We start from the raw sequence: 57,671 nt of genomic DNA on the forward strand, positions 1-57,671 counted from the left end.
GACAGCACTTCAAAAACTCTCTGCCACACGCCTGTTTTAGCCCAGCGGCTAAAGCGAGTATGCACGACTCTAAAATCACCAAAGCGTTCAGGCAAGTCTCGCCACGGGATACCTGAGCGGTAACGATATAGTATTGCTTCAACAAATAATCGGTTATCTTTGGCGGTTACACCAACCGTACCTGTTCGTCCAGGTAACAGATCTTTAATCTGTTCCCATTGATCGTCTCTTAATGCATAGCGTTTAGTCATAAGAGAATAATAAGGACGCGTCAGATTTTATCAACCTAATTGATGACACGCCCTAGATAGGCATATATATTTATGTCATTTAAGGTTTAATAATTTTAAATATTTTTCCGCTGCTTGTACTTTGAAAAAGCATTTCAAAGCTAGGGCGAATCACCTCATTATCGACAATAATATATTTTATTCGTTCATATGTTTTGACAGTACTTGATACAACCTCATCCAAGGTTGCTTCAATGGCGTAATGCACACCAAATTGATCCTTCACACTAATATTAAATTTATTCATAAATACACCTTAAAAAGAAAATAACACAGCCTGAGACTGCAAAAATAGCATTCAATGATTATTAGATTTTGTAGTTATATACATTGAACGCTAGTCAATATACGTTAAAAAGCATTCTTTAAGGAATATATTTCTAGCTATTCATATTGATGTGCCTAGGCTTTGTGATCGTTCGGATAATCTGCAACGTAAGCATCTTCAAATTTTAAAATTACACACCAATTTTTATTTACACTCAGAGAGCACTATCTTCCATTCATATAGCGTATCAAAATTTATGTAATTTTTATGACAAAGACAAGTGAATACACAGTTTGTTGACTTTAGCTCACAAAAAAGTTGGAAATTTTTCGATGAATATGACCAAACATGCGACTGCCTTTTGGATAACAATGCGAAAAAGTGTCTAAAGAAGAAAGAGTAAGCATAAAGTTAAATAAACAGTTTTAAGTATTGTAAATTAACTCTTAAAAATTGAATGACCTCTGTATTATTAAATTTAATATTTAAAGTAAGGTAATAAAAAGAATGAAACGGATAATTTTTATTTTATTAAGTTTAATTTGTACATCTTACACCGCTCAAGCCAGTTCAGCCGATGCATGGAAAAAACATGATCAAAAGCTTAAAGCAGCGGTAATGCTCCCCGCAAATAATTGGACTTAAAAGTAGAAAATCGAATACCCTTGATTTAAGGAGATTTTCTATGAAAATATCTAAATATTCAGACAGCTTAATTATGAGTATTTTGAAACAAGCTGAAGCAGGAACACCTGTTCCAAACCTTTGCCGTGAGCATGGAATGAGCACCGCAACTTTCTATAAGTGGAAGTCTAAATATGGCGGAATGGATCTTTCCATGATGACTAGGCTTAAAGAATTAGAGGCTGAAAATGCCCGTTTAAAACGTATGTATGCTGATGAGCGGCTTAAATCTGACATTTTACAAGATGCTCTTTCAAAAAAGTTTTAAGGCCAGTTCAGCGGAAGTCTCTTGCACAGCAGGCTGCTGAGCAGTTTAAGATTTCTATCAGCATGGCCTGTTTAATTTTTAATATTAGCCAAACCTGTTATCGCTATAAGGCCCTTTTGAAAGAGGAAAATGTTCAAATCGCTGAGTGGTTGATTAAGCTAACAAATGAAAATAAAACGTGGGGTTTTAAACTCTGCTATCTGTATTTGCGCAATGTAAAAGGTTATGGATGGAATCACAAACGCATATATCGGATCTACAAAGAGCTTGAACTTAACTTAAGGATTAAACCCAACAAACGAATTAAGCGAGAACAACCAGAAACCCTTGCAGTACCAACAGCTAAGAATGAGTCATGGTCAATGGATTTTATGCATGATCAACTCAGTGATGGGCGTAGCTACCGTGTGCATAACGTCATTGATGATTACAATCGAGAATCGTTAGATATCCTTGTTGATTTCTCATTACCGGCTGAACGTGTTCTGCGGGGGCTTAACCAATTAATTGAATGGCGAGGCAAACCTAAACATATTCGATCCGACAATGGGCCTGAATATATAAGCGATTTAATGAAAGAATGGTGTGATCAACATGATATTGAGCATATCTTTACTCAGCCAGGTAACCCTCAACAAAATGCCTATGTTGAACGATTTAATCGCACAGTTCGATACGAATGCCTAAACCAATATTTATTTAGAGAGCTTAGTGAGGTTCAAGACTGTACAACCTTATGGCAGTACTTTTATAATCATGAACGACCTCATATGTCAGTAAATGGTTGTCCACCTAATTTTAAACAATAACAAGGGCTTTGGATTTTCTACCCATTAGTTCAATTAAAAATGGGGGTATTACCCAGCTTGTATAAAAGCGAGTCTATTAAAAAATACAAAGGTCGTCAGTGACATTATGCCCTTTGATGATCGTGTGGGATATTCTGCTATAGTTTTAGAAGGTCGCTATCCTCAAGCGCATATGAAAAACCAGCTTGGACGTGAATTATGTCTATGGCAGCGATCTAAACAAAAAGCTTCCATCGTGGAAGCAGATACACTCTTAAAATTAAAGAAATAAACTCATCGTTTAATCGCATAATTAAATTCAGACCGACAGAAAATGATATGCTAAATCCATAATTTTATTATTTGAGACAATAAAATGAAAAAGAGTTTAAGCCTCGCTATTTTAGCTGCTTCAGTGGCATTAGGTTCTGCTCCTGTAGTTGCAAAGTCATTAGAAACACCTGTGACTTTCAAAAAAGGTACTTATGGCGCAAGTTTAAAAGGTACTTTCAAAGGCTATGATGATGCCCTTTATACACTGCATGCCAAAGCAGGCCAACGATTGAAATTTAAAACAACCAGCACGGGTGACTTAGCATATATCAATATTTATGCACCAGAAGATAAGCCAGATAAAGCTGAAGCCTTATGGATTGGTTCTACAGCAGGCTCAGCTGGAGAAGTGGTTCTACCATCAACGGGGAAATATACACTGCAAGTTTATCAAATGCGGAATAGCGCACGGCGCGGCAAAACTGTAAATTTCAATGTCGATATCCAAATTTTAAATCAAGCACCTTAAGGTGCTTGATTCATTGGACTCTCATAAGTCGTTGCACCAACTGGTGATACACGCCAAATCATATCACCCACATCATCGGCGACCAAAATAGCCCCTGAAAAATCCACCGCTACACCAACAGGCCGCCCAAACGCATCACCTTTATCGTTTAAAAAGCCAGTCAATACATCTTGCGGTTTACCAGAAGGTTGACCATTTTGGAACGGCACAAAAACGACTTTATAACCACTATGCGGTTTACGATTCCATGAGCCATGCTGACCAATTAGCGCGCCACCGCGATATTGTGGCATTAATTCGGCAGCATAAAATGCTAAGCCTAACGATGCTGTATGGTTACCCAGTGCATAATCAGGCTTAATTGCGCGCGCGACCAACTCAGGATTTTGTGGTTTTACCCGTGTGTCTACATGTTGACCATAATAGCTATACGGCCAGCCATAAAAAGCACCATCTTTAACTGAAGTCATGTAATCGGGCACCAAGTCATTGCCCAGTTCATCACGCTCATTCACGACTGTCCATAGCGCACCACTTTGAGATTGCCAATCCATGCCATTTGGATTACGCAGCCCTGTCGCAAACGGTCGTGCCTTGCCACTGGCAATATCAAATTCCATAATCAGTGCACGGCCCATTTCTTTGTCAAACCCATTTTCAGCTACATTACTGTTTGAGCCAACAGTAATATAAAGTTTGGTGCCCGCAGGGTTGGCAATTACGTTTTTGGTCCAATGATGGTTTAACGTACCACCCGGTAAATCCAATATTTTGGTTCCGCTTACTGTAATTTGAGTTGCACCTTCTTGGTAAGAAAAGCGTATTAAGGCATCAGTATTGGCCACGTACAGCATGTTTCCTACCAGTGCCATGCCAAATGGAGAGTTTAAATTTTGTAGAAATACGGTTTTTTGGTCAGCGATACCATCACCATTGGTATCACGGAGCAAGCTAATGCGGTTGGCGCTCGGATACGATGACCCTGCACGCTTCATCACCAGTTGCGCTATTTTTCCTTTAATTCCCTTGCTATCATCAGGCTTAGATGGCGCATCTGTTTCGGCCACCAGCACATCACCATTCGGCAACACATACAGCCAGCGCGGATGTTCAAGTTTTTCCGCAAATGCTTGTACTTTTAAACCTGTAGTAGGCGTTGGCATAATACCCGCAGGCCAGCCTTTGGCAGTAGCAATATTAACCGTAGGCAGCAAACTTGATTTAGGTTCAGGCAAATTAGGTTGTGGGCCATAGCTGTCTGTGATTGGAGAGCTAGATGGTGAAGCGCATCCTGTTAGTGCCAATACAATGGCAGAACTCGCAATGGGCAGTAAAAACCGAGCAGACATTTTTTATCTCCAATTTATTTTTGTCGCACTAAATAGAGAATAATTCTTTGTATGATAGAGATATAGGTTTTTATTTAACATATTTGTGGCTATACCAAGTTAAAAATGCAGATTCAACATCTACTGCTATTCCCAAGTAGAAGTGTTCGCTTCTAGCTTCTATAAGTAAACCTCGCATCTGAGACAGGATTAAATTGGCGGCCCATTGACTACGTAATATCAGTAAATAAAAAAAACTGTTGCATTCAAATGTAAATTTATTCCAAAATAAAAAAGGTCTAACTATCCGTTAATAGTTAGACCTTGAATCATGTTGAAGGGTTGATTTACTTTACGGTCACTGTAATGCTACCGGTGTTCACAGCACCGATTGCTGAAGTTTTGATGCCATCAATATGATTCACTCTTCCGTCTACATTTACAGATGCATCAATAGCGCCTGAATTAAAGGCTAAATTTGCTGCGCTGTAATTGCTCAGCGTTGTAGAGAATTGATCATAATAGCTAGTATTCACTCCTGCACTGATAGAGCTTTCGAGTTCAGATGACTGTTCATTATGCCATCCCTCTACCTCATGCCATGCATTTTTTTCAGCGGCAAAAGTTCCATTGAATGTACCCGCAGTAACAGCACTGAAGTTGCCTTGCTGTAAATTGATACTGCCTGTGTTCACTGCACCAATTGCTGAAGTTTCTGCCGCGACTTTGTCTCCAACATTATTGAGTGAATTATAACGACCATCTATGTTGACAGTTGCATCAATATTAGCGGTATTGATTGCAAGGTTAAGTGCACTACCATTTTTGGCATGTTGAGTTAAAAGTTGTAGAGTTCCTTGCAAACCAGTATCTACAGTGACGTGGTTGCCTTGTGGATTTGCCATAGCTGCACTGGACAGGAAGGCGACGGATAAGGCGATTGTTGTGATAGTCTTATTCATGGTTAATTTCCTTTTCTAGTTTTCTTTTCTAATTTTGAAGTACTTCTCGCTAAGCACCTCTTTTTATAATGGGAGCGAGCCCATTTTTATATATCTTTTAATCACGCTGAGTTGTTGACCAGTAATTTTCGATCATTGCTGGATTTACATCCCATAACATCTGAGCCTTCTCATCTTCTTTTTTTCCCTCATTCACTTTGCTTGAAGATGAGTGCTGTTTCATACTGATATATTTAATCAGATCCTTTTTACTCATTTCAGAATCACCTTCAGGATTTTTAATCAGGTCAGATTCTTTATTTTTATGCGGCTGCGTATCTTTGTTTGGTGAGTTTGTAGATTTATTTTTCTCATTCGATGAACTTGTTTTATCTGATGAAGAGTCCAGAAGAGACCCACTTGAATCCACAGTGTTTTTCTGCTGGCTTTCTTTATATTTATACAGGGCAACAGAACTTCGCGTTAAACTTAAGCTGCCAAATTCAGGTGGTATTTCAGCGCGGCAACTTTCAAATGTTACGGGTGGAATGACCTGACTGAGCAATTCAAAAGTAGCCAAATTCAACATTTGACGCAAAGCAAAGTTGGTCGCTTCTCTCTCTCCTTTGCCAATCTGAATGTTCAGTAAAGTATGACCAGCAAACCTGCCTGCATTTATGCCGTAATCCTGTGCTGCAATTTGCTTCTGTAGCGAAACATTAGCAACAACTTTACTGCTACGCGTATCTGTCAGAGATAAATCTAAACCGACCATAATGCGAGTTTGACTATAATTGGGGCCAACACCGCCTATCTGCATGTCAAAACCGCCACCGGGAATAAAATCCAAACTGTTAATACTACCTGTCACATAATAATCAGAAGCTTGAATTTGCCTTGGGTCACGAATTCCCCACTTGGCTTCGCTTTCTATAATACGAGGATCACGCCGATTCAATAAGTTAACACCCGCCTGAAATAATGCAGATTGCACCATATCTCCAGCGCCTTGCGTAACCATTTTTCCACTACCACCATTCGTTACAACATCTTTGCCTGTTTGGTCTAGAATCGCACCAACAGAAAAACTAACATCATTGCGCAGTTGTCCTTTCAGACAGGATAAGGCCATATCAAAAGGCGTAAAAATATCAGTAATAGGTGGCCCTTGTACAAGGCTGACAGGCTCCTTGTTTGAAAGAGCCATACCAGTACATCCTGTCAGAAGATGGCTAAAAAGGATCGTGATGCTCACAGAAGATATTTTTCTTCTATTCAACCAAGGAAAATTCAACATAGTGATTGTCCCCCTGGTTGGGTGCTTAAGTTAGGACATTGCTGATTATTTTGAGTGGTAGTTGAATTTACAGAGCCGTCATTTGCAGTATCATTCGAGATATCTACACCGTTGTTTGAACCATTTACATTTACATTGCTAGTAGATGAATTAAGTGTACCTATAGAACTTGTCGATGTGCTGTTTATTGTGGTTTTTCCCAGTCCAGAATAATAATCTGAATCCTTAAGCTCAATGAGATTTGCTTGGACTAAATTATCATTGGTGCGACTACTTGATGCTTTCCAGCGCTGACTCCACTCATCAGAGGTTGCATAAGCATTGCTCAGAAAACATACACAAAATAAACCAACATTGATCACTGATATTTTCATAATTCTTACCACCCTTTGATCTAAGATGTTTATTTATTTTTCATTTAGTAATGTTTAATTTATCTAATAAATATTAAATCACAAAAGATCATAAAAGTGAGAACTGCATCAACATTTTTATATTTATTTATTTCAGGTAAAAATATATCCCATTGTTTTAAATTAAAAAATATTAATTATTAATTATTATTAAATTGTAAGAAATCATTATATAGAAAAAAATTTAATTTTAAATTCACATGATATTTAAATTAAATTAATATATTTTTTATATCAAAAATTATCAATTTTTTATTTAAGAAAGAATAAAATTATGAGCCAATAAAATTTTATACAGTGATAAACCTATATTTTATCAGATCTTCTTAAAAACGTGATATAAGTCACACTTTGCTGGTGATTTTAATTATACATCACAATTAAAGTTATTTATAAAAGATTTTTTTACACGAATATGGATTTTCTAGAATCATAAGCCTAATGCGAGTTAGCCATGTTAATACCCTACATTTATATGAATCGTATCTAAGGATGTAGGGTGTGCTGCCTCAATTGTGTGACCATCTGCTGTTTCTCCCATCCTTTGATATTCTCTTTGTGCAACGTCTATTAAAAACAATGCCATACTCATCACTTTATATTTTTAACGGCAACTGAATAATAATTATAAATACCTGTATATAAAATGGTTTATTTAAAATACATGTTTTTTAAATATCAATTATCGACAAAACATCTTCTATTTATAATGATCTTTGCCATTCTACCCAAAGAAAAAATTTGAATCATTTCATGCTTATTTATTAGTTTAGTCGTCATGATTTTACTAACTCCAAAACCGACTAATGTTAGATCAACTTAGTGGACTTTCACATATCTCCCAACATTCACCTTCGTACTGATCGAATATGCTGTGCAGCCTAATCTAAGGATGCACAGTAATGTATGACTAATCATGCTTTTCATAATCCATCAACAATTCAGCCAAAATCTCAGTTGCAGACAATACTTTTTATTGGACATTTGCCAGCTCAGCGTTATTTAAAATAAAGCCGAGTTCCACAATCAATTTGTCATTACGCACAAATATCAGCTTTCACATATTGAAGAATAAAAAATAAAAATTGACAATACGTACTTATAAATATTAAAAATTAATCAATACATTAACTAAAAAATAAATTCCTAAAAGAGTATTTCAATTGAATATAGAAAACCGTAAATCTAGATTGGTTGCACCTGTTAAGGAGTTAAATTTCCTTCATGAGGATACGCAAATTATTAACAAGAATATTAGCGCAATTCAAGCTTATAGCATGATGACGCATAAATCATCTGCTTGGCTAAATACTGCTTTTAAGATTAGAGATTTCTTAAGTTATAGATTAGGAGGTGTAAAGCCAATTAAAGGATTTGGCTCATCCACAATTCATCCAGCAAAATTAAATGATAAATTAGATTTCTTTGACGTGGTTAAAATTTCAGATAATGAATTGTTTCTCCAGTCAACGGATAAGCATTTGAGTGTGTTAGTTGCTATGCAAATTAATGCATGTACTGAGTACAAGAATGAAATTAAAATTACAACAAGTGTCGTAACGTACAATTTTTTTGGAAAAATTTATATGCTCCCAGTATCCATTGCACATGGGCGGATTATAAGAAATATGCTTAAAAAATTAGCATAACTTACGAACAAAGCCTTTGCTTAATCTGCCCCAAAAGTTGGACATACAGTCTAATTTAAAGGCTACATTTCATGTCAAAATACATAACCTGAATCCAGCTTAAGTCAATGCTTCGCTCATTTGAATCGTTGGCTTATTTTTTATGGCAGAGCTAATAAACACACAAAATTACATAAATACCTGTGAAGTAATCTAAGAGACTCCAAGACTTACTCGTCACCAGATTATATGCTCTTTGGGCAAACTAAATAATGACAAGAAGAAAGCTTTGGAATTATTGAACTGCGAACATTGATACCAAATTTCAATGAACACGATTCAGGTTATGTAAGTGATCTATTCTTTTTTAAACAGCCTCCTCATCATCAACCATAGATTTTTCTTATAAATAAAAATACAGTTGTGTATTATTGAAAAGCTTGGATGGTCTTCCAAACAAAATAGAGTAAAGACTCAGTAAGTTTTTCTAATTCAATAATTTAAGAATATATTAAAATCTAATAATGTTCATTAAAAATCCAAAAAGACCATAAAACTTAAGTTATTGATTACAAAAAACTGTATAAAATTACTTTAACTTTCATACATTTTTCATATATAAAAAGACATACTAATTTTATGGCTTTAAACCATTTAACACATAATTTTTAAATCAATGAGGGGTTAATAATGCAAAATAAGAAACGCAATCTTTTGGATGCGCAACACTCACATCTTTGGATTATCGGTGGTGGTATTGCTGGCATGGCAGCAGCAGCTTTTGCAATTCGCGATGCTAAAGTGCCTGCAAAAAATATTCATATTTTAGAAGAGCTGGATATATCGGGCGGTTCAATGGATGGCGGCCCTACTCCACATGCAGCGCAAGCATGGGTGACACGTGGTGGACGTATGCTGACCGATGAGACCTATTTATGTTTATGGGACTTATTTTCCAGCATTCCCTCTTTAGAAAATCCTGAAATTTCTGTACGTGAAGAATGCCGTGAGTTTAACGAACAAGTGAAAACCCATGCTCAAGCGCGTTTAATTGATGCACAGCATGTAATTGCAGATGCAGAAAAACTCGGACTAAATACATTGCACCGTGCGCAAATGTTGCGCTTATTGGCATCGAGAGAAGAAAAAATCGGTAGCCGCCGCATTGATGAGTTTTTTGATGACGCTTTTTTTGCAACCAATTTTTGGCGCATGTGGCGCACAACATTCGCTTTTCAAAAGTGGCATAGTGCAGCAGAACTGCGCCGCTACTTTTTGCGTTTTATTCAGGAACTACCACGTATTCATACGCTCGCAGGTGTCAAGCGCACCAAGTACAATCAATACGACTCCATGATTCTGCCGCTACAACGCTGGCTGGTGGCGCAAGGCGTAGATGTGCGCTTTGGCAATTATGTGACCGATGCAGACTTCATTACTGATGAAGAAACTCAAGAACGCCGTGCTACACGTCTATACGTGAAATTACCTGAAGGTACAGAGCAAATCGAGCTGAAAGCGCACGACTTAGCCATTTTCACTTTAGGCTCCATTACTGCCGACTCTCGTTATGGCGGCAATGATGATGTACCCGCTTTAATCCGCGACCGTTTGGATCATGGCTGGACACTTTGGGATACATTGGCTAAGAAAGCACCTGACTTTGGCCGTCCAATGACTTTTTATGGCAATGTCGATGAACATAAGTGGGAGTCATTCACCCTAACCATGAAAGATGATGTGCTGTTAAAACGCATCATTGATTACACTGGCAATGAACCAGGCACTGGCGCATTGATGACTTGGTTTGAATCAGGTTGGCATTTATCCATTGTCGTTCCAGCACAGCCACATTTTCCAGACTTGCCTGAAGGCATGTATACCCTATGGGGCTACGGCTTCCAAATTGACCATATCGGCGATTACATCAAAAAACCGATGAGCGAAGCCACTGGTAAAGAAATTTTAACTGAACTCATCAAACAGCTGGGCTTTGATGACATTTTAGAGCATGTGTTGCAAACAACCGATGTGACAACAGCAATGATGCCGTATGCATCCGCCCTGTTCGCATGCCGAAAATTAGGTGATCGTCCTTTGGTGATTCCTCATGGTTCGCAAAACTTTGCCTTTTTAGGTCAGTTTGTTGAAATTGAAGATGATGTGGTCTTCACTGTGGAATATTCTGTGCGTGGCGCTATGATTGCGATTTATGAATTCTTTGGCGTAGAGCGTGAAATTCCAGAGATCTATAATGGTCTGCTCGATCCGAAAGTAGGTTTAAAAGCACTGGAAACAGTTTTCCATTAAGCATGAATTGACCTTGTATAAAATAAGAGCACACAAACGTGCTCTTATTTTTTTAACTTAGTCTATTTTTATCTCAACACATTACAAAACATACTTATTTCACCAAATTAATAGAAGTAGATTGCCCTATTTTTAAAAACAATATACTTAAACTTTATTTACTTAGATCTTCGCTAACTTTCACAACCTCAATAATTTCGAAAGTACGTTGGAATTTTATTCAGCTTTTACGAGTTATCGTCAATAAATTCTAACGCTGTTTATTCCTAATTGTATTTACATTCTTGTTCATTAAATGTCTTATAAAGTACTTAAAAAAGAGACTTTGAATATAACTAAGTTCTTGTTGATGATTTCTATAAAAATCGTCAGGGCTATCAAATAGACCGAAGTCCTGATTAATCCCCTTATCCTGAATAAAAGTATCACTTAGATTCCAATCTATAGGCGGATTATCAAAATTATCAGTGAAAACTCCAAAACCGCAGAATGTCTTAGTCATGTTTTTATTAATGTTTCTTAATTCTTGAAGATACTGCCTATCAAGAATAACCCCTTCCAAGATATACCAATGTTCATTCACATAAACTTCTACCCAGCTATGCAAAATGTTTTTAGGTGAAAGCTTATACCAGAGACCATCAATGGCACCTTTTTGTAACTCTTTATCAATAGTGAAGCCGTGTAACCGAGTAGGTATTTTGACTGCTCTTAACAGTGCCATCAATAAAGTCGCTTTTGTATTACATTGGCCATAGCCATCTTTTAAAATATCAGAAGCCTGTATCGTGTCACCAGTGTTATAACCAAACTGTATTTCATCTCGAACAAAATTATAAATATTTTTTACTTTATCTACATCACCTAACTCATTCCATTTTCTTTGCTCTATTAAATTTTTTATTAAAATATGGTTATAGTCCAAAATAGGGGTTTCTTTCAACAATCTTTCCATAATGACCTCTGTCGTTTTAATTATCTTTATTCAAAACTATGGAGTTAGACCAAGGTCAATAGATCATGACTTTTAATAATTTATAATATTTTCCTTATTTTTATTTTGGGGTTTTTCTCTATCTAAAACTATGCAAAAAATGTGCTGACTTTAGCTCACAAAAATAAGTGCAGGCTTGGTATGAACAATGCAAATAATCAGGACAAATCCTCTTAATTTAAATTATGGATTTAATTTATAGAGAAATAAACAAATTAACGCATACAACTTAATCCATTGTATGGATTAAGTTGTATGCAAATAAAACCTTAAAAGTTACCAATAATTCTAGAAAAGATAATTGTAAGAACATGAATTGCGCTTAAATTATTTCCACTGCATTTCGCCTGTAAGTACTTTGGAGCTTAACTCCAAAGAACTTTCTTCTGCCAAGTTAGGGTACTTCTCTTTTAAGGCCGCAATGACTGATGCTGAATCTTTATGATCTTTCAAAACCTTATCGACATCCACAAGATACTTGTAGGTAAAGTCGATGGCTTTTGTTGCAGAAGGAATTTCACCCATATAATGTCCAGGAATTACAGCCTGTGGATGTAATCGATTCATTTGTTTCACCGTTTTACGCCATTCAGCACGTGCTTCTTTCGTTTGTGCATCTGCTGTCCACAAATGAATCCCTGAAGACAAACCAACACCGCCCAGAATTGTACGATTGCTTGGAACCCAAAGATAAGAAGCATATTTACCTGGCGCTTTAATCTCAATTTTTTCACCTTCTAGCTCAATCGTTTTATCTTCAATTGCACTAGGAACAATCACTTGAGATGGAGCACCATTTTTCAAAATGGGACCCCAATAGGCAAACTTGCCATCTTTAGTTGCTTCAATATGTTTGACTACTTCAGGTGTTGCAATCACTTTTGCATTTGGGAATGCTTGTACAAGTGGCTCTAAGCCGAAATAATAATCTGGGTCACCTGCTGTAATAATAATATATTTAAGATTTTTACCACTGTCCTGTATGAGTTTAACTAAGTTCTTTGCATCGTTGATACTAAATTGTGCATCAACAAGCACAGCTTCTTTTTCACCAGAAATTAGAGTCGATGTAACAGGGAAAATACCTTGTGCTTGAGGGTTATAAACTTTATAGCTTAACTCCGTTGCAAAAGCTGAAGCACTCAGTGCCATTGAACTCACAAGAAGTGATTGAATAAGTAATTTCATATTGTTGTCTCTCTTTAAAATTAAATTAAGCTTTAAGCAATTGCTGATCGAAAAACTGAACCAAGTCCTGTGGTTTATTGTAAAATTTATGTATTGGTATCTTATTCATTTCGCCAGATTGGTTTTCATACACCAAGGTTGGAAAGCCTTGTCCACGCACACGTGATAACAATTGACGTGTCTGATGAATACTTTGATGCATAAACTTCTGATCTACTGCCTCTAAATATTTTGACCATTGATCTTCATGAATACCTAACTGCAAAACAAGTTGAGCAAGCACACTGTATTGTGTGCCATTTAGGCCATTCTGATAGTAACCCTGTTGTATTAAATTTAAGAGCGACAACATTGAGCCATGCCCTAAAGCTTGATGAATACTCAGTAACGCATGAGTTGCAGGGATAGAGTTCATGATCAATGTTGTATCTGCAAGCAAACCATTTTTATAATCATCTCCAAAATCTACACCTGTGAGTTGATGTATCTGCTCATCATAATGAATGATTTGTGCACGCATTGCTGCTGTCATTTGTGGTTGGTGATTTTCACTATAAAGTCCACCCAAATGTAGACTCTGTCGATTTGGAAATTTTTCTTCGACTGCATTCATTAAAGGTAATGCACCATAGCTCCAGCCACAGATAGGATCGATAATCCAATGTAAAATTGGAGAAGCCATAAACGTACTCTCATCAATAAAAATATGATTTGAAATGTGCGAAGAACCGTACATTTCAGGCGATATTTGTTATAGTAAATAAGACAGTTACTTTTTGTAAGTACTTACAAAAAAGTAAGTGCTCTTTTATGGCGGAAAATATATGAACACGGATGAATCTTGCTTGGTCGCAAATGTTCTATCAAAAAATTGCCCCTCTAGAGTTACGCTAATGCATTTAACCAATCGTTGGGGGGTACTCGTCATGTTTAGTTTAAGAAAAGGGACACATCGATTTAGTGAATTAAGACGAAAAATTGATGGTATTAGTGAAAAAATGTTGACTCAAACTTTACGTGATTTAGAAAATGATGGTTTTATCGTTCGTAAGGAATATGCCGTTATTCCTCCACATGTAGAATATTCATTATCTGCAAAAAAAGGCGTTGAAGTTGCTGAAAAAATTTATGATTTAGTTGATTGGATTGAAAAAAATACAAATTAAGTGGGCAAGTCATCAACCTCCAAGCATAATCAGAATTCGTATTTAGAGTCAGTCACAGCCCTCAGAAAGACACCTAGATTACATAATTTAGGTGCATACTCAGCACACTCAATATCAATATACAAGCTCACCACAAACCACAGGTCATGTAGAATATAAACAGAGAACTTTTCAGGATCATCGGATTAAAGAGATGCGCCTGAAAAGTATCAGTTCAATAACATAAGCAAATACATGGTTGCTTTGTTTTATCGAAAAGCCTAATCATAAATTTAAAAAACATTATATTTCAATAATATATATAACAACACCAGTAACAAATCAACAATTAGATGATCTTTAAATTGGTTAATAACATCTAGACGAATTACATTATAAGAGATAGGCTTTAAATAATTTAAAGATTTAAGTATATGAAAAAATGGATAAAATAGTATTTTTACCTGGGGCTTCTGGAAATATGGATTTTTGGAATCCTTTAATTGATTTTTTGCCCATACATTATGAAAAAGAGATTATTGGTTATCCGGGTTTTGGAACCTCTGAAAATGATCAAAATATAAATAATTTTAGTGATTTACAAGACTATGTCACAAGCAAAATTCAATCCAAATCTATTCTGATTGCTCAATCAATGGGAGGGATTTTTGCAGTTAATAAGACCTTCACGAATCCTAATCTGATTAAAGGTCTGGTTTTAATCGCAACTTCAGGTGGAATTGATTTGACTCATTTTAATGTTCAAGATTGGCGTACTGAATACCAAGAGCAATATCCACGATATCCCAACTGGTTCATGACAACGAATGTTGATTATGAAGATTATCTTGAAACAATTCATGTTCCTGTTTTATTGATATGGGGAGATGATGATTCTATAAGCCCTATTGCTGTAGGAAAACATCTAAACTATAAATTAGGAAATTCTAAATTGCATATTATTGAGGGTGGAAAACATGACTTAGCAGAAAAGCATGCTGAAGAAGTTAGCATGTATATCAATCAGTTTTTAGAAACTCTTTGTTAATTCTCCCTAAAATCCATAACTTTTATGGTAATCAATACACTGTAGTCGCTTTTGCATGGATATTCCCGCGCTATGCAAATTATTTCTTCAGTTTTATACATTTTTATTTACATACATTTAAGATTGAATTGAAATTTTATCAATCATTTATCGTCAACAACTCATTTCACGAAAAACAATTCTGTATTAAATTTTGAGAAAACATGACCTTAGACTGCTGATTAAGCACATGTATCCATCGGTAACTTACTCAACACTTACACGACCAAATATCAAGGTATGGCAAAAAATTAGATGGACAGTAATTGAATGTCGAAAGATTCAATCACAGTTAATTTTGGCATGAAATAGCCCTCAAAATTGAGGGCTATTTCATATAACGTCCATTATGTTATATAGCGGGTTTATATCTATTTTAGAATACTCGTGAAAGCTTAACCAACAGTTTCCAAAGTATTGCCGACACAACATGACCTTTTAGTACAAAGCATATAAGTATGCTTTGTACATGAGCATGTCGATAAAACGCTCACTGGGAAATTATCTATCTAAATATCGATTAAAAATCTCTAGGACTACACCAATGATAGCCACCATGAGGTGGAAGCTCATTAATTGTTGTAACTACGGTTTACTGTACCTCTCTTACAGAATTTTCCTTGATATCCATTATGACACTGGTTTAGATCACTAGGTGTTGGTGTACCTACACATACACAGTATTGATCTTTAACGGGTACAACACCCGAAACTTTGTCCCTTTCACCACCATGCATTGTGAAGTTTCTGTTTCCTCCAGAGTTATAATGAATACTGAAATAGCACATAGATGAGCCATAAGCATCGCAACCCCAAGGAACAGTTTCTTTCTTTTCCGCTGATACATTACTTGAAATAAGCAATCCACCGAAAAAAAAGAAGCCGCAAAGAATGCTTAACACGAATTTCATGAAAACACCTCCTTTTCAGATACAAGCCGCTGATAGGATAGATTTCTGTACTGACCTGAAGATATTCTAAGTTAACTACAGATATATGGCTCATTTCTCCTAAAAACAAAAAATGGAGCACAACTATTCTAAGTTCAGCCTTGTTTGTCAATTTGATCACATTTTAAGCATTTTATGGTATGTAATTTGTTTAACCCAAAAAAGCTGAGCTTGCACAGCCGAATATCGAGGTGTGGCAAAAAAATGATGGGTATGTAATTCATGTCGAAAGCGTAACTAACCTGAAAAGCTGGCTGAAGACCACTAAGGAGTTACCACACAACCTACGCCTTGAGCCACCATATTCAATTTCAAATATTTATTCTGCATGATTGATGACTTTTTTCAAAAAATTGAAGCAACCTATTAGGAGTTTTTGAAACACAGTAACAAGCATTTGAGAATGCGCTCATCTCAATTAAAAGTTTCGGAAATCGTGTTCATCTCCATTTGGTATAAATCTTCTCATTTCAATCACTTCAACGCTTTCTTCTTTTCATTAAAGCAGTGTCAAAGTCATCTCTTTAAATATTTACCTTGTTACCAACGAATGGTTATCTCATTAATGCACATCAACTCGCATTACATGCTTTACACTTTGCCTTCTGGTCAGCAATGCCTCATTATGTGCCTATCAGTTATGTCATCAAAATAAGCCGATGATTCAAATTATGGAAGCATTGGCTTAAGCAAGATTTGGATTAATGATGCTAATTATGTAAAAATTAAATATTTCTATCTTTCATAGCAGGCATCAATATTTCCTTCACGCAAGTTGCATTAGTCGTAGAAATGATAAATTTTATTGCTTGAATCACATCAGATAAAGGGATTAAAGAATGCTTTGTTTCTGCTAAAATCAATTCTGTTGGAACGTCAATTTCATACTCTGTAGCTAAATACCCTAAGTTTAAAACGCTTACTCCTATCAGGTCTTCACGCAGTATTTCTCTTAATGATTGAGCCACACCCAGCAAAGCATATTTAGTTGCTGAGAAAATTAGTTCTTTACCATTATGATTATCCACCCCCCATGTTGAACCTATTAGTATGACTTTAGCATTGTCAGATAATTTTAAATTATCTATTAAAGATTGGAGTGATTGAATACAGGTGCTTATATTTGTATTTATTATTTTATTTAACTCGATTGATGAAACCTCTTTAAAGTTATAACTCTCTGTAAAAGCATTATTTTCCCATATACCCACATTATAAATTAGGATATCTACTTGTTCCTCTCCTACGATCTTTTTGACCTTATAAACCGCATCTTCAGAATTGGATAAATCAGTACAAATCCAATTTAAATTATCTATGCCTTCTGGAGCTGAACGAGAAATCCCATAAACCGTATCTATGGAATCTGGTATTAACTTTGCTACCGCTTTTCCTAGGCCTTTGCTGACACCATAAATCAAAAATGTTTTACTCAAGCTATTCATACACAATTTAACTTATTATTAACACTAGATTCAGCATAAAACCTCAAGTTAAGTTGAGGTCAAGTTTTTTATCCAACATAAACACCAACTCATCCAAGACCATAGATTGCCCATGTAATTAAAGGCAACAGTAAAAAACCACTAATTACAATTCCTCGAAGTCCATATAGACCTATCAACAATTTGGTTTTAGCGTATTTCCCACCATACTACCCTGCTCCAAATGTGCCAATAATGTTAAATAGTCCGACTAATGCTAAGAAGATAGTACCTGTTTGTAGCCGCATAACCACAATCAATTAAATAGCCAGATAAGTGAATGCCAATAAATACGCCTTGAAGCCTATAAACATGGAAGCTAAGAGACAAAAACCAAAATGGTTTGTGATTTTTTGCAATAATTAAAATTTAATACGGGCTTATGAGAAACATTGATAAATTTAGGGCTGACTAGGTATAGCTTTGCACAATAAAATACTTTTACAGATAAAAAAAGGAACCTAATAATAGGTTCCTTTTAACTTATACAGCAATTAATTCAAACGGATGATTAAGCACATTGCTTAGGTTGCACCATATTATTGACAGCTAAAACATCTGCCAAAATTTGATCCGAAAGTAGATTTTCAGCTTTAATTAAGGCTAAAACACTTTGACCTGATTCATTGGCTTGTTTAGCAATACGTGTTGTTGTTTCATAACCCAAATACGGATTCAATGCGGTAATAATACCAATTGAATTTTCGACCAATGCCTGGCAGTGTTCGGCATTTGCACGTATATTTTCAATACATTTATGTTGGAACATTTGCATAGCTTTGCCTAACAAATCAATAGATTCGAACAGTTTGAAAGCAATTAAAGGCTCCATGGCATTCAGCTGTAATTGACCTGCTTCTGCTGCCAAAGTAATTGCTAAATCATTGGCAATAATTTGGAAACAGACTAAATTCATTGCTTCTGGAATAACAGGATTAACTTTACCTGGCATAATTGAACTGCCCGGTTGACGTGGTTCTAAATGAATTTCATTTAAACCTGCACGAGGACCACTAGAGAGTAAACGTAAGTCATTCGAGATTTTTGACAGTTTAGTCGCTGTACGTTTTAACAAGCTAGACAATAAAACGAAATCACCCATATCTGAAGTCGCTTCAATTAAATCAGGTGCGCTGCTAATATTTCGCTGCGTAATTTCTGATAATGAAGCAATCGCATACTCACGGTATTTAACTTCGGTATTAATCCCTGTTCCAATTGCAGTACCACCCAAATTCACCACACTTAAAGCATCAGGCATAATTTGATTCAATTTATTCAAATCATTTTGTAGCGTGGTTGCAAAAGCGCCAAATTCTTGACCTAAAGTCATCGGCACAGCATCTTGTAATTGCGTACGACCCATTTTTAAAATATGAGAAAACTCATCTGACTTATGTTTAAAGCTTTGAATTAAATTTTCAAATGGCGTATTTAATTGATCTATTGCAGAGATTAATCCAACTTTAATTGCTGTTGGATAAACATCATTTGTAGACTGTGACATATTAACATCATTATTTGGATGTAAATACTGATACTCACCTTTTGAATGCTCTAAATATTCTAAACCAATGTTAGCAAGTACTTCATTAATATTCATATTGGTTGAAGTACCAGCGCCACCTTGAATCATATCGATTGGAAATTGATCATGATACTGATTATTAAAAATCTGTTGGCAAGCATATTGAATCGCATTATTTTTATTTTCTTCAATTTTATCCAATTTAAAATTTGCATGTGCACATGCAGATTTCACCATTGCAAGTGCCTTAATAAAAACAGGAAATTGATTTAACTTATTTTGACTTAAATTAAAATTCTCTATTGCTCTTAAAGTTTGTACACCATAATAACAATGAGCAGGAATTTCTTTATAACCTAACAAATCTTTTTCAGTGCGTGTATTAATCTTAATGTTCATTTAAATAGACTCTGAGTAGCAATGAATTTATATTAGAGTGCCAGCTATTTTTTTTCTAATGTAAAAAGATATTACTGCATGCATTTTTTGCATAATAGATTATAATTTATAAAAGTATGCGTGAAGGATTAATGATGACCTTAGAAATTAGATGGATTGAAGATTTACTTGCACTAGAGCAAGAAAAATCTATTTCCCAAGCGGCGGAAATACGACACGTCACACAATCTGCATTTACGCGTAGAATTCAGAACATTGAAAATGCGTTGGGTTTCCAAATTTTAAAGCGATATAGTAAAAATATTGATTTCACAGAAGCAGGTCAAGTCTTATTAGCATCTTCAAAAAATATACAAAATCAACTCACTACAACCATTAAGTATCTAGAAAAGAATGTTAAGAATAATGAATTAACGGTCAAATTTTCAGTATCTCATTCCTTAATCACGCAGTTTTTCCCTCGCTTTATTCATGAATTATCAACTACCATGGAAGATTTAAAATTAGAAATTATTGCTGCTAATCTCAAACAAGGGATGCGTTTACTTAAAGATGGTTCGTGTGATTTTTTAATTGGTTATTGTGATCAAAAAACGCTACAACAACTCGATCTTTCTTTTTTCGTATGCCATAAAATTGTTGAAATGGAAATATTACCAGTGACCACATTAAATAATGACGGTACTCCTAAATATTCATTAGATCAGCCCTTTCCTTTGTTGGCTTATAGTAAACAAGCATATTTAAGAAACTGTGTTGATGAAGTGATTGAAAATAAATTAGATTATCGAACTTTATACGAAACAGATAATGCTAGTGATTTAAAAGAGTTGGTTTTACAAGGTTTAGGTATCGCATGGTTACCTAAATTGTTAGTTGAAAAAGAGATTGCTGAGAATAAATTAAAAGTAGTTGATTGTAATCAATATAATTTATTTCAAGATGTCTATATTATTAGGCGTGAAATGGCATTCTCAAATAGAATTAACTATATTTGGAATACATTAACAAAACAGGATGAATAAAGTTACATTTGATTTATTTATTAAATGCATGATTGCTTGGATTTTATACAAATATTTCTGTGTATTTAATATGCAGTATAAAATTAATACTGATGTTTTCTTTAAGTGACCTAAATAATTTTAGGTCTTTATTTTTTTCTATTTATGCATCATTAACTTGAAATATATTAAGATTAGTTTTTATAGTATATCCACATAATAAAAGGTGATCTTTAAAAACGTCTAGCAATATAAACTCATGCTAATCGTTTTAAAAATCACCTTTTAAATTATTTAAGTGGTTACTTCATTAATTTTATATAAACCTTGCTGAAGCACCTTAACTATTATCAGCTAATCGATTCACAGGAACAATTGTATCAACAACGACACCTTCTTCTTCAGGAAGATCATGCTTGTTGCCTTCGGTACGGGCAATAACCGCTGTAGCAATACTATTTCCAATGACATTGGTCGCAGTACGTCCCATATCTAAGAATTGATCAACAGCCAGAATTAATAAAATACCCGCTTCAGGGAGTTTAAACATGGCAAGCGTTGATGCAATAACCACAATCGATGCACGAGAAACACCTGCAATCCCTTTACTGGTGATCATCAATGTGAGTAGGATCAGAGCCTGCTGTGCAAAACTCAAATCAATGTTGTAGGCTTGTGCGATAAATAACACGGAAAATGCCATATACATCATCGAGCCATCGAGATTAAACGAATAACCCAATGGAAGAACGAAGCTGGTAATACGTTTTGGCACACCAAACTTATCTAAAGCTTCCATCGTTTTTGGGTAAGCCGATTCACTACTCGCAGTTGCAAATGCCAACATGGTCGGTTCACGAACCACTCGCATCAATCTAAAAACATCTTTTTTCAAGAAGATATAACCGAAAGAAATTAAAATTGTCCAAAGGATGAGCAACCCGACATAGAACTGTCCAATAAAAATACTGTAATCGAGAAGTAACTTAGGCCCTTGAACAGTAATGGCAGACGCAATGGCGGCAAAAACTGCGATAGGTGCAAAAGCCATCACATAATCTGTAATACGGAACATGACTCGGCAAAGTTCATCAACAATTCGACCAATCACGGTAGCTTCGCTTTGATGCTGAACATAAGCCAGTGCTGAACCAAAGAAAATTGAAAAAACGAGGATTTGTAATATTTCATTATTTGCCATCGCTTCTGCAAAACTACGCGGAAAAATATGCGTAATAAATGTCTGTAAGCTTAGACTAGTGGCACTGACACCCACATCTACGGCTTCTTTCGGGATGCTCAGGTTCATTCCAGATCCCGGCTGGAATAAATTTGCTAAGCCCATCCCAAGCAAAAGGGAGATAAACGATGCACCAACAAACCAACTCATCGCTTTTAAAGTAATCGATCCTAAAGAAGATGATTTCCCCATTGAGATTAAACCAGAAACAATCGTTGCAAATACCAAAGGTGCAACAATCATTTTAATTAATCTTAAGAATACATCTGTAACGATCTTGAAGTATGCTGCGATTTCCGTAGTTTGTGCAGTGGTTAAAATACTATGAAAGGCCCAACCAACGAGTATTCCCGATATCATCGCGATCAGAATATATTTGAGCAATTTTTTCTGGTTCATAAAAACAGTTCCTTCTTTAATCTTCTTTGCATCAAGTTTATTGCTTTTATAGCAAGGCATTGATGACATTCCATGTTGATCAATTTACGTAGGCTTGTTCTAGGAGCTGGGTGCAAAATCATCGATTGAGCAATTAACTGCGGCAAGTGTTACTTTTTTTTGGGAAAAACGATAATGCAAAAATTAATTATGGCATGCAAAAAATGCATAAAATTATTCTTTAGTTTTACTTGATAGCTAAATCCTAAAAGATATAGCACGATAGCTAAGTGGCATATTCAACAGATTTTAAAGAAAAATTTCTAAACATGATGGTTCTGGACAAAATACCGATTTGGAAAATAATCTTACATCTTGCAGTGCATACATTCGATTCAGCGATAGGATAAATTCACTGTGACTAAGCCGATTCCTGAGCATCGCTAGAATTTTATTGCTTGAGTAAAGACCAACAATGGAATTCATCAATTTGATCGTTTTCTTGAAGAAGCAATAAACTTTCCTGACCTCAAATTATTTCAATAAAAGTTTTTTTATTTTTTAAATTGTAGGCTTGATCTAACATCCCTATTTCTAATCAAACGAAAGCCCAACCTAAGTTGAGCTTTAAAGTTTTATATTCTTAATTTTATCTTTTAATCATTATAATCAAAAATTAACCACAATTTGCCTGTGTGATTTTTTTAGAAACTGGATCAATCGTCACTGTAATACGATTTGAACGATAGTCCATAGTCACTGGCTGACCAGGTGCAACACGGCGAATAATTTCAGATTGAGTTTTTTGTTTAATTTGATCATCAGTAAGCGCAGATTGACCTATTAACTCCTGAGCCTTTTCAGGTAAACATTCTTTTTGACTGTCTCTGAAAAATTTCCATTCTTCGATAACTTGACCATTTGATAAATGGCAATAACCTACTTGACCATTCGCTTCGTCTTTGATTTCTAGTTTTCCACCTTGGCTAATACAATACTCACTAGCAGGATTTGCTATATCGATCTTTGGTGTATCAGTGTTTTTGTTTTGCATAGCTGAACATGCTGTAAGAGAAGAAATCATCAATCCCAAAAATACAATTTTTTTCATCATTTAAAAGTTCTTAGCAAAATATAAAGATATCAAAAATATATAAATTATCAATTTCTTAATTGTTTAAAATAAAAATTCTGTCTATTCTCGGTGAACTAAGCCCATAATAATTTTCAATGATAAAGTGTCACAAGACAACTGGACTAAACTGATATACCCTGCTTATTTTCAACTTAAATAAAATAAAATTCAGAAACTTACATAAAAAAACAATAATTTTGTATTTTTGATAAAGTGACTTACATATTGAGCAATATAGACATTAAAAACTGATTATCAGTGTAAGATTTTAAAAATACTATATTCAATATCCTTGAATAAAAAACGTCCTTTTTAGACGTTTTTTAATATTAGAATGAATTTTATTTTAAACAATAGTTATAGTCCATAGATGATAGAACTCTTGGATATCGGCATCCAGAAACTCATCACTTGTACTGTCATAATTGAATTTTTTGTCATCTAGCAGGTGTTCATAGTTTGACTTAGCCAAGTAATTTTTTAAATATTTTTTGAAATTCCCAGCCTGTTCAGGAAGTACATTTTCTCCATCCCAAAAAATCATAGTCGTCTCTAATATAAAAGAAATCAATATTGAAATATTACATATATATGCAATAAACATCAACCTATTGAACATAAATGAGACATATATCACAAAATAATAAATATTATATAATTTAACTTTTTATGTTTTCTAACATATTATTGGTTATTGAGGATTTTTTCTTCTGTAGTTATTTCTTTCAAAATGAATGACTCGAAGAAAAAAAGCCATTCTTTCGAACGGCTTCATGTACTGACTAACTCTTAAGAATTAACACTTACTTATAAACACTTTTAAATTCTTTATAAATTAGAGCTTCCTGACCATCTTTATAGACATAACGTGAAATAACACCTTTATCTGTATAGATATTCATTAAAATTTGATCGGAGCCACGTAAATTATTCATGAGATTAACAGGTGTAATAATACTGTTACGTGAACGATAATTTCCAAGAACAAAGTCCTGCTCTGTCTTGCTTACAGGACTAAATGAATAAGATTGCTGTCCATTTTCAAAAATCACTTTCTGAATATCATATTGAGTTTTCGTACTATTCAAACTCATTCTTAATTTAAGTAAATCTTTATGTGATTCATTCCAGCTGACGGTTACGATGGGACACAATTCATTTGGTTTGCAAATTAAAAGCCCTACCGTACTGACATTTTCAATATTTTGCGTTGTTGCACAACCCGTCACAAGTAAAGAGCCAAATACCAAGGCAGCTAGTTTTTTCATCATATAGAAAATTCCTGTTATTTTTACATTATTTAACCCGAATCGCGGATAAGAAAAACTTGAAAAAGAGCCATCAGTTGAGTTACCAAACTCAACTCTAGTAACTATAATACTTGCGCCATATATAGCTCATACTCACTTATTTTGTGTTATTGATGACTTTTTTCAGAAATTCAATTTGTTGGAAAACATTAACACAACAAAGTAAACGCTTGAGATTTCGATCATCTCAGCTTTCTCTTTCTGAAATTGTGTTTCTTTCTATTTAGTATTAATAGTCACAATTCAACAATTTTAAAGCTTTCTTTGCCTTATTAACACAGTATAAAACTAAGTTATTTAAAACTTTATCATGTTACCAACGAATGATCTATCTGCTTAATTAGCGGATTCCATTTACGACTTGTCTTTATCTATTGAGTGAGGACTTGTAGTTTTATCTTGCTCTGGAGTATCAGTATCTCGTTTTTGGCATGCTGTCAGCCCAAGTGAGAGAATTAAACAAAAAATAGTTATATATTTCATAATATTCCTTATCTAAAAAATTATTCAAAGTACTGTGACATTCTAAAAATTGCACCCATATTTACAACTTTCAAAATCAATTAAAAAGGCTTTTGGTATATTGTGCAATGTTATGTATGTAAGTAAATCACACCATTTTAGTCATGGATCTTGCTCAACTGTAATTTCGCTTGTCTGTATCTTTGTCAGCTTGAGTGCGGGTAAAGCTTTTCTGTGAGCCAATTATGACTTCATCATTTTGTCTTGTTGATCGCTTGGATTTGACTTTTGATTTAGATCATCTGGCTGCTTCAGATATAAAATTTTCTACAGTTCCAAGTAATTGATTTACAGCAGTCCTTGCCTGTCTTTGGTCATGAAATATATTATCTAAATAACCAAGTTCACGTTGTACATCAATCAATGTCTGTACTAATGCGCTTAATTTCGGCTAAGTTAGCTCATTATTTTGAGAAAGTTACTCAATTGTGTATTGAGTCAATTCTGCAAAAATCATTATTGAAAAGCCCAAACCTAGAATCCCCCCAAAAAATAGCTTTTTTATTATTTTCTCCTCCCTCAATTTTATAAATTAAAACAAAAGACTAATCTTTATAATAAAAAACCACCCGAAGGTGGTTTTAACTTAGATTTACACATTAGATTGAATATATTTTTCTATTTTTAGGATGGTGAAAACAGCTATCTAAGGTAAGTTTGATTACCTGCCCATCAATAACAATTCTATTTGATGGTTGATAGATATTGCCGCCAATATTTGAATCTAAACCACGATTAGGTTTTGGTTCATAAATTCTCTTAATTATAACAGTATCTCCCTCATCATTAGATGCGGTAACTTCTTCAAGCTTGTAGTGATTAGACATAAATCTCCCCTCTTCAAAATACTACAACTATTAAATCAAAAATAAATGAATTTATTATGAAACTCATCACAGCCCATTTCTAATATTTTTATCGAATATTTATTACACTAAATCTTTCAATCACTTTACTTCTTTTAAATTTCACACAATATTTCGTAAAGCTTTCTAATTTATCTCTATGCAAAAAAAACCCACACATGGAAGAGTGGGCTAAAACTAAGAACACCTTGGAAGGCGTTAGAAACCACAGCTAGTTTCTGATTATCATTATCATTTAAATAAAGCAGCCTCACAGTGGCAAAATATATCAAAAAACAAAAATAATGCCAACTAAATCAAATTACTATCTGCACTTAATTAATTATTTAGAATAAGTAAAAAGCTCGATCTACTGACCGAGCTTTTGTCACTATATAAATCTGAGAGTCGCTAATTAAAATCACGCTTATTCGTGAGGTTACTTTAAAGAAATTACACAGTAATGTTCTCAAGCTTAACATTTTCATCTAACTGAGAATTTTTAGTGCTTTCATCAAGCTGAGCGTTTTTTGGATTTTGCTTCCTATTCTTCATCTTCTTATAGCAATATCCCGCTGCCACACCTGCACCAATGAGAGCTAACAATTTCATCACTCACCTCAAAACAAAAAACATGGGAATACAAACCCTATCACCCATTCTTATAGCTTTACACCTTAACTTAGATTGTTTTTTGTATGAGATGTGAATCTATATACCGAAGAACAAAAGATGCTCTTACACAGCCATAAATCAACCTAATCCAGTATCATCTAAAAAGCCTAATTGTCTATCTTGCTATTTTTCATCTTTTGGCAAGGTTGTTTACACGAATCGTGTCTTCTTTGATTTTTAAAGGTCAATCAAGATCTTCTCCTGCAAATCATTCTGATCACGTTCAAAAAGATCATCTAAACCCTTTCAACCGTCTGGATCAATTCAATCAGAACTGGTTCTAATTTATCATTAAAGAATTGATCCAATAGAGATTGCTTGACTACAGTTTTAACTACTCTAAAGGCTGAATCGTCAAAGGTTTTGGAAAAACTGGGAATTTAGTGATTATTGCTTGTGACGGTGATAAAGCCCCGACTTTCAAAAAATTAATTATTGAATCTAGCAGTAAATATTTAAAACTACTCAACCCTGAATGATATAAAACAATAAATACAAGTTATTGTATTATATAAATTAATTTCCTGAATTAATACCACACTAACTTGAACTATATCTGAATATTGCTTTAGATTATCATAAAGAGAAATATGAACTCACTTATGCCTCATGAAAATAAAACCACCCAATGATGAAATTAGGTGGTTTTTCTATTTAGATGACTTTTATTTTTGAATCATTGACTAATAAACGTTATATCAGAGTTTCTTCCAAATCATATTGCTAACAGTATTACTATTTTTAGCTTTACCTTGGACTTTTATTTGATCTCCTGAAGCATTTAGACGGGCATCAATATTATATACTCGCCCATCCTGTGGGTTGACCCACACTCCTTTGCTGAATTGCTGATTACTGGCATCTGCAACAAGCCCTTTTAGTGCCTCCATTCCAAAAATCGGCTGATTTTTCAGTGAACCCTGACATTTGGTACACACTTCAGTCATTGGTGTACCTGGTAAAGGATAGTTTTTAGTAATGACAGCACTATATTGCTGTGTTTTTGAATTTTTACGGATCACGATATCTGAGATATAATAACCAGTATAGTCATCTATAACCTTCCACGTACCAATTAACGGATCAAAAGGCATAGCAGATAATGGATTAATAAGTCCAAGGAGTAGTGCAACAGCACCAATAAATTTAAGGTTCATAAAAAGATATTTACAATTCAGGGGAAAAAGAAGCACAGTTGTGCGCAAAGTACGCGAGATTATAACAATTATTTTTTTTACAAAGACAATAATTTCATTAAAATTAAATATATAGTTGATAAATAAATTAAGAGATTAAACAAAAACTCAAATCAGAATATTAACTTTTTTAGTCAAAATTAGGATTTATTTTGATTATCATACTGTTTAATTACGATCAGGCTAAGACAAGATAAAATATGGTCTGCAATAATTATTTTTTAGTTTATTTTATTTAATATCAATATCTTATAAACATTAATTCTATATAAAAAGCCTATAACAACACCTCCCTTTAATACTATGAATAGTATTAAATCACACAAGGCCCACTTTGGTGGTTTTTTAATATCTTCCACTATTCGTTTCAAACCTGATAAAATTTATACACTGTACAAGAACGTGGTGAACATATGAAAATGGAAACAGCTTTCATCTCACTAATCATCGCTATCGTCATAATTATTCTTATTACTATGTACAATAAAAAGCGCTGATTTAAAAAATGGAATTTTCAAATCTACTTTGATATGAATTTTCTTTATAATTCTCAATTCAATAAAATCAAAATGATGAGAGAAAAATACTGCCGACTCTACTTCTTGCACTTCTTATTACAAACTGCTAAAAGCAATGAGAAGAAGTAATGCCATCTGAACCAGTCCAAGTATATGAGTTTGCTAAAACTCAATATTAAGCTATTATTTTTAGAATCTTATCCATTTTACTTGCACTATTTTCTTTAATAATATTTGATAAAATAAATCTGGACTCAATTTTTTTGTTTAAAACATGAAAAGTAGTGCTGGGAAAATACTAAATCATTTTTTTGATATTAATTTTTACTATTAATGGCAGGATAATTAGATGAATAGTGCTGAATTTAAAAACTTCGAAGAAGCTGGTCAGGCTGTTTTAAAATTTTTATATCAAAAATTTGGTTTTAATTTATGGATGATTACTCGTACCGAGGGTGATGATTGGATTGTGCTTCAAAGTGAAGACAATGGATATAACGTTCAACCCGGTCAAGTATTTCGTTGGGCTGACTCTTTCTGTTCACATATGGTACAAGGCAAAGCGCCTAGAATTGCTCCCCGATCAGAGGATATTCCACTTTATGTTAATGCACCCATAGCTAAGCAAGTAGAGATCAAAGCATATATTGGCCAACCACTTACAAAAGAAGATGGTTCTCTTTTTGGTACGCTCTGCGCAATTGATCCCAAGCCTCAATCAGAGGCAATAATAAAAGAAGCCGGACTAATTGATCTATTAGGTCAAATGCTAAGTTATATTTTACAAGGAGAATTACGAGAAGTTGAACAAATACGTCAACGTGAACGCTTTAAAGAAGAAGCTCTAAATGACTCATTAACGGGATTATTTAACCGAAGAGCGTGGGATAAGTTGGTCAATTTGGAAGAAGAACGTTGTAAACGCTATGGACATCCTACTGCAATTTTAATGATTGATCTTAATAATTTGAAAACTGTAAACGATAGTTTGGGACATACTGCGGGTGATGAACTCATTCAAAAGGCAGCGACGGCTTTAAAAGGTTGTGTACGCAGTAATGATATTGTGGCTCGTTTGGGGGGAGATGAATTTGCGATTCTGAGTATTGAAAATAATCAAGTAAATGCAGAAAACTTAGTAAACAGAGTGCTTCAAGTTTTTGCAGAAGCGAATATCAGTGCTGCTATTGGTCTTGCTATGCGTAATCCTCTTAATGGATTATTAAAGACGCTGCAAGAAGCAGATGAGAAAATGTACGCGCATAAGAAAAAGATTAAGTCTTAAAGCTTCTGAAAAGATTAAACTTTTTAAGTAACCCGAATCCTGTTTAAACGGATGCTTCCATAGTTTGAATCATCGGCTTATTTTGATGACAAAAATGTATTCAAATCAACAGGTGTTTCCCACATTATAGAAGCATGAGTCAGTACACTTCATACTTGCAGCAATTCATAAAAATAATACTTGGGAGCAATACCTGCTTTCGAACATTACGTTTTCCTTAACTCAACATGATCTGATAAATCCATACTACTTAATTTCATGATAGACTTTTTAGCAATTGGAAATTTCTTAATCCACTTTTCAGCAATGCATTTTGTGCTCAAAGTTTTACGTGCTCTAAATGCCAGATAATCTTTGTGGTGGAGCGGATCACTACTCTATATCTTAAAACACCATCTGATTAGTGTTATGGTAAAAATTAGGGGCAAATTTAATCGGGTTAGCACAGCAAAATCGGTGTTCACACAGGTTAAAACGTGTAGTAAGCTATCAATCAAGATATTGTTTTTGATACAAAATTTGTAAATTACTGAAATTTAATATTATTAAGGTTTAAAGGTGTAACTTATGTTGAAGTGGTTTGAAAAACTTGTCGATCCTTATCCATCTAAAGGTTTAACTGAACCACTTCCAACCCGTTTCTTCCCTTTCGTTTGGCAAGCTGCAACAGGTGTTCGCCCCTATTTATTATTGTTGGTATTATGTACTGCTGGAGCTGCGAGCTTTGAAGCAGTACTTTATGCAAAAATTGGTGATTTAGTAAACTGGTTAAGTAAAAGTCAACCTGAAACATTCTTAGCTGAACATACACAAAATTTGACCCTTTTGACCTGTATTCTTTTTGCCAATATTTTCTTTGCAAGTTTTCAATCAATTATTAAACATCAAATTCTTTACAGCACCTTTCCAATGCGCCTGCGCTGGCGCTTTCATAATTTATTACTACAACAAAGTCTGGATTTTTTCCATAATGATTTTGCTGGTCGCTTATCTGCCAAAGTTATGCAAACTTCGCTTGCAGTACGCGAGTTCTGGGTGATTTTAGGTGACATGCTGGCTTATGTCGTGATCTATTTTGTGACCATTAGCTTTGTATTGGGCGCAATTTCCCCAATGCTGATTTTGCCTCTGATGCTCTGGTTAGTGTTGTTTATTGCGGCAGCTTGCTTTTTTATTCCTCGTTTAAGCCGAATTTCCAATAAACAAGCCGATGCTCGTGCAGTCATGACGGGGCGCGTAACCGATGCTTATACCAACATTCAAACCGTTAAATTATTTGCCCATGCGGGTCATGAAAGCCAGTATGCCAAAGAGTCTATGCAAGGCTTTATGACCACGGTTTATCAACAAATGCGTTTAGGGGTGCAGTATGAAATCAGCATTAACTTATTGAGTGTGGTTTTATACGTTGGGGTTTTAGGTACAGCCATTTGGCTTTGGATCAACGGGCAAGCGGAATTGGGGATTATTGCGGCAACAACAGCCATGATCTTAAAACTTAATAGCATTGCTGAATTTATGATGTGGCAAACATCTGCACTCTTTGAAAATGTTGGAACCATTCAAGATGGCATGAAAACACTGGGTCGCCCTATTAACATCCAAGACAAAAAAGATGCTGCCCCATTACAAGTGCCACAAGGTGAAATCAAATTTGAAGATGTCTGCTTTGCTTATAACAATAAAAATGTGATTGATCATTTAAATTTAACCATCAAACCGGGTGAAAAAATTGGTATCGTCGGTCGTTCTGGTGCTGGAAAATCGACTTTAATTCAATTATTGTTGCATTTTTATGAGATTAACCAAGGTCGTATTTCGATTGATGGTCAAAACATTCAAGATGTAACTCAAGACAGTTTGCGTAAAAGTATTGCCTTGGTGACCCAAGACACCTCTTTATTACACCGTACCGTGGCTGAAAATATTAAATATGGTCGTCCCGATGCAACAGATGAACAAATGTTTGAAGCTGTTCGCAAAGCCAAAGCAGAAGATTTTATTCCTCAACTCACCGACTTACGGGGTAAATCGGGTTATGAAGCCTATGTTGGTGAACGCGGTGTAAAGCTCTCTGGTGGACAACGTCAACGCATTGCCATCGCACGCGTATTTTTAAAAGATGCACCTATTTTAATTTTAGATGAAGCAACCAGTGCTTTAGACTCTGAGGTTGAAGCTGCAATTCAATCCAGTTTGGATGAATTAATGAAAGGAAAAACAGTCATCGCAATTGCACATCGACTTTCAACAATTGCACAAATGGATCGTTTGATTGTATTAGATCAAGGACATATTGCAGAACAAGGTACGCATGATGAACTGGTCGCACTAGGTGGAATTTATGCCCATTTATGGCAAAGACAAACAGGCAGTTTTTTAATCGAGCAACAAGCTTTGAAGAAAAAGGAATTGGATTAATGTTGTATTTAGAAGATATAAAACTGGGTGATTGTTTCATAAGTCGTGAATATGAAATGACATTAGAAGAAATTAAACAATTTGCCCATGCTTATGATCCACAAATTTTTCATACCGATGAAGATCAAGCCAAAGCGCATCCTATTTTTCAAGGTATTGCCGCAAGTGGATGGCATACTTCTGCGGTAACAATGCGCTTATGGACAGAATGTTTTCCTGTCGCTTACGGACTGATTGGTTCAGAATCCAGTATTCGCTGGCCAAGACCAACTCGCCCTAACGATAAAATTCATGTTGAAGTTGAAATTATTGCGATTACGCCATCAAAAACCAAAACTGACCGCGCTATCGTGACCTATGTAACGCAAACATTGAATCAAAATAATGATGTTTTATTACTTTCTACGACAAAAATTGTGGTCTTTAAAAAGGAATTTAAAGCGGCTTAATTTGAAGACTTTAAAATAATTGTCGAACAATTTTAATAGAATACTGTTTCTTTTCATGCCAATATGAAAACCAACAAATAGAAAAACAACGAAAGTGCAATGGATAGCGCATGAAAACGATTTCTCCAAAACAAGATCAAGGAATCCCCGGTGTTTACGGTCTGCTCCTCTTAGATGTCGTGTCTCGTTGGGGCTACAATGCTGAAGCATTGTTTACACCCTTTCATTTAACCAGTGAGCTATTGGCAGATCCAAATTTTCGCATTCCAACATCGGTTGCAAATGAGTTGGTGAAACATGCATTACGCTTAACAGGAGAACCGACTTTAGGTTTTCATTTAGGCACGCAAATGCGAATCTCGATTCATGGTTTTATTGGCTATGCCATTATGACTGCACATGATATTACGGATGCTTTGGTGTTAGCCAATCGCTTTATTCAGCTCCGTATGCCCTTTTTACAGCTTTATTTTTCCACCTTTGGTGAGAAAGCAACGCTGCAATTACAATGTGATTTTGATATTGAGCCTTTACGGACGGAAATTACCATTGCTCTGACTTTTGGCATCATCACTATGGCGAAAGCTTTAACAGATTGTGATGATTTATCGGGTGATATAGATTTTGATTTTGCTCAACCCTCTGGTTTTGAACGCTATATCAATAAGTTTCCATCCCATAACTTCCGTTTTGAACAGCCACATTTATTATCAAGTTTTGATAAAAAATACCTCAGTTTTAAAATGGTGAATGCCGACCCAATTGCCAGTCAAATTGCGATTAATCAATGTGAAGCTGAATTGTCTGCATTAGGCGAACGACGACGCCTAGCCATGCGTGTACGTGACATTTTGACCAAATCAGAACAACATTATTTAAGTATTGAAAATGTCGCAGACCGTTTACATATGTCTGATCGGACTTTAAAACGTCAGTTGGCTGCCGAAGGAACTTCTTTTTCAACCTTAGTCGATGAAGTCCGCTATCGTCATGCAACATCGCTCCTTTCACGAACAGATTACACCTTGGAACTCATTGCAGATGAACTTGGCTACAGTGATGTTGCCAATTTTAGTCGGGCATTTAAGCGTTGGAGTGGTCGTAGCCCAAGCAATTGGCGTAAAGATCCTTATTTATAAACTTTCGTTTTGATCAAAAAACATGTATAAAACATGGCAAAAATGATTTGAATATTTTAAAGGAGTCATCAATGAATCATCCTTCAGAGTTGAAGTATGCAAGTACCCACGAATGGGTCAAAATTGAAGGTGATCTGGTCATTACAGGTATTTCTGACCATGCACAAGACGCATTGGGGGATTTAGTTTATGTAGAAATGCCTGAACTCGGTCAGCAAATTACTGCAGGTCAGCAAACTGGTGTGGTCGAATCAGTTAAAACAGCATCCGATATTCATGCGCCTATTTCAGGTGAAGTGGTTGCAGTGAATTCAAGCCTTGAAGATGATCCAGACTTTGTCAATGATGATCCATATGGTAAGGGCTGGATTTATAAAATTAAGCCAAACGATATGGCTGATATTAATCAGTTACTTTCAAGCAGTGAATATGAAGCAGGCTTATAACCTAAGTCTTCAGCATTAAAAATCAGCCTTTATGGCTGATTTTTTTTATTTATGTAGAAACATAATAATAAATAACTAAAAATCACATTGTGATTTTTTATCAAAAAAAACATTAATCCAACCACATATATAATCAATAATTATTAAAATACTATACTTTTCAATAAAAATATTCTAAACTTTATAACATCTAACGACTATTTGACTTATCTCTAATCATTACAACAATGATCTTCCTAGCTTAAGAAGAATTGTTTAATAAGCCTCGTTAGCCGTATATCATTTATGATTATCTAGGTAAGTTATGTCTTCAGAGAATGCCGAACAACTGTGGAATAAATCATTTATTCTATGTCTAGCCAATAACCTTTTTTTGTTTGTGTTTTATTTTGCACAAACGACTATCTTGCCTATTTATATTTTAAATGAATTACATGGTACGTTAGCACAAGCGGGTTTAGCCATGACCTTATTCATGGCATCATCCATTGCAGTTCGCCCCTTTAGTGGATTAATCATTGAAAAATTTGGACGTAAAAAAACGCTCTATGTTTCCGAAGCCTTATTTTGTCTATTCTCTTTTGCCTATTTATTTGCAGATAATCTAACTATTCTCTTGTTCATTCGGTTTTTACATGGCATTTGGTTTAGTATCTTAACCACTGTGGCCGTCCCGATTGCTCATGACTTTATTCCTGCAAAACGTAAAGGTGAAGGCATGGGATATTTTGTCATGTCGATTAATTTAGGGATTGTCCTTGGGCCACTACTCGGTCTTAGTTTAATTCAACCCTTTGCATACACCACAGTTGCAGGAATTCTTGCTGCAATTATTTGCCTCGGTTTTATTTTTTGCTTCATGATTCCAATTCCAGCAGAAACTAAATCGGCAATCACTCAAATAAAGCGCCGTTTAACGCTGCAAGATTTTGTCGAAAAAAAAGCACTCCCTGTTTCAATTATGGCAATGATCGTCTCTTTTTCTTATGCCAGTATTATGTCGTTTATTTCAACATTTGCGGAATCAAAAAATTTACTGCCCTACGCCAGTTTATTTTTTGTGGTCTTTGCAATTTCAATGATGAGCCTACGACCAATTACAGGGAAAATTTATGATCGAAAAGGTGCAAATTATGTGGTTTATCCTGCTATTGCCCTGTTCTCAATTGGACTGATCATTTTAAGTCAAATAAATTCAGTCGCTGGTTTGATGATTGCTGCAATATTTGTCGGAATGGGTTTTGGTTCAGCTCAACCTTGTTTACAAACCCTTTCTATTCAGCGTTCAGCGAAAAATCGAATTGGACATGCAACATCTACTTTTTTTACCTGTTATGACTTAGGTATTGCACTTGGATCAATTTTATTGGGTCTTGTGATTGTTCAGCACAGCTATAGCTTTGCATATTTACTTTGTGCATTTATTACCGCATTAAGCTTAGTATTTTATAAATTATATGTAGATCAACCGAAAGCATCTTAATCATGTAAAGTCATGATCGTGCGGATGAAGTCGACTTATTGCAAACAATTGAACATTTTTAGTGTCTTAAATTGCTTCATCTCGAAGTCTAAATAAACTGGGCATGATCCAAGATTTGAATTATGCCCATTCAATAAACTAACACACTAAAAAATTTATTTTTTAACTGGAAGTCACAGGTTCCTGTTTCGTATCGCTTTCATCGGCATCACCCTCTTGTTGCATGCTAAATGATGAAGCTGGAGTTACAGCGGCTTGATCTGATCGGGTACTTTTTAATTTAATCTGTAAACGTAATTCATTCATAGAGTCAGCATTACGTAACGCTTCTTCATAACTGATTGAACCCTCATTATAAAGATCAAATAAAGCCTGATCGAAAGTTTGCATACCCAGTTCGCGTGACTTTTTCATGATTTCTTTAAGTTCATGAAGCTGACCTTTAAGAATATTATCACCAATCAATGGTGTATTGAGCAAAATTTCAATGGCTGCACGACGTCCACGACCATCTTGAGTACGGACTAACCGCTGAGAAATAATCGCTTTCATATTTGAAGATAAATCCATCAATAATTGATTTTTTCGTTCTTCAGGGAAAAAGTTAATGATTCGATCTAGTGCTTGATTGGCATTATTGGCATGCAAAGTACCTAAACATAAATGCCCTGTTTCAGCAAATGCAATAGCGTGTTCCATGGTTTCAGTATCACGGATTTCGCCAATCAAAATTACATCAGGTGCTTGGCGTAAAGTATTTTTCAAAGCATTGTGCCATGAATGACTATCGACGCCCACTTCGCGGTGGGTAATCATCGACTTCTTATGTTTATGCACATATTCAACTGGATCTTCAACCGTAATAATATGCCCTGCTGAATTTTCATTACGATGATCAATCATGGCTGCTAAAGATGTGGATTTACCCGAACCTGTTGCACCAACAACTAAAATTAAGCCCCTTTTTGCCATCATCACATCTTTGAGTGATTCAGGTAATTTTAACTGGGCAAAATTTGGAATTTCTGCGGTAATGGTACGAATCACCATACCCACTTGTAATTGTTGTTGGAACACATTAATACGAAAACGTGAAACATTGGGAACACTAATGGCAAAATTACACTCAAGTTCTTTTTCAAATTCCTGTCTTTGAGTCTCATTCATTAAACTATAGGCAAATAATTTTGTTTTATCGGCAGTTAAAGCCTGTTGCCCAATAGGTTTCATCAATCCTTGGTGTTTAATACTCGGTGGAAAATCTGCTGAAATAAATAAGTCAGATCCGCCATATTCCACAACTTTGGTCAGCATATGAAATATTATTTTACGCGCTTCTTCCAATAATTCGGCACTGTACATACTCTTCCCCATTAAACATTATTTAAATGTACTAAATAACAATTGCATATCGTTAGTTATGTATTTATTAAACAATTAGTTATTACTTAGTATCAATTTTTAATATTGTGCATAAAGAAGCGCGATGACTCAAATTTGTTAATTTTAATTGGTTAAAAGAATTTTAAAAAATTGTATATTACATCAACAAAGCCGTGATCTAAATTTAAACATCTAACATAAATGGACAGATTTAAAAAAATGAAGCCTTTTTAAAAAAGCTTCATTGCAATATAACCATGTTTTTAGCCGTATTAAGCACTACGTTTCAATTGAGACACACGTAGGGAGTTTGCTACATCTAATAAAAGTTGATGTGTTTTATCCCAACCTAAACAACCATCTGTTACAGATTGACCATACGTCATTTCACATGAAATTTTTTGCTGCCCATCTTGTAAATGACTTTCTAGCATCACACCACGTACATTGGTGTGTGCACGTTCAGCCACAATGGTACGTAACACTTCAGCTTGCACTAATGGGTTTTTATGACTGTTACCGTGACTACAATCAATCACTAAAGCGGGTAATTCAGCTTTGCTTTTTGCTTTAATTTTTTCAATTTCAGCCAATTGATAATTAGGACCTGAATTTGCACCACGTAAAATCAAGTGTGCTGCTCTATTGCCTTGTGATTCCAAAACACAAGGTAAACCAGACTGGCTAATGCCCATGAACTGGTGTGAGTGAGATGCAGATTGAATCGCATCAAGTGCAATTTGAATTGAGCCATCCGTGCCATTTTTGAAACCAATGCTGTATGGCATGTGGCTTGAAATTTCACGATGAACTTGTGATTCACTGGTACGTGCACCTATTGCACCCCAAGCCAGTAAGTCATCGAAATAAGCTGTTGCCATAGGGCTTAAAATTTCAGCTGCAATCGGCAAACCCATATCAATAATTTGTAAATACAACTCACGTGATTTTTCTAAGCCCAATTGCATATTCGATGAATTATCTAAATTTGGGTCATATAGAAAACCTTTCCAACCAATCGTGGTACGTGGTTTTTCAATATATGCACGCATGACGAGGAAAATTTGATCTGAGACTTGGCTTTGTAATTGTTGTATTTTTTGAGCATATTCAAGTGCAGAAATGGGGTCATGAATTGAACATGGACCTGTCACAATCATCAAACGATGATCTTTGCCTTCTAAAATATTTTGAATTGTCTGACGCTGATCGGCAATTTGTTGCGCCAATTTTGCAGACAAAGGCAATTGCGCCTTCAATTGATAAGGCAAGCTTAAAATGGTTTCTTTTGTAGTCGTTTGAGTCTGTTGTAAAGCAGTATTTAAAGCATTCATGGAACTTTCCTAGGGACTGTTTTTTCAGTCCAATCTTTTATTTGAGCGTTATGGGTCTAATGGATTGCGTCATCATTTGATTAAAGTAAAACCAATAAAAGTTGCTAAAATATGAATAAGTTAATGTTTTCATGAGGTAACTCCAAAAAGTGTAAAAAAATAAAGCATAAAAAAACCTGATCAGGGTTGCCGATCAGGTATTAACTTGGTGGGCAACCATTTTTTGCCCGAACGCATTCAGGCAATTATCTAAATTGCCAAAAATAATAAGTCGCGTTTGAGATTGCTGGTTGCTTTAACATCTTTATTTCTTCAAAAAAGTATGTGTCTTGAGATAAAAATACGCTGTATTTATACATTTGACAATAGTTTTATACAAAATAAAATGACATAAATCAGTTAATCTTTACTTAACTTAGACCTATGGAACATTTCTGATTGCGGTCAAGGTCATCAAATGCATTTTGCCATAAACACAGCATATGCTTGATTCAACATCCCCTATTTTGAATCAATTATGTCTTAAAATAAGCAAGTTTAAAAATAAGAAAATAACAGACAATCCATTGGCATTAAAAGATAAAATACAGTCGATAGCAAAAGCTTAATTTGTTTACTACATATAATGAAGGATGTATTCATGTTCCAACATGTTGATACTTATGCAGGTGATCCGATTCTTTCTTTGATGGAAGAGTTTGGTAAAGATGAACGGACAAACAAAGTTAACTTAAGTATTGGGCTTTATTACAATGAGGACAATATTGTTCCGCAGCTCAATGCCATTAAAGCCGCATATAAAAACATTGAACCAAGCAATGACAAGGTCAAACTGTATTTACCCATGGATGGTTTGAAATCTTATAATGCAGCAACTCAAGCACTTGTTTTAGGCGAAAATAGCCAAGCTCGCCTAGAGGGTCGTGCAGTGACCATTCAAACTTTAGGTGGCTCTGGTGCGCTTAAAGTCGGTGCAGATTTCTTAAAAAAATATTTTCCTGAATCCGATGTTTGGGTCAGCCAACCAACTTGGGAAAACCATATTGCGATCTTTAATGGCGCAGGAATTCACTCGCACTTTTATCCTTACTTTGATGCTGCAACCAACGGTGTAAATGTTGCTGAAATGCTGGAAAAATTAAGTAAACTTCCAGCTAAAAGCATTGTGTTATTACACCCTTGTTGTCATAACCCGACAGGTGCAGATTTAACCCCTGCTGAATGGGATCAAGTGATTGAAGTATTAAAAAAACAAGACCTAATTCCATTTTTAGATATTGCCTATCAAGGTTTTGGTCAAGGTTTAGAAGAAGATGCGTATGCGATTCGCGCTTTAGATCAATCAGGAATGAATTTTATTGTCAGTAATTCATTCTCTAAAATTTTCTCGCTTTATGGTGAGCGTGTGGGTGGCTTAACGTTTGTCTGCGATGATCAAGCCACGGCACAAAAAGTATTGGGGCAGCTTAAAGCTACTGTACGTCGTATCTATTCAAGCCCAGCAACGACTGGTGCATTATTGGTCGATAACGTACTTAATGATGCGGATCTCACTGCACAGTGGGAAGCTGAGCTGAAAGAAATGCGTGAACGTATTATTAAAATGCGTCATATTTTAAATGACAAATTAAGCCAAGCGTTGCCTGAACATGACTTTAGTTATTTGGTTAAACAACAAGGTATGTTTAGCTATACAGGTTTAACGGCTGAACAAGTCGATATTTTAAAAGACAAATACGGTATTTATTTAGTGCGTAGTGGTCGTATGTGTGCCGCGGGTTTGAACTTAAATAATATTGATTATGTTGCTGAGTCTATTGCCGAAGTGATTAAAGCAACCGCTTAAAATACGCCGCTAAAAAACGGGCAAATTGCCTAATGCCAGTCAGTTAAGAAATTGATTGGCATTTTTTTTTGACTTCATAATAATATTCGATACGCGAAAACGTCATCCGCAACTGTTCGAGGCAAAACTATTTTAAAAAAGTAAGGTTTCTGCGATTAATTAATCAGTAAAAGGGATTTGACGAGTTTTGCGGATGACAAATGCCTTTGGTTACTTTGGGCTTATTCAAAGTAATCAATGAGCTCCAAGTATTTGATTTAAAAATATAAGACTCCGTTGTGAATAACTAAAAAGCTAAGGAGTTAATTGTAGCCCTCCTTAACCAATCAGTATTAGGCAATCTGCCCGTTTTTATTATTAGTACAAATCAATCTTGAAAATGCACCACTGAACGAATAGATTTACCTTCATGCATCAAATCGAATGCTTCATTAATTTGATCTAGCCCCATGGTATGCGTGACAAAAGGTTCAAGCTGAATATCGCCTTTCATTGCATCTTCAACCATTTTAGGCAGTTGAGTGCGCCCTTTCACACCACCGAATGCCGTGCCTTTCCAAGTACGGCCAGTGACCAATTGGAATGGACGAGTCGAAATTTCCTGCCCTGAACCTGCCACACCAATAATCACCGATTGTCCCCAACCACGGTGCGCACATTCAAGCGCTGAACGCATAACATTGACATTACCAATACATTCAAATGAATGGTCTACGCCCCAGTCTGTCATTTCTACAATCACTTGTTGAATCGGCTTGTCATAATCTTTTGGATTTAAGAAGTCAGTCGCACCAAACTCTTCAGCCAGTTTGAATTTTTCTGGGTTCATGTCAACCACAATAATACGCCCTGCTTTAGCTTGACGCGCGCCTTGTACCACAGCAAGACCAATGCCGCCTAAACCGAAGACTGCGACTGAATCACCCTCTTGCACTTTAGCCGTATTATGTACAGCGCCAATCCCTGTTGTTACACCACAACCCAACAAACAGACATGTTCAGGATTTGCATCAGGATGAATTTTCGCCAAAGATACTTCAGCAACCACGGTATATTCACTAAAGGTTGAACAGCCCATGTAATGATAAATTGGCTGACCATTATAAGAAAAACGTGTCGTACCATCAGGCATCACACCTTTACCTTGAGTCGCACGAACAGCCACGCAAAGATTGGTTTTTCCAGATTTACAGAATAAACACTCGCCACATTCAGCTGTATACAGTGGAATTACATGATCACCCGCTTTGACACTGGTCACACCTTCACCCACTTCTATTACAATCCCTGCACCTTCATGACCCAGTACTGCTGGAAAGACACCTTCAGGATCATCACCCGACAAAGTAAATGCATCGGTATGGCACACACCTGTATGGGTGATTTTAACCAGAACTTCACCCGCCTTTGGTGGAGCGACATCTAGTTCGACAATTTGAAGCGGTTCACCTGGACCAAATGCGACTGCTGCACGTGATTTCATAACAGAGCTATCCTTTATTTAGTTCTTTAACAGATGAGCTACAGTAACCGCTTTTTATTATCAGATTCAACCTTTAACATGATGATAATATGTACTTATAACTTAATGACGCCATAATAATTATGCTAATTAAACCATTCACTCATGCTGTCATGTTTTCTTTAGCACTCATTACGTTGACGGGGTGTAGTTTGCCTATGAATCAATCCAATAAACAACCGCCTATTCAAATTCATGCGGAACACTGGTTAAACGGTTCAAATGTCGACATGCAAATGTCGCAAGGCTTAACGGCTTATTTAGCTTTGGATGATGCCTTTATTAGCATTGCCTCAAGACTACATCTGATTAATAAAGCAAAATATAATATCGATTTACAGTATTACATTTGGGAAGATGATTCGATTGGGCATCTCATGCTGGCTGAACTTTTAAAAGCAGCAGATCGTGGGGTCAAGGTTCGATTACTTATTGATGATCAGAACGGAACCAAACTTGATGCCACTTTAAAACAACTTGCAGCACATCCAAATTTTGAAATTAAATTATTTAATCCCTATAAATTTAGAAAACTACGGGTCATTGATTATGCATTTCGTTTAAAACATATTAACCATCGTATGCACAATAAACTTATTATTGCCGATGGTGCCATTGCGGTTACTGGTGGTCGTAATATTAGCCGTGAATATTTCGATGCCAGTGATAATTTTCAATTTACCGATATGGATATTTTGTTCTATGGTACTGCTGTTGACCATGCCAATGACGTTTTCCATGCGTTTTGGAATGACAACTTAAGTTATTCAGTGCCACAACTTTTGGGCGATGGCAATCAAGAACAGCTTGCTAAATTGCGTCAGTATTATGAACTTACTGCTTTACAAAAAGATCAGTTAAAAAAACGCATTGAATTAGCCGAAAAACAAATCAATAAACACTTAAAAGATCGTCCTATTAATTGGGCAAAAGCTCATTTTATCGCAGACTCACCGGATAAAATTCGTGGTGAAGCGACCAATGATCAGCTTATTTATCGTCAAATGCTCAATATTATGGGGGAGCCGAAGCAGCATCTTGAATTAGTTTCAGCCTATTTTGTACCAACGCGTAAAGGAACAAACGCGTTAGTTAATTTAAGCAAAAATGATGTGCGTATTCGAATTTTAACCAACTCATTCCTTGCCAATGATGTCGCAGTGGTGCATGCCTTTTATCAAAAATATCGTCATGATTTACTGCAAAATGGCATTAAACTGTACGAATTCAAGCCCTATATTGAACGTAATAAACGGACTTGGTATGAAGTAGTCACAGGAAATGTCATTCCTGCCAAAGGTAAAAACACCTCTAGCTTACATGCCAAATTTTTTGATATAGATGGCATGGTCTTTATTGGTTCATTTAATTTTGATCCTCGTTCAGCCAATTTAAACAGTGAAGTCGGACTTGTGGTTGAATCTGATGTTCTACAAAAATATATTTCCAAATCACTCGATCAATATTTACAGCAAATTGCCTACGAATTAAAATTAAATAAACAAGGCGAAATCATTTGGCTTGATCAGCATAAAGATGGCTCAATTGTAGAATATAAACATGACCCAGAAACGACGAAATTTCAGCGCTTTGCTATGCAAGCGGTATCCTACTTGCCGATTGAATGGATGATGTAATGACAAATTAATGACATTTAAATACACATAAGCCTTTTATTTCGAGTGAAATTTCAATCTGTGTAAACCCTGCTTGCTGCAAACTGACTAAATGCTCTTGTTTTGACATATAAAGTTCATTATTGGTCATGGCACTTTCAGCAAATAAATGATCACATAGCAAATAAGTTGCATTCGGATTAAGCAGTGTTGTTTTCACAATGTGATGAAAATCCATTGCATATGCTTTATGGCGTAGCTCGTGCAAAGCTTGATGCATAATAATGACATCGTATCTAGTAAGTGGATCGACCCAATCGGGTTGTTTAAAATCTCCAACCACATAACGGGTTCTTTGTAACTCATTTGCAAGCAGTCTATTTCTTGAAAGATCATGCATCGCTTCAGAGAAGTCAAAAGCAGTATAGTGAATATTTGGACATCTTTCTAAGAGGTGTTAGCCAAATATCCGGGGCCAGCGCCAATTTCTAGAATGTTTCTAACATTTGACTGTTGTATCAGCTCAGCATAATAATCAAAAAATGCATATCGCCATGGCCTTTTAATATTCACTTCACTTGCCCATTGCACTGCATCTTCAGGTTTTCTTAAATCAATCGGGCTAGCAACTTCTTTTATTAACATTGTTTTTTAGAACATATAAGGTTTTGATTTATATTTATACATAAATTCAATCAAGCTTTGCAAAGGTTTTACTCATCGGCCCCTTTGCTTTAACATTTCACTTTTCGAGTATTAAACTCTTTTTCTCCTGATCGTGACTCTTTCCCATGCAATTTTTTGATTTAAGCCGTCAATTTAATTTAAATGATATTTTATTGCCTTATAAAACCCTCGATGATTTAGGTCGCCAAGAATGGTTCTTGTCTAAAGTTCGAGTAGAACATAACTGTTTATCTGAAAGTGATCTTTTAGAAGGTCAAGTCGTTTTAAAATCGAATGAAAATATTCAAATTGAACTTGAATGGCTTATTTTAGATACAGGATTTGAACTTCAGGTTTTATTTAAAGGCATTGAAACTGAAACCAATGAACAAACGCTACTCTTGGTTAAAGGTGCTCAAATTATTGATATAGAACAGAAGAAAATTTCTGCACAAGCTTTAATTTTGTGGCTAGATGGCACACTCCTCCCAATGTTGCCAAAGATCCGTACAGAAATTAAAGCACGTTTAAATCTGTGGGATTATGTCGAGTATGACAATTGAGCATTCAATTAGCAGTTTATGGATTTTCTTTACTTATTGATTAACCTATAGAATTTAATCGTATAGATTAATAAAAGGCTAAAATTTTCTTAAAGTAAGCCTATTTCATTAAATAATTGAGCATAGGCTTCAGCTTTCTTTTCAACTGGCAAAGGATAAGCACGTGAAGATGAAGGCATACGGTATAAAGTAAGGTCACGTTCAGCGAAATATGTTTTTGAAGACTGTCCAATTTGAGGTTTTTCAGTCCCCTCTGGCATAGAAAGCATTAAAGTATCTGTGGCTTTATCTCCAGTCGTCATCACATTGTGGCACTGGGGTATGTCTTGTAAAAGTTGCGCTAAATCAGTCGGCTTCGCTATTTGTAGAAATTTATCAGATGCATTGCCTTTTAAACGAATGACCTGATACGCCGTATCAAAAATGGCTATGCCCTTTTCAGTTAAAAAATCACGAATGAGCGGCTCTTTAAAATTTTTATTCGCTAGATCAAGAAAGTATTCTTTATTTTGAAAGAACACTAAACCAAAAATTTTCCACATATCATTTTGATAGTTTGGGTAATAAAAATCCATTTTCCAACGTGTTCTAGGCGGAGGAAAACTCCCCAACATTAACAATTTCGCATTTATTGGTAAAAATGGTTCTAGTGGATGCGTTTCAATTTCAGACATTATTTAAAATCAATAGGTTGTAAAATATTTTAAGGAATGATTTTGACTATACGTCAAATGATTTTCTCCTGAATTTTAGCATAACTGTAACTTTTATAGCGATACAACTTATTCCTCTTAGTGTTTTCTTAATTAACACCTGCAAAACTTCTGCAAAACTATTATTGAAAATATAACTAAATTCTAAAAATCGTAACACAGAAATATTTTCGTAAAATACCATTTCATAAGGTTTTTGGTGTGCTACCAAATTAAGTAATCAGCTATATAGACCGTTATGACAAAAGAAAATCATGAAAATTTGGCGCTATTTTCTCAATAGATATAGAATCAGGAGTATTCTAAATTTCTAATAAAATAAGTTAAAAATGAAAGTATCTGATCTAATACCGAATCAATTGCCTGTAATTCTTGCCAAAGCAATGAAAGTAAAATCAGCCCCAGTGCTCGATTGGGAATTATGTGGAAAACTCATAGAAAAAGAAAATATTAGCCTAGTCCGCTCATATTCAAGATGAACAGCATTTTACATTGGCCCACGCTATGATAGTAAAGAAGCTGAATAAACAGCTGATACTGCTATAGAAGCTATTGTGAAGTGCTTTATTGAAAAAAATTAGGTAGTGAGATTTAAGATAGTACGGTAATCCCCCTCTAAAAATAATTAATACTTTCATATCATTAATAACTTTTTGCTAAGAATAAGAGAGATAAATAAAAGTTCAAACACCCTAAAATAAAAATTGACAACCTTATTGTAAACCTTCTTTTTTTTAGAAAAAAATACACCAATAAAATAGAAAAAAATAAAGAAACGAGACTTATAAATACAAACGAGTTTGGCAAAGAATTCTCCAAATAAAAACTAAAAATAGCTATTTAACTGATATTACGTAACCCGAATCCTGCTTAAGGAAGGCTGTTTTATTTTTCTTAAGTATAATGACTGTTTTTAGAGTAAAAAAGATTCTAATTTGATACGACTGGTCATAAAAATTAATGATATTTGATCGATATATTATTTTTATTTCATGATTTTAAAGAAGATTCCTTATCCGTGATTCGGGTTGCGTAGTAATCATGTTTCGCCTATTACTCAATATTACATGTTATGTTTTGCATTCAGATAAATCAAAATATATATTTAAAATTAAAAGTCTTATCTCCAAACAGCAGCATACGGAATTATAATACTTATTAAAAAGTACAAACCAATATGCATGCTAATTAATGGACAAATAGTAAGAATAATAATATTCGCAACTAAAAATAATAAAAACATCACAAAGAATGGTGCTTTTGTGGTGTTAAAATTACTAATAGCAATATTATATGAAAAAACATTCAAACTAAGTCCCATTAAAAAATAAAAAATATAAATATAAATTGGTAAATTAGTCATATAGATATAATCAAGCATTACAGTTTACCCCCTCTTTTATCACATCAAGCATGAATAATCCTATCATCCCTACATTAGATATTTTAATTGGTGAATAACACAAAAAAATGATGAAAATTAGTACTATAGACTCAATTTTTCAACTTCATACAACGTATATTATGTTAATAATAGTCATTGGATTTTAATAAGTGATATACACTTTTGGCCTTTCATCTAAAATAACATCGAAAATCGTATTATCGGTCACAATTAGTAGATGTTCAAACTCTATATCTTGATATAGCTCACCTGCATCAGAATAGAAATCATTCAAAAAATATGAATGATTTGATATCCAAAATGAAGTTATACCAAGACTAGGTAGCATTGCTATAGTTCTTTGTCTATAGCTCTCATCCCCAACTCTATAAGAAACAGGCTGAATTTCAAATTCAACTGTAACTTTTATAGTTTCTTCATTAAGATTATTTCTATTTTTATAAGAAGCCTTAAAAAATAGCTTTAATGGTCCTGCATAAGTACTCGTCATTCCTGTATATATTAGAAAAGGCAAATGCTCATCTAATGGATACCATTCTTTATACGACTCTTTCATTATCAGTACCTAATTTTATCATCAGAACGTTTTCCTCCTGACTGTTTATTTCTTTCGTAGGAAAATTACCTGAACTTGTAGGTCTATATTAATTGATCTACGAACAGATATAGCTAAATACCAAATAAATTATCTATACCTTCCTGAGGAGCGAGAAATCCCATAAACCGTATCTATGGAATCTGGTATTAACTTTACAATTGCTTTTCCTATGCCTTTGCTGACACCATAAATCAAAAATGTTTTACTAAGCTATTCATACATAATTTAATTGATTATTAACACAGAATTCAGCATAAAACCTCAGGTTAAGTTAAGGTCAAGCTTTTATTCAATATCAAGAGTGCCATACAAGAAAGCCCTATTCTTGATTTTCCCCCGATAATTGCTAAATTAGCAATAAAAAAGCCTAAACACAAAGTTTAGAATTTTTTATTAATACTAAAGATTATTTCTATGGCTTTTATGGATTTTCAGGTTATTTATTTGAAGAATAAAAATCCATTTTCCAACGTGTCCTAGGCGGAGGAAAACTCCCCCAACATTAACAATTTCGCATTTATTGGCACAAATGGCTGAAGTGGATGGGTTTCAATTTCTGATTCAGTCGACATAACAAGCTATTTCAAAGGATTCTAATTAATTTAAAATATTTTACGGATTTTTTCTGCGACTTGCTCAGCCCAAAGTGCATATATTTCCTTACTAGGATGAAAACCATCTGCGGCCATTTCTAAATTTAATGTTTTAAAACGAACCAAATCGTATTCTATCCATTGCATATTCTTTTGTTTTTGCACAAATTGTCCAAGTGCCTGATTCATTCCTTTGGCATATTGGCCAAATAACCATGCCAAAGGATTAGGCAATGCAGGAAATAAATTCATGGGTGGAACACCCGATGCAATAATAATATGTGGAGTAAATTTTTGATTAATTTCGCTGTAAAGCTGTTGTTGTTTTTTAATCCAATTTTTTGGCTGGGTGAGTTTGGTAATATCATTTACCCCGACAGAAGTAATAACCACATCAAAATGCTGATGAGACATATTTTGAGCTGTTTCTATAATTTGTGCGCTGCTATATCCCGTTGTTGCTTCTAGCATATAACGAACTTCATACTGATTTTTTAACTGCTTCAATATTGAACCCAATAAAGCATCTTCCTGTATTTGTACGCCTACGCCTGCCGCAGCTGAATCGCCTAAAATCAAAATTGACAGTGGGTTTCCTGCACCGATCGTTCCCTGACGATTTCCGTCGGGTTCAGGCAAACGTCGTGTATTTTTTTTGACTGCATAGCCTTGAATCAGCAATGCTGGAATTAACACAATTGTAGAAATTTTTAAAAACATAGCTGTTGAAAATCTAAGAAATAGGCAATAAATATACGATTTTAAGCGGTGAAAATCATTATTAACTGATGGTATACACTTATAAAAAAACTTCATCATTTCATGTGCTGCATCTACTTTTGAAAATAAAAGGCTCATTTAGAGCCTTTTATTGGGGCTGAAAATTAACCCAACTTATTCACCAATTTTAATGGCAATATTTTCATTGCCAAACCAAGCGGCAACCACGGCCATTGTGGGACATACGCTTTAACAGGTTCTTTCTCAATGGCTTTGGCAAGTAAATGTGACCCTGTTTTTTCATCCACTTCAAAAGGTAATTTTTTCGCGCCTTCATTGAGTTCAGTTCGAATATAACCTGGGAAAATCGTCGTGACTTTAATCGGGGTATCAATTAATTCCGCACGAATGCCTTCAGCTAAATGTGCCACTGCTGCTTTACTTGCGCCATAAGCGGTTAAATGTTTTGGCATGCCACGCATTGCGCTCATTGATGAAATCATCACCAGATGACCTGAATTTTGAGCACGGAAAATTTCAACCGCAGCTTCACATTGAGCAAGTGCAGAAATAAAATTGGTTTCAACAGTGGCTTTATTAATGGCAAAATTACCTTTACCAATACGGCGACCTTCACCCACACCCGCATTGACAATAATTCGGTCAATCGTGCCAAATTCTGCTTTAAATGCTTTAAATACCTCAAACACTTGATCGTAATGAGTTACATCTAAGGTTTTTGCGATGACTTTAATTCCGTATTTGCTTTCAAGTTCTTGCTTTAACGTTTCAAGACGCTCTAAACGACGTGCACAAATCGCAAGGTTATAACCTTTTTGTGCAAATTCACGTGCCATACCTGCACCAATACCAGAACTTGCACCAGTAATTAAAATTGTTTTTGCCATGATGTATTTTTTCCTATTTTTCTACAATCAAATCCATGTGAGTAGTTGAGAATCTTCAGCTTTTATAAAATGATGCTCATTTAAACTCAAAAGTTGAGGTTCGTTTCCAACCAAACGTAATGTGGTCATACTGGCATTGGTAATTGCCCAATTTAATGCAAAAGTACGATTTGCATTTAACTCAAGTAATTTACCTGCCGCCACTGAAATCACACCACCTGATGTAAACACGACTGCATAACGGGGTTTGGTTTTTGCGAGTTCATCACTTAAATTTTGTAGTGCTGTTTCCACACGATTTTTAAAATCGGGCCAAGACTCATCATATTCATGGTGATAGTCACCCCCCGTCCAGCGTTCAATCGCACCTTCAAAAATTTTAGCTAAATAAGCACGTGGATTCGTTTCATTTTCCACATCTGCTTTAAGTAAATGTGGTTCATTAAAACGCGGTTCATACTGGGCAAAAACTTGTTGATGATTAAACTCATTCCAAGCATGGTCAGTCATGATATTGGCTTCTGGAAAACATTCAGCCAAAGCTAGATGTGCCGTTTGTTGATGTCGCTGCATCGAACCTGCCACGACATAGGGTTCTTCTTTTAGAATCTTATTAAAATATTGACCTAATAATTTTGCCTGTAATTCACCATTCGGAGAAAGGTTGTCATAACTTTCTGCACCAAAAGAAGCTTGCCCGTGACGAATCAGATAAATTGTGGTCATTTCGCTAAAATTTCCTGTAGTTTGGATATGTATTTTTGTGCAATTTCATTGGCTTCGAGTTTTTGTTTGCCAATCAGTTTTAAGGCACGAATATGTAAGGCATGAATCACAATCCAAAAGTCTTTAAATGCAGGATTGCTGGTTTGCTTATGATAGTAACGATAGTAAATTTGCTGCGCAATGACCGCTAAACGGAAAATGCCGAACACTTCGTAAAAAGTCCAATTTTCCGTTTGTAACCCTGTTTTATCTAAATAATATTCAACCACTTCTTTACGGGTAAACATGCCTTTTAAATTTGTGGGTTGACGACGTGTAGACTTAAAAATGTGATGGTCTGTTTCTTCTACCCAATAGGCCAAAGCAGAACCTAAATCCATCAAGGGATCACCCAAAGTCGCCATTTCCCAATCCAATACACCAATTACTTCCGTTGGATTTTTAGGATCTAAAATCACATTATCAAAACGCCAATCATTATGAATAATGCAGGTTTTAGAATCGGCGGGGATATTGTCATGTAGCCATTTCCGTACAAACTTAAATGAAGGCACATTGATGGTATGGGCTTTTGCATAACGAGCATCCCAACCTTCGACCTGACGACGACAATAACCGTCGCCTTTGCCTAATTTTTCAAGTTCAGTTCCTTGATAAGGTACTTGGTGTAATTCAATCAGTTTATCAAGCACATTAATACAAAGTTGATGTACATCAGCTTCATCAAATTGCAATTCAGGTGGTAATTTAGCACGCGGAATAATGCCTTTGATGCGTTTCATCACATAGAAGTCACAGCCAAGTACAGACTCGTCCTGACACAGTGCAACCATTTCAGGTAGTGCTGAATAAAAAGGTGCCAGATTTTTTTGTACATGATATTCACGTGCCATATCATGCGCAGATTTAGCTTTAGTCCCTTTTGGTGGGCGACGTAGAATTAAATCAGCATTGTCATATTTTAAACGATAGGTCCAATTGGAAGCACCTCCTGAATATTGAGTGACTTCAACTTGACCTTGTAGATCAACACCTTGTGTTTTAAGCCAATTTTCTACCGCAACGATATCAAGTTCTTCGCCTTCACGGACATTTCCACCAACATCAATCACTGACATTATTCTTTCCCTAAATCTTCAATTTTAAAAAGACTTCTTACTTCATTTATACCTCTTTAATTTTCCTACATAAACAGAAAAATTTAAGGAAAATTGTAAGAGGTCTCCTCTAGCATCATTTATATTTTTTAATCTTACTTACGACGTGAGCCGTAACCACGTTTTGCCAATTCAAGTTTAGCAATCATGCCTTTATGCACTTCATCTGGACCATCGGCTAAACGTAGGCTACGTGCTTGAGCAAAAAAACCTGTTAAAGGTGTATCGCGTGAAACCCCTGCACCGCCATGAATTTGAATGGCCATATCGACCACTTTTTCCAATACACTAGGTGCAACCACTTTAATGGCTGAAATTTCGGTTAAAGCGGCCATGTTGCCTAAAGTATCCATTTTATAAGCAGCATACAAAGTCAATAAACGTGCTTGATCAATCGCAACACGTGCTTCTGCAACACGTTCTAAATTGCCACCCAGTTTAAGAATTTCTTGACCAAAAGCAGTGCGGCTCATTCCACGGTCAATCATCAACTCTAACGATTTTTCCGCTGCGCCAATACAACGCATACAATGGTGAATACGTCCAGGCCCTAAACGTCCTTGAGCAATTTCAAAACCTTGACCTGCGCCACCAATAAAATTGCTCACAGGTACACGAACATTATCGAAACTGACTTCACCATGACCATGTGGTGCATCATAATCACCAAATACAGGTAACATACGTTCAATTTTAACACCTGCCGCTTCAACAGGAACTAAAACCATAGAATGTTGATGATGACGATCTTTAGTCTCATCTGGCGTATGTGCCATAAAAATAATCATTTTTGCGTTTGGATCACCTAAACCTGACGACCACCATTTACGACCATTTAAAACAATTTCATCACCAACGACGACTGCTGTAGCTTGCATATTGGTCGCATCACTAGAAGCTACAGCAGGTTCAGTCATACAAAATACGGAACGAATTTTTCCATCTAATAGTGGCATTAACCATTGCTGTTTTTGTGCTTCACTACCGTAACGCCACAATACTTCCATATTGCCACTGTCAGGTGCATTACAATTAAATACGGTAGGTGCAATTAAACTGCGTCCTGTAAGTTCAGCAATATGCGCATATTCTTGAACAGATAAGCCCTGACCTAATTCAGTATCGGGCAAAAACATATTCCAAAGCCCCGCTGCTTTGGCTTTATCTTTTAGCACCTCTATTTGTGCAGGCCACTGCCATTTAGTCCAATCACCACCTTGATTTAACTCATGAACTTCATTCCAAAAATCTGTTTCAATGGGTTCAATTTCATTTTTTATAAAGGCTTTCGTCCGTTCAATATAATCTTGCGCACGTGCTGATAATTCAAACATCTCATGATCCCTTAAAATATTATGCTAACTTCGCTTTACAACAACATAACCTCAAAACTATTATGAACAAAATGATTTAATTCCATATTTCACTATGAATAATATTCATCATAAAACCGTTTTAGACATGGCTGTCTTTCATAAAATTGACATCAATTTATATCCATTGTTTATTGCTATTTTTGAACAAAACAGTATTTCTAAATCTGCACAGTTACTCTGTATTAGTCAGTCCGCAGCCAGCCATGCCCTGCAACGACTACGACAACATTTGCAGGATGATTTATTTGTCCGTGCTGGCAGTCAAATGTTACCGACACCATTTGCTGAACGGATTTATCCTATAATTAAAAATGCATTATTTGCTATTCAAAGTATTTCTTTACAAAAGCAAAGTTTTGACCCGAGCATGGTACAAACACTCAAAATAGCCATTCATGATGAAATTGAACCGATTATTTTGCCAAAACTAGTTGAGCATTTTCATCAACTCAATTTAGAGGTACAATTTTTTAGCATTAAGTTAGACCGTAAAAATGTGCTAACCGATTTGGCCACGCAACAAATAGATTTTGTAATTGATTTAGAACAAAATTTTGCTGATAAAATTCAATTTAAAAAATTGGTACAAGACCAATTTGTCGTGTGTACTCAACAGCAAAGTATGACGGCTGAAATTTATTTTGCTTTACCACATATTGGTGTCTCTTCACGACGTACAGGTGTACTCGTTGAGGATATTTATTTAAATCGTAAACAATTCTCTCGTCAGATTTTTTTACGCTGTCAACATTATTCAACAGCTTTACAAATTTTAGAGCAACAAGCCGCTGTCATTTTGACCATTCCTAAAAATATGCTTGCTCATTTACACATGGCAGAATGTTTAAACATTTTTGAGGTGCCTGTAGAACTGCCGAATATTAATATTGGAATGTATTGGCATAAAGATGTGCAGGAGAATGCAAGGCACCAATTTTTAAGGAATGAAATTTTAAAAATTTTTGCTTAGGCTATTTATATGTAATTGTTAAATCTGTTTAAGTTATTTTAAATGACTATTCTTGATTGCTTTGGTTTATTTATCCTTGAGCTTTATTTCACATTGAACTTGTTGTTTAAATAGGCGAAAGGCTGAATTAACAATATTTTCAGCACCATTTGCCTATTTATTCAGCTCTTATTTTTTGCGATTTCAATTAAACTAATTCCTCATTTCTCTCTTTTTATTGCTGAATTTAGACTGAATTTTTCAAACTAATTTCAACAAAGTTTTCTTTTATGTTGGCAAATCTCTCCCCTGTTTGGCTTATGGTTTTAGGCTTCATCTGTTGTCTAATTTTTTTATTTATTTTCCGCAAAATTTATACTTTTTTAAGTATTTTTTTTAAGCCTTTTAAAAAGGGAAAAAGCTATTATTGCCGCGTCACCGCCATTAGTGATGGCGATACTCTCACCTGCCATCGCTTAAACTTCCGACGTTCAGAAACCAAATTACGTTTTGCCTACGTCGATGCACCTGAATCAAGTCAGGCTTATGGCAAAGAGTCAGCACGTCTAATTAAAAGTATGGTGCACCAAAAATGGGTACGGGTAAAAATTACCGATATTGACCGTTATGGGCGCTGCGTGGGGGTTATTTACCGCTATCGTAAAAGTATGAATGAAGAAATGGTCAAACGTGGTGCGGCTTGGGTATATGAAGAATATATCAAAGATAAAAAACACCTACACTATATGATGTCACTGCAAGACAAAGCCAAAAAGCAGAAAAAAGGCTTATGGAAAAGTAGCCGTCCTATACGTCCAAGTGTCTATCGTAAACAAAGCAAATAGAACTTATCAATAATCAAAGTTTAAATCTGTAAAATGCGCCAATTCATTATGAATGATTTGGTGTAACGCCCTCATCTACATGAATAGAAATTTATAATGGATGAACACTGCGTCTCGCCTTAAAATATCAAACGCCCAATGAAAGACATCAGGCGTTTGATTAAAATAGCTCAATCCTTATTTTAGGGCTAAAGACTCAAATTATTTAAAGACTTTAAAACGCACAGTATCATCTATATAGGCTTTGTCTTTAGCTTCACCTTCAACAGAACCAAAAACCAACTGGGCACGAAGTTTCCAGTTTGCAGGAATATCCCATTCTGCATGTACTTGCTCATCGACAATTGGGTTGTAATGCTGAAGTGAAGCACCTAAGCCGTCCGTATGTAATGCAGTCCAAGTGGCAAACTGTGCAATTGCAGTTGAATGTTCTGCCCACACTGGAAAATTATCTGCATAAGATGGGAACTGCTCTTGCAAGCCTTGAATCACATCTAGATCTTCAAAAAATAAAACCGTACCTACACCTGCCGCAAAACTATCCATTTTGGCATCGGTTTTTGCCGCAGCGTCGGCATCTTTTGCATAAGATTTTAATTTTTCTTTCACAAAGCCCCAAAATTTTTCATGCTCGGCATTAAATAAAATGACAGCACGTGACGATTGTGAGTTAAACGATGATGGGCTTTGCTTAATAGCATGTTGAATCAAATCAGTTAAATGTTCTGGACTTTGCTCTACATTTTTACCTAGAGCATAAATTGTACGGCGTTTATTAATTAAATCTAAAAACTGATTCGACATTTGATGAAATCCTGTAATATTTTCTCGGGAAGATTTTAAACAACCTGCAAACACTATTAAGAAAATGTGAACTATCAACTTTCATAACAATACATATGTAAACATGTTGTGGTCATACCATATGCAATAATAATTCCAATATCTAGTACATTTTATTGATAATTAAATCTTTAATTTTTTATATAAAATATTTTATTTTATTTAAATATCTTGATTAGCCGCAAAGTAACATTAAAAAATCCTCCAAAATTGGAGGATCTTTACAACACTTTATTGAATTTTAGAATTTCGCATTCAAAATACTTTGTGAGACTTTATTCTTCCAAAGATCACGTAAAGTCGGTAAATAGAATTTTTCACCAATTTCAACCAACTCGGCATCAATCAATGCATGAATTTCGTGCATAAATAAATAATCCAATTCGACTGTTTTCAATTTTTTATTGGTTTTAGCAAACGCCTTACGCTTTTGTTGCGCAGTTTTAACCAATTGATCGGCATAATTCTTATTTTTAAATTGAGAAATCGCATTTAAGCGTAATTCAATTACACCCCAACCGGTTAATAATAACTTGAACAACTCAAAATCTTCTGTGGTTGATTCCCAAGTCATTTCATCCAAATTTTCATCATTCGGAAGAACAGGAAGAAGAAGTTCCATGATACTCGGAAAAATCTTTTTAAAATTCAAAATAAATTTAACAGGATGCTCACCCGGATAATCCTTAAATTGCACCTTTTTCTGAACATCTGTTAAATAAATATCTAGCATTAAAAAAAACCTTATATAGAGCACTGTTTTTTATAGCTTTATTTTTCACCTTGCAAAATGAATGCAAAATAGAAACAAAACAAAAACATAAAAAGAAAAGCATTTTAACAATTATGACATTTTATTCAATGCTAATTCATTTATTTAAAAGAGCATCTACAGAATAAGATGAAAGACTGGGTAGATATTAAAAAAACTGCCCTTTCGGACGGTCTGTTTTGTTATTTTAGTAATGCAAACCTTTGATGCGGCATCGTCTTCAGTTCAAACATATGTTCATAGTCATAAGCTGGCAGATCTATACCATGCTTCTTACATACATCCGATATGGCATAGGTCATAGAGAACCTATTCCCCTCCTGCTTCAATAGAATTTCTCTTATTAAGTAGTTCAACTATTCTTTTTAAATCAAAAAGTACTATTGTGGTGATAAACAGGAATACTGCAACTGCTAACAGCCCTAGCACTAGGGAAAGTATAACAATAATAGAAACATACTCTGGAAGCATGAGCGCACTTTTAAGCCAAAGGACATTATCTTTAAAAATATAAATAGAAAAAATGAACATGAATATTATAAATATTAAAGTAATAAGCAGCATTATTTTTTCTTTTATGAATTCATATGTATTTAATGAAATTCCAATAATTTGGTTGTCGTCATTTTTATTAATTATTAAACTGGTGTCCCATAAAGCCAGTGTTTTAGCAACTATTTCATAATTTGTAATATTTTCATTTTTGATCAAAAAATCTATCAATTGATATGATACCAACTGACTACCTACAAGCACTTGTGCTACAGCATTTTTTCTTGCTCGTTTTTCAACAACATCTACATCTAAGCTATCTACAGCTTTAATATCCTCAAAATACTCAACCCGACGTACTAATTTTTCTTCTGCGTTATGAAATTTATTTTTTCGTTCCACAAAAAGCAAAAGTATCTTATGAATGAATTCCCACATAAATTCCCAATAATTAATAAAGGCATGTTTTCTAAATCATCTTAAATTTATGTTAGCATTTCAAGTAAATTTATGAATTTTATAAAATTATTAAATTTTTACTCATTTTAGTTTTCGGGTTCACTTCCATCCAAGTTTATGCAAAAAAATGTGCGGACTTTTCCACGCAACAACAAAAGTAGCTTTAAAAGTTGTAAAGGAAAAACTCAGAGATAAGAAATTAACGATGGTCTATGTAAGTTACATAGCCAATTATTAGGGGTAAATATTTTTATATTATTTTCAATTTTAGGCAAAAAACAACCCCCTCATATGTATTGCGAACAGTTGCCTCTCCATCATGTAATACCATAATAGATTTAACAATT

At 35.0% G+C, this 57,671-nt stretch carries 54 protein-coding genes and 6 pseudogenes (1 of these 60 running past the window's edge); 21 read left to right on the plus strand and 39 right to left on the minus strand.

Annotated elements, in window-relative coordinates; all coding sequences use genetic code 11:
- The 3 genes from BLV99_RS12845 to BLV99_RS18735 form a co-directional block, all read right to left on the minus strand.
- The coding region (locus tag BLV99_RS12845) for a transposase (RefSeq protein WP_139243526.1) at positions 1-251 on the minus strand (251 nt) is incomplete at its 3' end.
- 79 nt (positions 252-330) lie between these two features.
- Positions 331-537: a hypothetical protein gene (locus tag BLV99_RS12850; protein WP_092691339.1), complete on the minus strand. Its 207-nt coding sequence runs from the start codon at positions 535-537 to the stop codon at positions 331-333.
- A gap of 155 nt (positions 538-692) precedes the next feature.
- Positions 693-776, minus strand: a complete 84-nt coding sequence (locus tag BLV99_RS18735) for a hypothetical protein (RefSeq protein ID WP_425283558.1) — start codon at positions 774-776, stop codon at positions 693-695.
- 289 nt (positions 777-1,065) lie between these two features.
- Between BLV99_RS18735 and BLV99_RS18260 the strand changes: the two genes are divergently transcribed.
- The 4 genes and pseudogenes from BLV99_RS18260 to BLV99_RS12865 all read left to right on the plus strand — a co-directional run bounded on the left by BLV99_RS18260 (position 1,066) and on the right by BLV99_RS12865 (position 3,100).
- Positions 1,066-1,203, plus strand: coding sequence for a hypothetical protein (locus BLV99_RS18260; RefSeq protein ID WP_167356334.1), 138 nt, complete (start codon positions 1,066-1,068; stop codon positions 1,201-1,203).
- Positions 1,204-1,243: 40 nt separating this feature from the next.
- A protein-coding gene (locus BLV99_RS12855; protein WP_092691341.1) for an IS3 family transposase occupies positions 1,244-2,319 on the plus strand; the annotation gives its coding sequence in 2 pieces (ribosomal slippage) (positions 1,244-1,496 and positions 1,496-2,319; 1,077 coding nt in all).
- A 55-nt stretch (positions 2,320-2,374) separates the two neighbouring features.
- Positions 2,375-2,590 (plus strand): annotated as a pseudogene (locus BLV99_RS12860) (hypothetical protein); the annotation flags it as partial.
- Positions 2,591-2,674: 84 nt separating this feature from the next.
- Positions 2,675-3,100 (plus strand): PPC domain-containing protein, encoded by a 426-nt coding sequence (locus tag BLV99_RS12865; protein ID WP_092691343.1) that lies wholly within the window; start codon positions 2,675-2,677, stop codon positions 3,098-3,100.
- On the opposite strand, the gene BLV99_RS12870 is transcribed toward BLV99_RS12865, so the two are convergent.
- From BLV99_RS12870 to BLV99_RS12885, 4 genes are all read right to left on the minus strand, one after another.
- On the minus strand, positions 3,097-4,449 hold the full coding sequence (locus BLV99_RS12870; protein WP_092691346.1) for a PQQ-dependent sugar dehydrogenase: 1,353 nt from the start codon (positions 4,447-4,449) through the stop codon (positions 3,097-3,099). The genes BLV99_RS12865 and BLV99_RS12870 overlap by 4 nt on opposite strands.
- 326 nt (positions 4,450-4,775) lie before the next feature.
- Positions 4,776-5,390: a hypothetical protein gene (locus tag BLV99_RS12875; RefSeq protein ID WP_092691349.1), complete on the minus strand. Its 615-nt coding sequence runs from the start codon at positions 5,388-5,390 to the stop codon at positions 4,776-4,778.
- Between the two features lie 97 nt (positions 5,391-5,487).
- Entirely contained in the window at positions 5,488-6,666 is a 1,179-nt protein-coding gene (locus tag BLV99_RS12880; RefSeq protein WP_092691351.1) for a CsgG/HfaB family protein, read from the minus strand.
- Complete coding sequence (locus tag BLV99_RS12885; RefSeq protein ID WP_086185784.1) at positions 6,660-7,040, minus strand: hypothetical protein; 381 nt, start codon at positions 7,038-7,040, stop codon at positions 6,660-6,662. The genes BLV99_RS12880 and BLV99_RS12885 overlap by 7 nt, the downstream gene beginning before the upstream one ends.
- 1,202 nt (positions 7,041-8,242) lie before the next feature.
- On the opposite strand from BLV99_RS12885, the gene BLV99_RS12890 reads away from it, so the two are divergent.
- Together BLV99_RS12890 and BLV99_RS12895 are read left to right on the plus strand one after the other, a co-directional pair.
- Complete coding sequence (locus tag BLV99_RS12890; RefSeq protein ID WP_092691354.1) at positions 8,243-8,728, plus strand: DUF2867 domain-containing protein; 486 nt, start codon at positions 8,243-8,245, stop codon at positions 8,726-8,728.
- A gap of 669 nt (positions 8,729-9,397) precedes the next feature.
- Positions 9,398-11,017 (plus strand): oleate hydratase, encoded by a 1,620-nt coding sequence (locus BLV99_RS12895; RefSeq protein WP_092691356.1) that lies wholly within the window; start codon positions 9,398-9,400, stop codon positions 11,015-11,017.
- Between the two features lie 250 nt (positions 11,018-11,267).
- On the opposite strand, the gene BLV99_RS12900 is transcribed toward BLV99_RS12895, so the two are convergent.
- The 3 genes from BLV99_RS12900 to BLV99_RS12910 form a co-directional block, all read right to left on the minus strand.
- Complete coding sequence (locus tag BLV99_RS12900) at positions 11,268-11,972, minus strand: transglutaminase-like domain-containing protein (RefSeq protein WP_092691358.1); 705 nt, start codon at positions 11,970-11,972, stop codon at positions 11,268-11,270.
- 366 nt (positions 11,973-12,338) lie between these two features.
- Positions 12,339-13,199, minus strand: a complete 861-nt coding sequence (locus tag BLV99_RS12905) for a Vmh family MBL fold metallo-hydrolase (protein WP_092691361.1) — start codon at positions 13,197-13,199, stop codon at positions 12,339-12,341.
- Between the two features lie 25 nt (positions 13,200-13,224).
- Complete coding sequence (locus BLV99_RS12910) at positions 13,225-13,881, minus strand: DsbA family protein (protein ID WP_092691364.1); 657 nt, start codon at positions 13,879-13,881, stop codon at positions 13,225-13,227.
- A 142-nt stretch (positions 13,882-14,023) separates the two neighbouring features.
- Here BLV99_RS12910 and BLV99_RS12915 point away from each other — a divergent pair, with 142 nt between their 5' ends.
- Together BLV99_RS12915 and BLV99_RS12920 are read left to right on the plus strand one after the other, a co-directional pair.
- Positions 14,024-14,365, plus strand: coding sequence for a winged helix-turn-helix transcriptional regulator (locus BLV99_RS12915; RefSeq protein ID WP_092691367.1), 342 nt, complete (start codon positions 14,024-14,026; stop codon positions 14,363-14,365).
- Between the two features lie 421 nt (positions 14,366-14,786).
- Positions 14,787-15,392, plus strand: coding sequence for an alpha/beta fold hydrolase (locus tag BLV99_RS12920; protein WP_092691369.1), 606 nt, complete (start codon positions 14,787-14,789; stop codon positions 15,390-15,392).
- Between the two features lie 611 nt (positions 15,393-16,003).
- Here BLV99_RS12920 and BLV99_RS12925 read toward each other — a convergent pair.
- Positions 16,004-16,342, minus strand: coding sequence for a hypothetical protein (locus BLV99_RS12925; protein WP_086185917.1), 339 nt, complete (start codon positions 16,340-16,342; stop codon positions 16,004-16,006).
- Between the two features lie 340 nt (positions 16,343-16,682).
- On the opposite strand from BLV99_RS12925, the pseudogene BLV99_RS18510 reads away from it, so the two are divergent.
- A pseudogene (locus tag BLV99_RS18510) lies at positions 16,683-16,984 on the plus strand (IS982 family transposase); the annotation flags it as partial.
- A gap of 122 nt (positions 16,985-17,106) precedes the next feature.
- On the opposite strand, the gene BLV99_RS12930 reads toward BLV99_RS18510, so the two are convergent.
- From BLV99_RS12930 to BLV99_RS12940, 3 genes and pseudogenes are all read right to left on the minus strand, one after another.
- Positions 17,107-17,826 carry an SDR family oxidoreductase gene (locus BLV99_RS12930; protein ID WP_092691372.1) on the minus strand — a complete coding sequence of 240 codons (720 nt, stop codon included), beginning with the start codon at positions 17,824-17,826 and terminating at the stop codon, positions 17,107-17,109.
- A 92-nt stretch (positions 17,827-17,918) separates the two neighbouring features.
- Positions 17,919-18,234, minus strand: a pseudogene (locus tag BLV99_RS18515) (MFS transporter); the annotation flags it as partial.
- Between the two features lie 142 nt (positions 18,235-18,376).
- Positions 18,377-19,792: an aspartate ammonia-lyase gene (locus tag BLV99_RS12940; RefSeq protein ID WP_092691375.1), complete on the minus strand. Its 1,416-nt coding sequence runs from the start codon at positions 19,790-19,792 to the stop codon at positions 18,377-18,379.
- Positions 19,793-19,926: 134 nt separating this feature from the next.
- On the opposite strand from BLV99_RS12940, the gene BLV99_RS12945 reads away from it, so the two are divergent.
- The gene (locus BLV99_RS12945; protein WP_092691466.1) at positions 19,927-20,817 is read left to right on the plus strand and encodes a LysR substrate-binding domain-containing protein; all 891 of its coding nucleotides are present in this window, start codon (positions 19,927-19,929) and stop codon (positions 20,815-20,817) included.
- 319 nt (positions 20,818-21,136) lie between these two features.
- On the opposite strand, the gene BLV99_RS12950 is transcribed toward BLV99_RS12945, so the two are convergent.
- From BLV99_RS12950 to BLV99_RS12975, 8 genes are all read right to left on the minus strand, one after another.
- On the minus strand, positions 21,137-22,435 hold the full coding sequence (locus tag BLV99_RS12950) for a dicarboxylate/amino acid:cation symporter (protein ID WP_092691468.1): 1,299 nt from the start codon (positions 22,433-22,435) through the stop codon (positions 21,137-21,139).
- A 655-nt stretch (positions 22,436-23,090) separates the two neighbouring features.
- Complete coding sequence (locus BLV99_RS12955; RefSeq protein ID WP_092691470.1) at positions 23,091-23,525, minus strand: I78 family peptidase inhibitor; 435 nt, start codon at positions 23,523-23,525, stop codon at positions 23,091-23,093.
- A gap of 370 nt (positions 23,526-23,895) precedes the next feature.
- Positions 23,896-24,093, minus strand: coding sequence for a hypothetical protein (locus tag BLV99_RS12960; RefSeq protein ID WP_086166691.1), 198 nt, complete (start codon positions 24,091-24,093; stop codon positions 23,896-23,898).
- A gap of 259 nt (positions 24,094-24,352) precedes the next feature.
- Positions 24,353-24,820: a hypothetical protein gene (locus BLV99_RS12965; RefSeq protein ID WP_092691378.1), complete on the minus strand. Its 468-nt coding sequence runs from the start codon at positions 24,818-24,820 to the stop codon at positions 24,353-24,355.
- A gap of 393 nt (positions 24,821-25,213) precedes the next feature.
- Positions 25,214-25,342 (minus strand): hypothetical protein, encoded by a 129-nt coding sequence (locus BLV99_RS18740; protein WP_413772580.1) that lies wholly within the window; start codon positions 25,340-25,342, stop codon positions 25,214-25,216.
- 638 nt (positions 25,343-25,980) lie between these two features.
- On the minus strand, positions 25,981-26,208 hold the full coding sequence (locus tag BLV99_RS12970; RefSeq protein WP_086185848.1) for a hypothetical protein: 228 nt from the start codon (positions 26,206-26,208) through the stop codon (positions 25,981-25,983).
- 471 nt (positions 26,209-26,679) lie between these two features.
- On the minus strand, positions 26,680-26,838 hold the full coding sequence (locus tag BLV99_RS18265; RefSeq protein WP_167356335.1) for a hypothetical protein: 159 nt from the start codon (positions 26,836-26,838) through the stop codon (positions 26,680-26,682).
- Between the two features lie 761 nt (positions 26,839-27,599).
- Positions 27,600-28,058 (minus strand): DUF2147 domain-containing protein, encoded by a 459-nt coding sequence (locus BLV99_RS12975; RefSeq protein ID WP_092691381.1) that lies wholly within the window; start codon positions 28,056-28,058, stop codon positions 27,600-27,602.
- A 906-nt stretch (positions 28,059-28,964) separates the two neighbouring features.
- On the opposite strand from BLV99_RS12975, the gene BLV99_RS12980 reads away from it, so the two are divergent.
- The 6 genes from BLV99_RS12980 to BLV99_RS13005 all read left to right on the plus strand — a co-directional run bounded on the left by BLV99_RS12980 (position 28,965) and on the right by BLV99_RS13005 (position 35,838).
- Positions 28,965-29,900 (plus strand): sensor domain-containing diguanylate cyclase, encoded by a 936-nt coding sequence (locus tag BLV99_RS12980; RefSeq protein WP_092691384.1) that lies wholly within the window; start codon positions 28,965-28,967, stop codon positions 29,898-29,900.
- Positions 29,901-30,467: 567 nt separating this feature from the next.
- Positions 30,468-32,321, plus strand: coding sequence for an ABC transporter ATP-binding protein (locus tag BLV99_RS12985; RefSeq protein WP_092691391.1), 1,854 nt, complete (start codon positions 30,468-30,470; stop codon positions 32,319-32,321).
- Positions 32,321-32,770, plus strand: coding sequence for a MaoC family dehydratase (locus BLV99_RS12990; protein WP_092691395.1), 450 nt, complete (start codon positions 32,321-32,323; stop codon positions 32,768-32,770). Before BLV99_RS12985 ends, BLV99_RS12990 begins: the two co-directional genes overlap by 1 nt.
- Positions 32,771-32,880: 110 nt before the next feature.
- Positions 32,881-33,909, plus strand: a complete 1,029-nt coding sequence (locus BLV99_RS12995) for a helix-turn-helix domain-containing protein (RefSeq protein WP_092691399.1) — start codon at positions 32,881-32,883, stop codon at positions 33,907-33,909.
- Positions 33,910-33,980: 71 nt separating this feature from the next.
- The gene (gcvH, locus tag BLV99_RS13000) at positions 33,981-34,355 is read left to right on the plus strand and encodes a glycine cleavage system protein GcvH (RefSeq protein ID WP_086185843.1); all 375 of its coding nucleotides are present in this window, start codon (positions 33,981-33,983) and stop codon (positions 34,353-34,355) included.
- Positions 34,356-34,659: 304 nt separating this feature from the next.
- Complete coding sequence (locus tag BLV99_RS13005) at positions 34,660-35,838, plus strand: MFS transporter (RefSeq protein ID WP_092691401.1); 1,179 nt, start codon at positions 34,660-34,662, stop codon at positions 35,836-35,838.
- A gap of 162 nt (positions 35,839-36,000) precedes the next feature.
- On the opposite strand, the gene BLV99_RS13010 is transcribed toward BLV99_RS13005, so the two are convergent.
- Both BLV99_RS13010 and BLV99_RS13015 read right to left on the minus strand, forming a co-directional pair.
- On the minus strand, positions 36,001-37,200 hold the full coding sequence (locus BLV99_RS13010) for a PilT/PilU family type 4a pilus ATPase (protein ID WP_092691403.1): 1,200 nt from the start codon (positions 37,198-37,200) through the stop codon (positions 36,001-36,003).
- 293 nt (positions 37,201-37,493) lie between these two features.
- Positions 37,494-38,555 (minus strand): 3-deoxy-7-phosphoheptulonate synthase, encoded by a 1,062-nt coding sequence (locus BLV99_RS13015; RefSeq protein ID WP_092691406.1) that lies wholly within the window; start codon positions 38,553-38,555, stop codon positions 37,494-37,496.
- 640 nt (positions 38,556-39,195) lie between these two features.
- Here BLV99_RS13015 and BLV99_RS13020 point away from each other — a divergent pair.
- Positions 39,196-40,401 (plus strand): amino acid aminotransferase, encoded by a 1,206-nt coding sequence (locus BLV99_RS13020; protein ID WP_092691409.1) that lies wholly within the window; start codon positions 39,196-39,198, stop codon positions 40,399-40,401.
- A 367-nt stretch (positions 40,402-40,768) separates the two neighbouring features.
- Here the strand turns inward: BLV99_RS13020 and BLV99_RS13025 are convergent, their stop codons facing one another.
- Positions 40,769-41,884: an S-(hydroxymethyl)glutathione dehydrogenase/class III alcohol dehydrogenase gene (locus tag BLV99_RS13025; RefSeq protein WP_092691415.1), complete on the minus strand. Its 1,116-nt coding sequence runs from the start codon at positions 41,882-41,884 to the stop codon at positions 40,769-40,771.
- A gap of 122 nt (positions 41,885-42,006) precedes the next feature.
- On the opposite strand from BLV99_RS13025, the gene BLV99_RS13030 reads away from it, so the two are divergent.
- Entirely contained in the window at positions 42,007-43,560 is a 1,554-nt protein-coding gene (locus BLV99_RS13030; RefSeq protein ID WP_092691417.1) for a phospholipase D family protein, read from the plus strand.
- A 7-nt stretch (positions 43,561-43,567) separates the two neighbouring features.
- Here BLV99_RS13030 and BLV99_RS13035 read toward each other — a convergent pair.
- Positions 43,568-44,184, minus strand: a pseudogene (locus tag BLV99_RS13035) (class I SAM-dependent methyltransferase).
- A gap of 146 nt (positions 44,185-44,330) precedes the next feature.
- On the opposite strand from BLV99_RS13035, the gene BLV99_RS13040 reads away from it, so the two are divergent.
- The gene (locus BLV99_RS13040) at positions 44,331-44,768 is read left to right on the plus strand and encodes a hypothetical protein (protein WP_092691422.1); all 438 of its coding nucleotides are present in this window, start codon (positions 44,331-44,333) and stop codon (positions 44,766-44,768) included.
- Between the two features lie 89 nt (positions 44,769-44,857).
- Here the strand turns inward: BLV99_RS13040 and BLV99_RS13045 are convergent, their stop codons facing one another.
- From BLV99_RS13045 to BLV99_RS13085, 9 genes and pseudogenes are all read right to left on the minus strand, one after another.
- Positions 44,858-45,442 carry a uracil-DNA glycosylase family protein gene (locus BLV99_RS13045; RefSeq protein WP_092691427.1) on the minus strand — a complete coding sequence of 195 codons (585 nt, stop codon included), beginning with the start codon at positions 45,440-45,442 and terminating at the stop codon, positions 44,858-44,860.
- Between the two features lie 1,586 nt (positions 45,443-47,028).
- Positions 47,029-47,442: a hypothetical protein gene (locus BLV99_RS13055; RefSeq protein ID WP_092691432.1), complete on the minus strand. Its 414-nt coding sequence runs from the start codon at positions 47,440-47,442 to the stop codon at positions 47,029-47,031.
- A 147-nt stretch (positions 47,443-47,589) separates the two neighbouring features.
- Positions 47,590-47,679, minus strand: a pseudogene (locus BLV99_RS18520) (short-chain dehydrogenase); the annotation flags it as partial.
- A gap of 247 nt (positions 47,680-47,926) precedes the next feature.
- Positions 47,927-48,056, minus strand: a pseudogene (locus BLV99_RS13060) (uracil-DNA glycosylase family protein); the annotation flags it as partial.
- 30 nt (positions 48,057-48,086) lie between these two features.
- Positions 48,087-48,797, minus strand: a complete 711-nt coding sequence (locus tag BLV99_RS13065) for an SGNH/GDSL hydrolase family protein (protein ID WP_092691434.1) — start codon at positions 48,795-48,797, stop codon at positions 48,087-48,089.
- 164 nt (positions 48,798-48,961) lie between these two features.
- Positions 48,962-49,705: an SDR family oxidoreductase gene (locus tag BLV99_RS13070; protein WP_086185544.1), complete on the minus strand. Its 744-nt coding sequence runs from the start codon at positions 49,703-49,705 to the stop codon at positions 48,962-48,964.
- A gap of 27 nt (positions 49,706-49,732) precedes the next feature.
- A complete protein-coding gene (locus BLV99_RS13075; protein ID WP_092691437.1) occupies positions 49,733-50,431 on the minus strand; it encodes a histidine phosphatase family protein in 699 nt (232 codons plus the stop codon).
- Positions 50,428-51,549 (minus strand): phosphotransferase family protein, encoded by a 1,122-nt coding sequence (locus BLV99_RS13080; protein WP_092691439.1) that lies wholly within the window; start codon positions 51,547-51,549, stop codon positions 50,428-50,430. The genes BLV99_RS13075 and BLV99_RS13080 overlap by 4 nt, the downstream gene beginning before the upstream one ends.
- Positions 51,550-51,683: 134 nt before the next feature.
- Positions 51,684-52,922: an acyl-CoA dehydrogenase family protein gene (locus BLV99_RS13085; protein ID WP_092691441.1), complete on the minus strand. Its 1,239-nt coding sequence runs from the start codon at positions 52,920-52,922 to the stop codon at positions 51,684-51,686.
- 94 nt (positions 52,923-53,016) lie between these two features.
- Between BLV99_RS13085 and BLV99_RS13090 the strand changes: the two genes are divergently transcribed.
- The gene (locus tag BLV99_RS13090) at positions 53,017-53,934 is read left to right on the plus strand and encodes a LysR family transcriptional regulator (protein ID WP_092691444.1); all 918 of its coding nucleotides are present in this window, start codon (positions 53,017-53,019) and stop codon (positions 53,932-53,934) included.
- A gap of 269 nt (positions 53,935-54,203) precedes the next feature.
- Complete coding sequence (locus BLV99_RS13095; protein ID WP_004649440.1) at positions 54,204-54,758, plus strand: thermonuclease family protein; 555 nt, start codon at positions 54,204-54,206, stop codon at positions 54,756-54,758.
- Positions 54,759-54,959: 201 nt separating this feature from the next.
- Here BLV99_RS13095 and BLV99_RS13100 read toward each other — a convergent pair whose 3' ends face one another.
- From BLV99_RS13100 to BLV99_RS13115, 4 genes are all read right to left on the minus strand, one after another.
- Positions 54,960-55,562 (minus strand): nitroreductase family protein, encoded by a 603-nt coding sequence (locus BLV99_RS13100; RefSeq protein ID WP_092691447.1) that lies wholly within the window; start codon positions 55,560-55,562, stop codon positions 54,960-54,962.
- A 280-nt stretch (positions 55,563-55,842) separates the two neighbouring features.
- Positions 55,843-56,334 (minus strand): hypothetical protein, encoded by a 492-nt coding sequence (locus BLV99_RS13105; RefSeq protein WP_092691449.1) that lies wholly within the window; start codon positions 56,332-56,334, stop codon positions 55,843-55,845.
- Positions 56,335-56,682: 348 nt separating this feature from the next.
- On the minus strand, positions 56,683-57,303 hold the full coding sequence (locus BLV99_RS13110; protein WP_092691452.1) for a hypothetical protein: 621 nt from the start codon (positions 57,301-57,303) through the stop codon (positions 56,683-56,685).
- A gap of 271 nt (positions 57,304-57,574) precedes the next feature.
- On the minus strand, positions 57,575-57,671 hold the 3' portion of the coding sequence (locus BLV99_RS13115) for a heavy metal sensor histidine kinase (RefSeq protein ID WP_092691454.1). The gene runs 1,280 nt beyond the window's last position; the window shows 97 of its 1,377 coding nt (coding positions 1,281-1,377); its start codon lies beyond the right edge, outside the window — the gene reads right to left on this strand; its stop codon occupies positions 57,575-57,577.

This window comes from Acinetobacter kyonggiensis (assembly GCF_900107285.1).
GTDB classification, from domain to species: domain Bacteria; phylum Pseudomonadota; class Gammaproteobacteria; order Pseudomonadales; family Moraxellaceae; genus Acinetobacter; species Acinetobacter kyonggiensis.

Coding starts and splice junctions, on each gene's coding strand:
- BLV99_RS12850 (WP_092691339.1), bottom strand. CDS start 537: ATGAATAAATTTAATATTAGTGTGAAGGATCAATTTGGTGTGCATTAC.
- BLV99_RS18260 (WP_167356334.1), top strand. CDS start 1,066: ATGAAACGGATAATTTTTATTTTATTAAGTTTAATTTGTACATCTTAC.
- BLV99_RS12865 (WP_092691343.1), top strand. CDS start 2,675: ATGAAAAAGAGTTTAAGCCTCGCTATTTTAGCTGCTTCAGTGGCATTA.
- BLV99_RS12870 (WP_092691346.1), bottom strand. CDS start 4,449: ATGTCTGCTCGGTTTTTACTGCCCATTGCGAGTTCTGCCATTGTATTG.
- BLV99_RS12875 (WP_092691349.1), bottom strand. CDS start 5,390: ATGAATAAGACTATCACAACAATCGCCTTATCCGTCGCCTTCCTGTCC.
- BLV99_RS12880 (WP_092691351.1), bottom strand. CDS start 6,666: ATGTTGAATTTTCCTTGGTTGAATAGAAGAAAAATATCTTCTGTGAGC.
- BLV99_RS12885 (WP_086185784.1), bottom strand. CDS start 7,040: ATGAAAATATCAGTGATCAATGTTGGTTTATTTTGTGTATGTTTTCTG.
- BLV99_RS12895 (WP_092691356.1), top strand. CDS start 9,398: ATGCAAAATAAGAAACGCAATCTTTTGGATGCGCAACACTCACATCTT.
- BLV99_RS12900 (WP_092691358.1), bottom strand. CDS start 11,972: ATGGAAAGATTGTTGAAAGAAACCCCTATTTTGGACTATAACCATATT.
- BLV99_RS12905 (WP_092691361.1), bottom strand. CDS start 13,199: ATGAAATTACTTATTCAATCACTTCTTGTGAGTTCAATGGCACTGAGT.
- BLV99_RS12910 (WP_092691364.1), bottom strand. CDS start 13,881: ATGGCTTCTCCAATTTTACATTGGATTATCGATCCTATCTGTGGCTGG.
- BLV99_RS12915 (WP_092691367.1), top strand. CDS start 14,024: ATGAACACGGATGAATCTTGCTTGGTCGCAAATGTTCTATCAAAAAAT.
- BLV99_RS12920 (WP_092691369.1), top strand. CDS start 14,787: ATGGATAAAATAGTATTTTTACCTGGGGCTTCTGGAAATATGGATTTT.
- BLV99_RS12925 (WP_086185917.1), bottom strand. CDS start 16,342: ATGAAATTCGTGTTAAGCATTCTTTGCGGCTTCTTTTTTTTCGGTGGA.
- BLV99_RS12930 (WP_092691372.1), bottom strand. CDS start 17,826: ATGAATAGCTTGAGTAAAACATTTTTGATTTATGGTGTCAGCAAAGGC.
- BLV99_RS12940 (WP_092691375.1), bottom strand. CDS start 19,792: ATGAACATTAAGATTAATACACGCACTGAAAAAGATTTGTTAGGTTAT.
- BLV99_RS12945 (WP_092691466.1), top strand. CDS start 19,927: ATGACCTTAGAAATTAGATGGATTGAAGATTTACTTGCACTAGAGCAA.
- BLV99_RS12950 (WP_092691468.1), bottom strand. CDS start 22,435: ATGAACCAGAAAAAATTGCTCAAATATATTCTGATCGCGATGATATCG.
- BLV99_RS12955 (WP_092691470.1), bottom strand. CDS start 23,525: ATGAAAAAAATTGTATTTTTGGGATTGATGATTTCTTCTCTTACAGCA.
- BLV99_RS12960 (WP_086166691.1), bottom strand. CDS start 24,093: ATGATTTTTTGGGATGGAGAAAATGTACTTCCTGAACAGGCTGGGAAT.
- BLV99_RS12965 (WP_092691378.1), bottom strand. CDS start 24,820: ATGATGAAAAAACTAGCTGCCTTGGTATTTGGCTCTTTACTTGTGACG.
- BLV99_RS18740 (WP_413772580.1), bottom strand. CDS start 25,342: ATGAAATATATAACTATTTTTTGTTTAATTCTCTCACTTGGGCTGACA.
- BLV99_RS12970 (WP_086185848.1), bottom strand. CDS start 26,208: ATGTCTAATCACTACAAGCTTGAAGAAGTTACCGCATCTAATGATGAG.
- BLV99_RS18265 (WP_167356335.1), bottom strand. CDS start 26,838: ATGAAATTGTTAGCTCTCATTGGTGCAGGTGTGGCAGCGGGATATTGC.
- BLV99_RS12975 (WP_092691381.1), bottom strand. CDS start 28,058: ATGAACCTTAAATTTATTGGTGCTGTTGCACTACTCCTTGGACTTATT.
- BLV99_RS12980 (WP_092691384.1), top strand. CDS start 28,965: ATGAATAGTGCTGAATTTAAAAACTTCGAAGAAGCTGGTCAGGCTGTT.
- BLV99_RS12985 (WP_092691391.1), top strand. CDS start 30,468: ATGTTGAAGTGGTTTGAAAAACTTGTCGATCCTTATCCATCTAAAGGT.
- BLV99_RS12990 (WP_092691395.1), top strand. CDS start 32,321: ATGTTGTATTTAGAAGATATAAAACTGGGTGATTGTTTCATAAGTCGT.
- BLV99_RS12995 (WP_092691399.1), top strand. CDS start 32,881: ATGAAAACGATTTCTCCAAAACAAGATCAAGGAATCCCCGGTGTTTAC.
- gcvH (WP_086185843.1), top strand. CDS start 33,981: ATGAATCATCCTTCAGAGTTGAAGTATGCAAGTACCCACGAATGGGTC.
- BLV99_RS13005 (WP_092691401.1), top strand. CDS start 34,660: ATGTCTTCAGAGAATGCCGAACAACTGTGGAATAAATCATTTATTCTA.
- BLV99_RS13010 (WP_092691403.1), bottom strand. CDS start 37,200: ATGTACAGTGCCGAATTATTGGAAGAAGCGCGTAAAATAATATTTCAT.
- BLV99_RS13015 (WP_092691406.1), bottom strand. CDS start 38,555: ATGAATGCTTTAAATACTGCTTTACAACAGACTCAAACGACTACAAAA.
- BLV99_RS13020 (WP_092691409.1), top strand. CDS start 39,196: ATGTTCCAACATGTTGATACTTATGCAGGTGATCCGATTCTTTCTTTG.
- BLV99_RS13025 (WP_092691415.1), bottom strand. CDS start 41,884: ATGAAATCACGTGCAGCAGTCGCATTTGGTCCAGGTGAACCGCTTCAA.
- BLV99_RS13030 (WP_092691417.1), top strand. CDS start 42,007: ATGCTAATTAAACCATTCACTCATGCTGTCATGTTTTCTTTAGCACTC.
- BLV99_RS13040 (WP_092691422.1), top strand. CDS start 44,331: ATGCAATTTTTTGATTTAAGCCGTCAATTTAATTTAAATGATATTTTA.
- BLV99_RS13045 (WP_092691427.1), bottom strand. CDS start 45,442: ATGTCTGAAATTGAAACGCATCCACTAGAACCATTTTTACCAATAAAT.
- BLV99_RS13055 (WP_092691432.1), bottom strand. CDS start 47,442: ATGAAAGAGTCGTATAAAGAATGGTATCCATTAGATGAGCATTTGCCT.
- BLV99_RS13065 (WP_092691434.1), bottom strand. CDS start 48,797: ATGTTTTTAAAAATTTCTACAATTGTGTTAATTCCAGCATTGCTGATT.
- BLV99_RS13070 (WP_086185544.1), bottom strand. CDS start 49,705: ATGGCAAAAACAATTTTAATTACTGGTGCAAGTTCTGGTATTGGTGCA.
- BLV99_RS13075 (WP_092691437.1), bottom strand. CDS start 50,431: ATGACCACAATTTATCTGATTCGTCACGGGCAAGCTTCTTTTGGTGCA.
- BLV99_RS13080 (WP_092691439.1), bottom strand. CDS start 51,549: ATGTCAGTGATTGATGTTGGTGGAAATGTCCGTGAAGGCGAAGAACTT.
- BLV99_RS13085 (WP_092691441.1), bottom strand. CDS start 52,922: ATGTTTGAATTATCAGCACGTGCGCAAGATTATATTGAACGGACGAAA.
- BLV99_RS13090 (WP_092691444.1), top strand. CDS start 53,017: ATGAATAATATTCATCATAAAACCGTTTTAGACATGGCTGTCTTTCAT.
- BLV99_RS13095 (WP_004649440.1), top strand. CDS start 54,204: ATGTTGGCAAATCTCTCCCCTGTTTGGCTTATGGTTTTAGGCTTCATC.
- BLV99_RS13100 (WP_092691447.1), bottom strand. CDS start 55,562: ATGTCGAATCAGTTTTTAGATTTAATTAATAAACGCCGTACAATTTAT.
- BLV99_RS13105 (WP_092691449.1), bottom strand. CDS start 56,334: ATGCTAGATATTTATTTAACAGATGTTCAGAAAAAGGTGCAATTTAAG.
- BLV99_RS13110 (WP_092691452.1), bottom strand. CDS start 57,303: ATGTGGGAATTCATTCATAAGATACTTTTGCTTTTTGTGGAACGAAAA.